Here is a 57,671-nt window from a genome sequence, read left to right on the forward strand (position 1 = left end):
TGACTTTATCAAGGCCGGACGGGATCTTGGGGTCTTTATCGGACCAGGCCGTGGATCAGCTGCCGGAAGCGTGGTAGCCTATTGTATCGGCATTACTAATATTGACCCGATTAAATATAATTTACTGTTTGAGCGTTTTTTAAATCCGGACCGTAAATCCATGCCGGATATCGACACCGACTTTGATGATGAAGGACGCCAGAAAGTGATTAACTATGTAGTAGAAAAGTATTCAAAACAGCAGGTTGCCCAGATTATCACTTACGGCACCATGGCGGCCAAAATGTCCATCAAAGACGTTGCACGCGTACTGGACCTGCCCCTGTCCGAATCCAATGCCCTGGCTAAACTGGTGCCCGATAAACCCGGCACCAAACTGGGAAGAGTACTTAAGGCGCCTATCACTGCGGCTGAAGCCAAGGACGGGCAAAAATCCCTGGAAGAAAAAGAAGGTTATCAGCCGGAAGATATAGAAAACATCAAAAGAATCCGGGAAATTTATGCGGGAGATGACCTGCGGGCTCAGGTGCTTCACGAAGCAGAGAGGCTGGAAGGCAGTGTCCGTAATACAGGTATACATGCCGCAGGTATCATCATTGCCCCTAAAGACCTGACAGAACTGGTTCCTGTATCAGTAGCCAAAGACTCTGACCTTTGGGTAACTCAGATTGAAGGCAGTAGCATTGAATCAGCCGGGGTCATCAAAATGGACTTTTTAGGACTCAGAAACCTTTCCATTATCAAGACAGCACTGGGACTGATCAAGCAAAATTACAATATTGACATTGAGATAGATTATATCTCTCTGGATGACGAAAAAACCTTTGAAATTTTCCAGAAAGGTGAAACCAATGCCATCTTTCAGTTTGAAAGTGCCGGGATGCAAAAGAATTTAAGAGAACTCAAGCCCGACGTTTTCGCTGATCTTATAGCCATGAACGCCCTGTATCGTCCGGGCCCGATTGCCTATATCCCTGACTTTATCAAACGTAAACACGGGGAACAGGAAATCACCTATGACCTTCCGGAAATGGAAGAATATCTGGCGGATACCTATGGTATTACCGTCTATCAGGAACAGGTCATGCTTCTGTCTCAAAAACTGGCGGGGTTTTCCAAGGGAGATGCGGACGTTTTACGAAAGGCTATGGGTAAAAAACAAATAGCCGTTCTAAACAAGATGAAGGCCCAATTTGTGGAAGGAGCCACCAAAAAAGGACATCCGGTGGACAAACTGGATAAAATCTGGAAAGACTGGGAGGCTTTTGCACAGTATGCCTTTAATAAATCTCACTCTACCTGTTATGCCTTTGTAGCCTATCAGACGGCTTATTTAAAGGCCCATTATCCCAGTGAATACATGGCAGCGATTTTAAACCATGCCGGTGCCATTGAAAAAATAACCTTCTTTATGGAGGAATGTAAAAGAATGGGCCTGGTGGTGCTGGGCTGTGACATCAATGAATCACAAAAAGGTTTTGGGGTGAATGCGAAAGGTGAGATCCGTTTTGGTTTTGGCGGACTGAAAGGCATCGGTGATGCAGCCATTGACAGCATTATTGAAGAAAGAGATCAAAACGGCCCTTTCAAGGATATCTTTGATTTTATTCAACGTATTAATCAAAGAACGGTCAATAAAAAAGCGATTGAAAGCCTGGTATATGCCGGTGCATTTGACTGTTTTGAACAAATGCACAGAGGACAATACTTTGCCATCCAGACAGGCGAAGTGGTTAACAACCTGGAAAGAATCATTAAATTCGGGAATGTAGTACAAACCAGTAAACAGAGTTCGATGGGAAGCTTATTTGGAGAGGCCACCATGCCAGAAATAGCTACGCCCAAAATTTTACCTTCAGAGCCCTGGTCCCTTATTGAGAAACTGGAGCATGAAAAAGATGTAACAGGGATTTATATCAGCGGTCATCCACTGGATAATTACCGTTTTGAAATGAAGCATTTTAATATGATGCACATCAGTGATTTTGAAACGATGCGGCTGGATGAAAATCCAAGAACCAGTAATATCCGACTCGCCGGCATGGTAGTAGGGGCTCAACACCGCCAGACTAAAAAAGGAATGGATTTTGGCGTTCTGGCATTGGAAGACTATTCAGGGAAAACAGAACTCATGCTCTGGCGGGAAGACTATTTAAATTTTAAAAACTTCATTGAAGCAGGTCTGATGCTCTGTGTTACCGGGCATTTTAAACAAAGATTTAATGCGGGACAATATGAGTTTAAAATCACTTCCATCAGCCTTTTGGATTCACTTAAAAATTCGATGCCCAAATCTCTGGACATGGAATTGCCCTTGCAACAGGTAACAGATGAACTGGTCAATTTCCTGGAAGCAAACATGGTTAAATACCCGGGATCTGCTCAGCTGAAATTCAATATATTAGATTTCCAGGATGAAAGCTCCGTCAGTATGTATACACTGGGACAGGGTGTCACCTTAAATGACGAACTGATTGATTATTTAAACAGCCATCCTGATATCCGTGTTCAGGTGAGTCTGGCCGGATAACACATAGGTATTACCCATTTTAAATGGAGGGGTGGTTTCAATCATGCCCTCCATTTAAAATCACTATACGCTAAACAGGACTCTTTGCGCTGGTTTAATAAAGATCATTGACCTTCAGTTCATAGCTGTCTTTAGCACCAGAGACTCCGCCTTCCAACTCCACCCATTTTTTTAAAGTTGCCGGTTTTTTAATGGTGATATGATATTTACCATCCTTGTCAATCGTGACATTGGCTGTGCCTCCAGTAGCCAGGCTACTTTCATATAGTGTAGAACCATTTGATCCCGCAAGCCCGATCTGACATTGGATGTCCATCAGTTTTTTTGTTTTATAACTGGCCTGCATTTCTTCGTTGGTGGCAAGTTTATATTCTCCCGCTCCAAGCGCACTGGGGAATATAAAAGACATTGCACTACCTGAAAAGTCTCCGAAATTTCCGCCGTCACCACCAGTTGCCACCATAACAATGGCATAAATCCCTGAAGTCTCTTCATTACCCTGAGTTGAAGTAGCCCTGGTATATGTATAGTCTCCAAAAGTCCAGGTTCCGCTGACACTACCCGGTCCGCTGTCATCCTTACTGCAGGAGATTACCAGTATGGAAAAAAGTGCAAAGGCACCTAATAATTTCAAATGCTTTTTCATAGGATTCAATAGGAGGTTAAAGATGTTTTATAAGCAAATATAAGATGTTCCATTCATTCAGGCACTAATAAATTAAATCATTTCTTAATACATCAATTACTTTATCATGGTCTATTTGGGATGATTAAAGTTTTTAATAACTGATAGCAACTTGACGCTCCCATTCAGCTTACCTGAATTGCGAAAACCCCTGAAACTTTTTCTTACCTTTACCTGATAACGCAGCTAATCGTTATAAGCAATAATCATGAAAATATTTAACGCTGAACAAATAAATAAATGGGATGCAGCCACCATGGAGCGTCAGCAAATCTCCCAAACGAAGTTGATGCAAAGGGCAGGAGACTGCGCAGCCCATTGGCTTCTACAAAAGTTCTCCAAGGACAGTAACTTTTGTATTATCTGCGGGAAAGGAGGAAATGGGGGAGATGGGTTGGTCATTGGCCGTCACCTGCTTTTAAAAGGCCGTACAGTTACGATTATATTATTAGCGGATCCGGCTACCTTCCGGGGCGGGGCGCTGGATCAATGGCAGTTAATTGAAAAGGATTTTAAAAAGGAGGCATTACAATTTATAAGGCTACAAGAAACAATCCGTCAACACACTGACTTTACTCATGAGGGGCTGCAAAAGCTGCTAGACTTTTTAATGAAGTCCATGGAGCAGTCCGGTGCCCGCATTATTATTGATTCAGTACTGGGCACAGGAGTCAACCCCGGCGCGTCAACAGCCCTAAAAGTCCTTCAGGACCCCCGCAATAAAGCGCATCTGGTAACGCAGCTCGGTATTCAGGCAATCAATGACTATTCGCATGGTGAGCGCAAATACCGGCGCAGAAAAACAATATCCATTGACTTACCCAGCGGCCTGAGTCCGGATCAATTGCCTATGGAGCCAACTGCTGCTGCGGAAGGAAGGACAGATGCATTAAAATCTATTCCGCCTATAATTGTCAGGGCCGATTATACGCTTAGCTTTCAGACGTATAAAAGAAGTTTTATGCATGAGGAGGCCGCCAAATATGTCGGTAAAATAAAAATCCTTGATATTGGCCTTTGCCCTGTTTATGCACATATGGAGCGCACCCGTTTTCTGGCTGTTGACTTAAGGGCTGCTGTCAGAAGGTATCAGCCAAGGTCTTGCCGGCCATTTGGGCACAAAGGCAGTTTTGGAACCGCCGTGCTTGTTGGTGGCAGTTATGGTAAAATAGGGGCAATCGGCCTGTCAGCCATGTCTGCGCTCAGAACTGGTGTCGGCAAAGTATTTATTCAGGCACCCAAATGCGGCTATGAAATCCTGCAAACGCTGACCCCTGAATCGATGTTTGAACCGGCAGGAGAAAGTTATGTTGCAGCAATAAACCCTGTCAAAAATGCCACCTACGGCCTGGGGCCCGGCATGGATACCCACCCGGAATCTGCCAGCGCACTATATGATTTTCTAAAAAACGTACAAGCGCCGGTATTGCTTGATGCGGATGCATTAAATATTATGGCAACGGATCCTGACAAATACCTTACCCTCTTACCTAAAAACAGCATTTTAACCCCGCACCCCGGTGAGTTTAAAAGACTTTTCGGGCCTTCTGACAATAGCATGGATCAGGTGAATCTGGCCAGCGAGATGGCGCAAAAATGGCAATTAGTCATTGTACTGAAAGGCCATCATACCGCTATTTGCGGACCGGAAGGCAAAATAAATTATAATTTAACAGGCAATGCCGGTATGGCAACAGCTGGCAGCGGAGATGTGCTCACTGGTATCATCACCTCTTTGTTAGCCCAAGGAGTCCCACCCAGGGATGCGGCAATTCTCGGAGTATATATTCACGGGCTATCCGCAGATTTATATATCAAAAAAGCAAGTCCGGAGTCTTTGATTGCAGAAGATTTGATTCAGGGTCTGCAAAAAGTCTTTAGAAAGCTGGTTAAATACCGCAAAAAGCTCCATTTAAAATAATATGGCAGTTTTGCCCAAACACGCACCTTATGCGTATTTTTAAACCATGGCCATTAAAAAAATAATGTGGAACTGGAAAAGTAAAAACGGACCGGTAGGTAGTACTTGTAGCCACAGGGTTCTATTTTTTTGGCTGCTCACGACTACGCTGGCCTTTCTTTTTTCAATCCCGACAAGGGGCATTGCCCAGAGGCACGGACATACCCCCTCAATAGATATAAAAAAAGCCATTGTTCATGACTCATTAATACCCATTGATACATTAACACCACATCTGCTTCCCGTAACGATCACCGCTTTTCAGGGCAGGGGAGACGGTTCAGATATTGCTGCCTCCATTTTTTCTCTGGATCGGTCCACCCTTCAATTACTGGATAACAGCTCCTTACTCAGCGCATTGAATACTGCACCCGGAGTCAGACTTGAACAACGTTCCCCCGGTAGTCTCAGACTTTCCATAAGAGGCAGTCTATTACGGTCGCCTTATGGCATAAGAGGGGTCAAATTTTATCTGGACGGGATGCCGCTCACGGATGCAGGAGGGAACACCTATCTTCAATCACTCTTGCCGGATCAGCTGTCTTCAGCAGAAATTATCAAAGGACCCGCCGGCAGCCTATATGGAGCAGGTACAGGCGGCGCTGTATTACTCCACTCATTGGATACCTACACCGACAGTACAATCAACAAATATCATTTCAGTTATACGGGTGGCAGCTATGGCAGGATACATCCGGTGGCCGGCTGGACACACTTCGGCAAAAAGGGATTTAGTCAGGTAGGCGGTAATTTTTTTCATTCAAACGGCGCTAGAGATCAGGACACTTTAAACCAAACTGTCATTCATTATAGTGGCCGCTACCGGCTGTCTTCGAAAACGGAGGTCCGCGTAAGCAGCTTCTACAGCAATTTACATTACCAGACACCGGGCGGTATTACCAAAGGCCAGTGGGAATCCGACACAACGGCCTATGCGCTGGCGGTGCGTCAAAAAGCAGCCATATTTAACAAAACGCTCTGGACGGGACTACAATTAAAAACGGCCCTGGGATCACGGCTCCAAAATGAGACCGGCGTTGTTTTTAGTTATACTGATTTTAAAAATCCTTTTACCAGTAATTACGAGAAAAGAAAAGAATTAAACGATGGCGCAAGGACGGTATTTTCATGGCAGGACCATCTAAACAGCACTCTTTTAAGCTGGCAACTGCTTGCTGGCATGGAATGGATGTCTGGCCATTATCATATTGATAACTACGCTAATAGATCTGGCATCCCAGACACGCTTCAGTATAAAGACCGGTTGACCATTGAGAACTATACCTATTTTATCCAATACCAGATGAGCCTTTTTCAAAAATGGCACCTGCAGGCAGGTATCAGTACCAACCGGCAGCACATCAACTACCAAAGATTATCTGACCCGGATTTCAATTCCATGCAAAGCGCCTCAACAAAATACCAGTGGTCGCCTAAATTAGGCCTGACCTACGAATGGCAACCAGGCGTCGCATTGTTCGCATCCCTGGCCAAGGGGTTTTCTACACCTACCATCGCAGAGCTACATCCCTCTGACGGTCGATTTGAAAAAGCGCTCCAGCCGGAAAGTGGCTGGAATCTGGAAGGAGGTATTAAAGGGATTATACCAGGAACAAAACTTGCAATTTCCGGCAGTATCTACCACTTTACGCTCAAAAACGCCATCGTCCGCAGAGTCGATGCGCAAAGTAGCGAATATTTTGTCAATGCGGGCTCTACCAGGCAAGCGGGAGCAGAGCTGTTTATAAAAACACCGCTGCTGTCGGAAACTTCGTCCAAAAGTCATTCACTGATTCATCAGATTACCATCAGCGGCAGTTATAGCTATCAACCTTATCGTTTTTTAAATTATCAGCAGGAGGATCAAAACTATCAGGGGCACCCTTTAACAGGTGTTCCCCAAAATATAGCAGTAGTTAGTGTGGAACTAACGGCTCATAATGGGATCTATCTGAATACCCTGATAAATGCGACCAGTTCCATTCCGTTAAATGATGCCAGCACTATTTACCAGGACGGCTATCAGCTATGGCAGGCTAAGATGGGTTACCGGTTTTCCTGGCAGTCTCTTACAGTAGATTTATATAGCGGCTTAGATAATATTTTAAATCAGCATTATAGTCTGGGCAATGATATTAACGCCTATGGTGGCCGTTACTTCAACCCGGCACCAAAAAGGAACTATTACGCCGGTCTGTCTATTTGGTTTTAGAAAATGATTCCAAAAAAATTATTGTCTGCATAACCGCCCCAGGACCTGGTTTAGGAAGGCTTATGCAGTCCACCTTTTTCCATTTTATTGTTCCAATAATAATAAAAAGGCAGCCCCGAAAATATGAGACAAAATCCTATCATGGATTTAACCGGAGATTCTACCACAGAAACCACCAGCAGCGTACAACAAAACAGTAAAAAGATCCAGGGAACCAGAGGATATCCCCAGGTTCTATAGGGCCTTGGTAAGGCCGGCTTTCGTATTCTCAGGACAATAACCCCCAGGACAATGAGGCCATAAAAGACAAAAGCCGCTATAATCAATAAATCCGTCAACAAATCAAAAGAACCAGAGAAAACCAATATTACGCCCCAGATGCCTTGATACAGCAGTGCATTTGCAGGTGTATTTCGTTTTGGATGACACTTTGCCGCGCTTTTAAAAAACAGACCGTTACCTGCCATCGCATAATAAATTCTTGAGGAGAGCAATATGGTTGCATTCGTGCATCCAAAGGTTGAAATCAGTATCATGCCACTCACCACATACACCCCTGTACTTCCCACTAATTTATCTACGACGACCACTGCAGCAATGCTATTTTCATTCAGGTTTACAGCGGCCAGTAACTCATCAATGGGCAGCACATACAAATAAGCCGCATTCAGAAGCGCATATAAAATAATAATCAGAACAATACCGATAATCATGGCCCTGGGTAAATTCTTTTTAGGCTGGTGGAGTTCTTCGGATATAAATCCAAGTGCTACCCAGCCTTCATATCCCCAGAATGCATGCCGCATGGCGATAAACATGGCAGTAATAAAGGTCAGAAAAGTAAAACCTTCCGTTGGCATCAATTGACTAACCGATTTTAAGGTTTCCACGTTTCCCACCGAGGATCCAAAAGCCAGACAAACGATGATTAAAATAGCCAGGGTTATTAAAAAGGTGAAGACCAGACTTACATGTCCTCCTTTTTTAGTTCCCCTGATATTCACTAAAGTCAATAAAATGATTAAAAGACTGGCCACCAGTTTGCCCCCAAAATTTGAAAATGGAGTAAGACCTGCGATAGAAATCTGTTCAACGGCATGAGGCAAATGAGGTAAGGGAACAAAACTAGCCAGCGCTCCTGCAAATACAAAGGCGACAGAAGAGATGGCCGCCGTCTGAATCACCGTAAAACAAGACCAACCATATAAAAAAGAGATTAATTTCCCATAGACCTCCTCCAGCCAGGCGAAAGGGCCCCCGGACCTAGGAAACATGGTGCCCAGTTCAGCGATGCTAAATACACCGAAAAGAATAATTATCCCAGACAATACCCAGGCCAGCACCACCAGCCATGGCTCGTATAAGACCTGAGACATGGGCGCGACTTTTTTAAATACGCCGGATCCGATAATCGCGCTCATTACAATGATAATGGCCATTTTCAGCCCAAAAGACCGAACCAGCGCACCTTGACGGGGTGCGTCCTGCTGATTATTTTCCATAACAAAAATGTATTATTCCCTGAAACAAAAACGAAATTGCAGATGCAAAAAGGGAATGGCCCTGATGAAATAAAGTCCCGGACACCCGAGGTGCCCCAAATTGGGACAGGGCTGATTAAAATAAAAGGCACATCAGAGTGCCCTACCATGAGCAGCTAAGATAAGTAATTTAGCTATAAATGACGCTAAATTCTGGCAAAAATCATCTCCTTGAATAAAAAACGATTAAAAACAGCAAAGCCACGTGCTTATACTGCGACGCGGCTTTGCTGTTTTTATAAAACGTACTTGTTGCAAACAGGTTTTTACAGCAGATTAAACTGCTGATGCATATCCGGAATATAGACTTCTTTAAATCCTTTTTTCTGAAGGCTTTTTTGAAAATCCTGCTGTACATCATATTCTCCATGAACGATAAAAACCATTTTAACAGCGGCCGGATTCTGACAGGCTAAAAACTGGCTTAGATCATCATAATCACCATGGGCGCTCATGCTGCGCATAACACCAACTTCTGCTTTCACATCATAGTCATCTCCATAGATACGCACTTGCTGGGCACCACGCATCAGCCTGCCGCCCAATGAATGCGGTTCACAGTAACCTACAATAAGAATCGTATTTCTGGGATCCAGAATATTATTCAAAATATGATGCTGTACTCTTCCCGCGTCTGCCATTCCACTGGCAGAAATAATAACCATCGGCTGATGGTTATCATTAAGTGCCTTACTTTCCTCGACCGATTGAATAAAATGAAGCCCTTCAAAATCAAAAGGGTCATCATCGGTTTCCATCATTTTTCTGATCCTTTTATTAAAACCTTCTTCATGCATCTCCGTCACCTTAGTGGCCTCACGGCTTAGCGGGCTGTCCACATAAACAGGTACTTTAGGCAACACTCTTTCATTAGAAAGCTGATTCAAAAAATACAACAACTCCTGCGTACGGCCTACGCTAAAGGCAGGAATTATCAGTTTACCTTTTTTCTCCACGCAGGTCTTCTGAACAAATCCAAGCAGTTGTTCGGGCGTATTAAAAACATCATCATGCAGACTATTGCCATAGGTGCTTTCAATAATTATATAATCCGCCTGTGGAAAAGTCTGGGGAGATTTTAATATAATATCCCGGTAACGGCCTACATCACCACTAAAGGAAATCTGCTCTGTTTTACCATCCTCCGTGATTCTTACATGAACCGATGCACTGCCAATAATATGGCCTGCATCCTCAAAAAGGACCTCAATCTGATCATCTACTTTAAACCACTTGTCATAATCAACGGCAGTTAAATGGGGAATCGCGTTTTCCGCATCCTGGTCATCATACAAGGCCTCCACAGGTGGCAAATGTTGTTTAGCCCGGCGCTTATTAAAATATTTGGCGTCATCCATCTGGATTTTAGCGGAATCCCTAAGCAGGATAGCCGCCAAATCCTTTGTTCCTGCGGTACAATAGATCTTTCCCTGATAACCATCTTTGATCAGTTTAGGAATCAATCCTGTATGATCAATATGGGCGTGGGAGAGGAACATATAGGTAATCTTGGTGGGATCAAAACCAAACTCCGCATTCAATTGGTCGGTTTCCTTGCCCATTCCCTGAAACATCCCGCAATCCAGCAGTATTTGCTTGCCGTTTTTTAATTCAATTAAATGTTTTGAACCGGTAACAATTCTGGCTGCTCCATGAAAACTAAGATTCATATATACATTGCTTTTAGGTTATTGAATATAAACGGACATCGGCATACCGGATACTGCTATGCTGAATATCAAATTGCCGCTCAGACATACAAGGCCCGTTCTGTTTTTCTTAATTCCAGTTTAAATATAGGATATTTTAGAGATACTTTCCGGTATAACTACCAGCAACTTTTTTGAGCGCCTGTGGGGTACCGGCAAAAACCAGATGGCCGCCATCGGCCCCGGCTTCCGGCCCCAGATCAATGACCCAGTCAGCGGATTTAATTACGTCCGTATTGTGTTCGATGATAATCAGAGAGTGCCCCTGATTGATTAAGGCGTTAAAAGCGTCCAAAAGCTTACGAATATCGTGAAAATGAAGACCGGTTGTAGGTTCATCAAAAATAAACAGGGTAGGAGCCGTAGGTTTATTTTTGCTTAAAAAACTGGCCAGTTTTACTCTTTGCGCCTCACCGCCACTTAATGTATTGGAAGGCTGTCCCAGCTTAATATAACCAAGCCCCACTTGTCTTAACGGTTCTAAAGCAGCCGAGAGGCCTTTCTCTTCACTAAAAAATTCAATGGCTTCATCTACACTCATTTCCAAAATATCGTGAATACTTTTTTCCTTATAAGTCACCTCCAGTACCTCTTGCTTGAACCTTTTTCCTTTGCAAACATCGCAGAGCAGATGCACATCGGCCAGAAACTGCATTTCAACCGTTTGTTCCCCTTCACCCTTACAGGCATCGCAGCGCCCGCCATCTACATTAAAAGAAAAAAAACCGGCAGTAAAGCCTCTGACTTTGGCCAGGTACTGTTTAGCAAATAATTGACGAATCTCATCATATGCTTTAATATAAGTCACCGGATTACTTCGGGAGGACTTGCCAATGGGATTCTGATCGACTATTTCCACGGTCTGTATCTGTGAAAGATCGCCGGTAATGGATTGATGCAACCCCACTTTTTCTGCGGTACCACTTTTTTGTTTCATGATGCCGGGATAGAGGATCTGCTTAACCAGGGTGGTTTTTCCACTACCGGAAACACCTGTCACCACGCACATGACATTTAAGGGAAACTGTACATCAATATTTTTCAAATTATTCTGCCTGGCACCTTTTACCTGGATGCTGTTGGTAAAGGAACGCACTTTTTTGGGTGCTTCTATGGACAAATCTCCGCTCAGGTATTGCCCTGTAAGGCTTTTAGGGTTTTCCATCAGCTCTGCAGCTGTTCCCTTTGCAATTACTTCACCCCCTAAATGAGCGGCAAGCGGGCCCATATCAATAATATAATCCGCCTGGCGCATAATCATTTCATCATGCTCAACGACGACAATGGTATTACCCAGGGATTTTAATTGTTTTAATACGCCAATCAACCTGTCCGTATCCCTTGGATGCAATCCTATGGATGGCTCATCCAGAATATAGAGAGAATTGGTAAGATTACTGCCCAGGCTTCTGGTTAGTTGGATACGCTGGCTTTCGCCGCCACTAAGCGTGTTAGCCATACGCTCCAGGGTCAGATATCCCAGACCTACATCCAGTAAAGTCTGCATCCTTTGCTGAAGCTCAATGAGCAGCCTGGCTGCGATTTTTTGTTGTGTATCACTCAGGGTCAAGATCATCTGGTCCAGCCAGGGTTTTAAGTCCGCAACCGGCATACGGCAGAGTTCCCCGATATGTAATCCGCCGAGTTTTACATAGAGCGCTTCCGGTCTGAGGCGGTAGCCTTCGCAATCCGGACAATCCGTACGTCCCCGGTATCTGCTTTGTAATACGCGGAATTGGATTTTATAGAGATTTTGCTGCACATCCTTAAAAAAGTCATTGATACCATAAGCATCGACATCACCATTCCATAAAGATCTTTTCTGTGCCGCATTCAATTCCTGGTAAGGTTTGTGAATCGGAAAATCAAACTTATGCGCATTTTTAATAAACTGCTTTTTCCACCAGACCAATTTTTCCCCCTTCCAGGGCGCTACAGCTCCTTCAAAGACGCTGAGTCGCTGATCCGGGATAACCAGATCCTTATCAATACCCAGCACCTGACCAAAGCCTTCGCAAGTCGGGCAGGCTCCATAGGGATTATTAAAGGAAAACAAATTAGGTACCGGCTGCTCAAAAACAATTCCATCCAGTTCAAATTTACGGCTGAAGCTAAGCAATGTTTGTTCCACCAATAAGGACATCAAATCTTCACCTTCATAGAAGGCTGTTTCAATGGAATCCGTCATGCGGTGGATATCCTGCTCGTCAAAATCTCTTTTCTTAATACGATCGATCAGCACAAAAACTCCTTTTTTTGCGAGCTTCTTTTTAATGGCGCTGTCTGACTGCTGCAATAGTTCTTCCAGGACTACAAGCTCGCTACTGCCGTTTGTTTGCTGTAAACTGATTCTGGAAAAGCCTTTTTGAATCAGAATATCCATTTCCTCTCTCAGATCTCTGCCACTATGCTGTTTAAAAGGACTTAATATATAAATTCTGGAACCATCAGGTGCATTTCCTACCGCTTTAAGCACATCTGCCACGTCCTCTTTTTTAACCTCCTGACCACTGACCGGGGAAATAGTAACGCCGACTCTGGCATAAAGTAATCTTAGGTAATCATAGATTTCCGTCATGGAGCCTACCGTAGATCGGGGTGACCGGGTGGTTACTTTTTGTTCAATGGCAATCGCCGGACATAAGCCCTTAATATAATCGACATCCGGTTTATCCATTCGGGCCATAAATTGTCTTACGTAGGCATTGAGACTTTCCGCATAACGTCTTTGGCCCTCGGCAAATAGCGTGTCAATGGTCAAGGAAGACTTTCCACTACCGGAAACACCCGTAACCACAATTAACTTATTCCTGGGAAGGGCTACCGAGACATTTTTCAGATTATGGGTACGGGCTCCTTTGATAAATATATCCTGACGCTTACTGGCCAGGACCTCCATTTGCTGAATATCCTCTATTTCTTGAGCGGCTTTATTTTCCTTCTTACTACGGATCGCATTTACGGCAGATTTTTCCTTACTGACCACGTTTTCAGCGGATTTCTTACGAATGGATGGTTTCTCGGTTTGCATAATTAAGCATAAAGTTACTAATCAAAAGGGATTAAAAAATAAATATTTTCGTAAAAATGTAGCAAGTCATCCCAAATCACATCACCCATGTTAAAACACGTATATGTAAAATAAAAAAAAAGAGGGATTTGATTTGGACATTATTTAACAAATTCCTTATTTTTGTCCTGTTAAAACTTTATACGCCTATTGAGCATTTTTACTCTGAACTAAAATAATTCATTTGGAACAAGGCTGCTAATACCAGAAATTGAGAACTGCTGCCGAGATCCAGCTAAGTGAACTAACCATGAGTAATAATGAATACCCACTGGATACTCAATTAGTATCCAGATTCCAAAGAGGCGACCTGAACGCCTTGGAGCAACTAATTGAGAAGTATAAAGAGAAAATTTACACTTCCATTTTCTTTTTAGTAAAGGATAAGTATCTGGCAGAAGATATCTTCCAGGAAACTTTTATTCGCGTTATTGACACACTACGAAGTGGCCGTTACAATGAGGAGGGGAAAGTACTTCCCTGGATTATGCGTATCGCCCATAACCTGTGTGTAGACCATTTTCGCAGGGTCAAAAGAGCCCCTTTTGTCGCCACCGATCAAAATAACATGCGGGACATCTTTGATGTCATGGGCATTCATCATAACGAAAATGCCGAAACAGAAAGAATCAAACAGGAGACATATCAGACCGTTAATCGCCTGCTGGATCATCTGCCCGCCAGCCAAAGAGAGGTCCTTGTACTGCGTCACTATGGAGATATGAGCTTTAAGGAAATAGCAAAACTGACGGATTGCAGTATTAACACAGCACTGGGCCGGATGCGTTACGGTTTATTAAATCTCCGCAAATTAATGGCAACCCATCAGATAGAATTATAACCGGATTTCCAGGTATCCATGTACTAACTGCAGATTCCTTAAAAAATTTGCAGGATAAATACTTTAAAGGCCGTAGCTCCTTATTGGAAGGAGCTACGGCCTTTTTTATTATTCCTTTTAACTGACACACCCAGTTAAAACTGTCTTTTTGCGTTTTTATGCGTTTCTCATGTTTTACTTGTGCATAAACCATTAAACCATTAACTTTATGGCATAAGCAGGCAAAATTTATGCAGGCCTGTTTTCATCATTTAAGAATTCGCATCAATGCAAACATCACAAACCAAGTTTATAGCGCTGTTTCTGTCAGCCAGTCTTTTATCCGGATCAGTTATGAGTCAGAAATTCTTTAAAAAAACGCCTAAGGCCACGCATTGGGTCGACAGTGTTTATAATTCTCTCACGCCTGATCAGCGCTTAGCCCAACTCATGGTGCTCAGAGAAAGTGGGCTGGAAAATGGACAGCCTGAAATCTATGGAGAAAAAGTGATGGATCTGATCAAGCGTTACAATATCGGAGGAATCTGCTTATTTCAAGGCAGTCCCAAGGACCAGGCTCAAGTGCTGGCCGGTTTACAGAACGCGGCACAGACACCTCTGATGGTTTGTATTGATGGAGAAACAGGTCTGGGTATGCGCATGGACGGCGTTGATAAGTTCCCGGATCAGCTGACAATGGGTGCCATTCGAAACGGCAAAGACCTTATTTATAAAATTGGCGCTGCCATGGCCAGACAATGCATCCGTATGGGCATTCAGGTCAATTATGCTCCCGTGGTGGATATTAATAATAATCCGGCCAATCCAGTCATTGGCTACCGGTCTTTTGGTCAGGATAAAAATGTCGTGGCAGATTATGGGGTGGCCATCATGAAAGGGATGCAAAATGAAGGGATTATGGCCTGCGCCAAACATTTTCCGGGACATGGGGATGTCTCTGTTGATTCCCACCTGGATTTGCCGGTTATAGAAAAGTCACTGGCTGAGCTGGAAAAGCTGGAACTGGTTCCTTTTAAAAAAGTATTTAAAGCAGGCATAGGTTCTGTCATGATTGCGCATTTATCCATTCCTAAGATTGAACCTACGCCCCATCTGGCCAGCAGCTTATCTCATAAATTTGTCACCGATTTACTGCGTAAAAAAATTGGATTTACCGGTCTCTCCTTCACAGATGCACTGGGCATGAAAGGAGTGGCCAAGTATTTTCCGCAGGGAGAAGTCTGCGTGATGTCCTTAAAAGCCGGCAATGATATGTTATGCCTGCCAGAGGATGTCGGGCTGGGAATTGAAAAAATAAACGCGGCCATTCAAAAAGGAGAACTCAGCTGGACAGAACTAGAACCTCGGGTAAAAAAAGTGTTATATGCCAAATACCATCTGGGGCTGAGCAGCGCTGACTCAAAAAATATTGCTTCGCAGAACCTGACCCAGGATTTAAATAAGGAAGTAGCCTCTCTGAGTTCCGTAGTTGCCAAAAGGGCCCTGACCGCTGTCCGGTTGGAAAACAACAGGTTTATACCTTTAAGTCCAAATAAAAAGACAGCTTATCTGCAAGTAGGAGGCAAGCCTGAAGATATCCTGGCCAAAAGCCTGGAGGATAATGCAGGTACCCGGAATTATTATTTTGGTTATTCTGACGACCTTTCTGAGGCCAATGAAATTCTATCCCAGATTAAAACCGGAAAATTTGACCGTATCGTCGTATCTATTGAAGGGTTCAGCAAAAGACCGGCAAATAATTTCCAGATCAGTACTGCTGCCCTTAAACTCATCCGGGACATCGAAGATTACAATCATAGCGCAACCTTAATGGTAATGGGTAATCCCTATGCACTTAAAAACTTTACGGGTTATAAAAACCTACTGGTGAGCTATGAAGACGGCAGCGTCTTCCAGCAGGCGGTCTCCGATTTCCTGTTAGGTAAAACAGGTGCTCAGGGAAAACTGCCAGTCACAGTCACCGAAAAATTACCCTTTGGTACGGGCCTGGTTATCAAAAGATGATAAGCGTTACCGTTTTTTTACCGTGCCTAAATAATTTTAGGTCAGTTTTTTTATAGCAAGGGCTTAACGGCTGAGGATGGTTCTTTTCCTGAAAGAAAACAGGATTACAGGTTTATTTTACCCGTTTTTCTTTTGCGCCGTGGGCGGAGATAAGGGTATCGGATCTATGCCCGCCACCGGTACTATCCGTATCCGGGAGCGCGGTTCTGCCTGCGACAGTTCCATTTTCTGGCAAAGAGACCGCTTCCAGACGAATCCCTATTTGTAAAATACCCACCAACGGTTCATCGGGCATCATGTGTTGTAAGACAAATCCATTGTCTCCGACAGGCATTTTCTGGGGTGCCCTATTCAGTCTGACCCTGGTTTCAATGATTGAGCCTAAAGTATCACCCAACCACTGATCATTTTTAGCCAGTGGAAGATTTACTTCATGGTATACGGCACTGTCTCCCGGAGCAATATAACCGTAACGCAGCAGCAGATTATCATATTTAAAAGCCTCCGTATGGCGTATTACCGCATAGAGCCGGTAAGCAATGGTAGAATCCTGAATTTGCATATGAATCCATGGCTGCAGCCTTTGGGGCCATAGCTGGTCGGGCAGATTTGCCAGCTTCTCCTGTCTGGTTAGCTGATCGGAACATCCCTGACCCATGACCAGCATAACTGACACAGCCAAGAGGCAGCCATACTGCCTAAGCCAATGATTCAGTCTGACTGGTATATAAATATAAGGACGATGCATATCAGATGTTGATTATTGCTTAAGGGTATTTCATGATAAAGGGGGTGTGGACCTATCGTAGATCCGGACACGCAAAACCGGCATTACAATACATTTAAAATCTGCTCCTTGGCTTTTTCCAGCTCATCTTTCATTTGTACCACAAAGCGTTGGATATCCAGATCATAGGCTTTAGAACCGGTTGTATTAATCTCACGACCAATTTCCTGGAGCACGAAACCCAGTTTTTTCCCTTTGGATTTACCCGGTTCGTTTAAAATCTCCTTAAAATAGGCACAGTGTGTCTTTAATCGAACCTGTTCCTCACTGATATCAATTTTTTCTATATAATAGACCAGTTCCTGTTCCAGTCGGTTGGCATCATAAGAATCCTTGCCAACATGGTCTTCCAGTATTTTGGTCAGGTGTTCTTTAATTTTGACCCGGCGATTCACTTCTTTTTCTGCAATCTGGGGCTGAAAAGATTCAATGTTATTGATCCTGAGCAATAAATCTTTCTCCAAGGCAGCACCTTCATCCTCTCTGTGTTTGACAATTCCGTCCAGCGCATTTTGCAGGATTCCTTCAAAATCCAGATATTCTTCCTCCGTCAGCACTTCCGTGGAATTGGAGATAACTTCCGGCAATTTTAAAACAGCACCCAGCAGGTGCTCTGTTGACGCATTCAATTCTCTGGCCAGCCTTTCAACAGAAATATAAAAATGTTTGGCCAGATCAGCATTTAAGGCGACTGATTTTCCGGCACCGTTTTGTTTAATGGTCACGGTACATTCAACACTGCCGCGTATTAGTTGATCTGCAATCAGATTGCGGATTTTGAACTCAAAAGGCTTCAACAAAACGGGCAGGTTCAACCGGATATCATACTGCTTGCCATTCAGAGATTTAATCTCCACTAAAAAGGTTTTGTCTCCGATTAATTGTTCCCAGCGGCCATAGCCTGTCATTGAAAGAAGCATATTCTGATAAATTTTAAAACAAACCTACTTAATTTTGGCTAAATTGCCCTGTAAATTCAATTTTAGGGTCCGTCTGAGGGGCAAAATTAAGCCCTTATTACACATGAAAAAACATAAGTTCTATTTTATTTCATTTACCTATTGGTTTTTGCTGCTCTATATAGTCTCTGCACTGGTATGGTGGTTTATTTCTTTAGAAGCCCAGAACAAACAAATGTTTTTTTACAGGTATGAACAACTAAGGACAGACGATTACCAATATCAGGACAAAGTTTTGGCCTTGCAGGATGCCCGACACCGTAAATCCCTGCAATACGTGGGAGAGGGGCTGACCTTTCTGTTTTTAATTATGGTGGGTGCGGCTTATGTATATAGGACCATACGTCAGGGATTCAAGCAGGCCGACCAACAGCAAAACTTCATGATGGCTATAACGCATGAGCTCAAAACGCCCATCGCGGTTTCCAGACTCAATCTGGAGACTCTGCTGAAGCGAGACCTTAGCTTAGAACAGCAGCGTAAACTGCTGGAAAATACCCTCAGCGAAACCAAAAGGCTGAATACACTGACCAGCAATATCCTGACCACCGCCCAGCTGGAAAGTGGCCAACATGCATTGAGTGCAAAAGAACTCAATTTATCAAATATTCTTCAGGATCAGATATCACAGTTTAAACTGCGTTATCCACAAAGAGAATTCAGTCTGAACTTAACCCCTGAACTATGGATTAAAGGTGAGCAGTTGTTGCTGGAACTACTCATCAGTAACCTGCTGGAAAACGCAGTGAAATATGCGCCCGGTCTTACACCTATTACCGCTACTTTGGAAAATCTGAAAGGTAAATACGCCGCTTTGCATATTGCAGATCAGGGTCCTGGCATTCCCACAACTGAAAAGGCCAGAATTTTTGATAAATTCTACAGAGCCGGCAATGAATCCACCCGTACAACAAAGGGCACCGGACTCGGACTTTATTTATGTAAAAGGATTACCAAGGAACACGGAGGATTGATTCAGTTAGCGGATAATCAGCCAAATGGTGCTATCTTTACGATACAGTTTCCATTACTAAAACATTAGACACGCACATGACAACAGCAAATAGCGGAAATATATTATTAGTTGAAGATGAAGAGAATTTACATGACACCTTAAAGCTTAACCTTGAACTAGAAGGCTATAGTGTTACTTCTGCCTTTGATGGTAATAAGGCTTTAAAAGCGGTGGAAAATGAGTATTTCGACTTGATTATTATGGATGTCATGCTTCCCGAGCTGGACGGCATCAGTGCCACTGAACGCATCCGGATCCAGAATATAGAGACTCCTATATTAATTCTTAGCGCTAAAAACACAACACAAGACAAAGTAACAGGATTGAAGAAAGGGGCCGATGATTATCTGACAAAGCCCTTTGATCTGGAGGAGCTCTTACTAAGAGTATATAAACTCATAGAAAAAAACAAGAAGTTGCAGGATAAGGAATCGATCAGCGATTCTTTTATCTTCGGTGATAACCAGATATTTTTTAATGCGCAGCAGGCCACGACCTGGGATGGGAAGACCATTGAACTCAGTAAGAAAGAAACCATGCTGCTTAAGTTGCTTTTTGAAAACAAAAATGAAGTAGTACCCCGGGAAAAAATCCTACAGGTTGTCTGGGGCTATAACGTATTTCCGGCTACCAGAACCATCGATAATTTTATTTTGAACTTCAGAAAATACTTTGAAAAAGACAGCCGCAATCCCAGCTATTTTCACTCTGTACGGGGCGTTGGTTATAAATTTACCGACAATTAAATGTTGTTAAAGGGAAAGCCTGGTGCAATGGAAGTTATTGCCATGGATAAAGGCTGTTATGTAGGCCATAATATACTGGCCAGGCATTATGACCATATTATTGCCAGCGAGACCCTATATCCCATGGGATACAGTTCAGACTGGCACTATCACCAAAACCCGCATTTCTCCCACATCCTTTATGGCGGAAGCCAGGAAATTAATGAAAACAATACTAAGATTCAGCAACCTGGTGAAGGATTTTATTATTATCCCGGTATCGCCCACCAAAATATTCAATACAGGGTTCAAACGAGGATCTTTAATGTTGAATTAGGAAGCGGCTTTTTCGAAAAGTACCAGTTAAACATACCCCCTGAAACACTCATGTTCTCCGAAAATTTGCAATTAAACGCATCGGGACTTGTAAAAATTCTACGGGAACATTGGTTACAGGATGACCAGAGTACGTTGTCGATCAATCAACTTACCGTTGAACTAATCACTCATGCGGCAGATAATATTAGTTTTTTTCCCGGCTGGGCAAAGAAAATCAGGCCTTTGCTGTATGACACCTGGAATCAGCCCGTTTCTTTACAAGAAATATCAAAACTCCTGGACATTCACCCTGTCACCTTATCCAAGTACTTCTCAAAATACTTCGGTTGTACACTTGGCGAGTATCGTCGCAGGATAAAAATAGAGCGCGCTTTGCCTTTAATCCGTCAGGGAAAATATACGTTGACCGAAATCGCCTATTTATGTGAGTTTTGTGACCAGGCTCATTTTACCAAAACTTTCCACCGGATAACAGGATTTTCACCTAAACAATATAAGGCCCTTTAAAGGGAATCATCCATTACCAAACGCTAATTTCATACAATTTTTATTGGCATTTCTTGTCCATTTTTGCGCTCTGTTCTGCCTGTTCACTTAAAAACAGGTGGACCCGGAAACATACATGATTTGACTTAAACAATTCTATGAAAAAACGTCCATTAATTACCTTACTGTTCATCCCAGTATTAATGACCTTGCGGTCCAACCAGACATATGGTCAGGCAAATCTCAACCTTAAAAATGATACAGTAGCATTTCATGCAATATTGGAATCCTATTATCAACAAAGTATGGTTTTTGATCCACTTACCGCAACACTTAGTGGCGATCACCGATTTGATGATCAGTTGCCAAATGATATTTCAGCGGCTTCTCTGGAAAAAAAATATAGCTATGAGCGCAAAATCCTCCGGCAGCTAAAACAGTTCGACATCCGCCAATTTAATACGACCGATAAAATTTCCTATGGTAATCTTACAGAACTCATCCGTGTTGATCTGGCCAAAAGCAAATACCACTTCGAATATCTGCCCGTCAACCAGTTTTTCTGCATTCCGCTGTTGATGGGCCAATTAGGTTCAGGAGCAGCTGGTCAGCCTTTCAATACGCCTGAGGATTATTCAAAGTGGCTAAAACGGGTTACAGCATTCTTACAGTGGATGGATACAGCTGTCAACAATATGCAAAAGGGCATGGAAACAGGTATTGTTTTGCCCAGGGCTCTGGTAGAGAAAATGATTCCCCAAATGGAAGATCTGGGAAATCAGGACCATTCAAAAAACATTTTTTACAACCCTATCAGAGCATTGCCTGATAATTTCACCAAGCAGCAAAAGCAACAGATCAAAGAAGAATTTGAACGAATTATCGATCAAAAGTTATTAGTCTCCTACCGAAAATTTGCAGTATTTCTAAAAAATGAATATCTGCCGAAAGCCCAGACAACACCAGGGCTCTTTGCCATTACTGGTGGCAAAGAAATGTATAAAATTTACATACGTCAATTCACCACACTAAACACGCCACCTGAAGAGATCTACCAGACCGGGATAAATGAGGTGAACCGTATTACAAAACAGATGAATGCACTGAAAAACAAGGTCGGGTTTAAAGGGAGCCTACAAGCATTCTTTAAACACCTTAGGACCAGTAAGCAATTTATGCCATTTACTACGCCCGAACAAGTGCTGGAAACATACAGAAACATTTATCTGAAAATACAACCTCATTTAAAAGATTACTTCGATATCCAACCGGCCAACGGATTTGAGATTAGACGTGTAGAAGCCTATCGGGAAGCCGCGCAAAACGGCCCCAGTTATCTGGTAGGTTCCCTTACAGATAAACGCCCCGGCATTTTCTATGTACCTGTACCCGATGCCACTAAGATCAATGTCACCTTTTTGGGCATGGAAGCAACCTTTTTACATGAAGCAATTCCAGGGCATCATTATCAGATTTCCCTGCAAATGGAAAACACCAAGCTGCCAAAGTTCAGGCAACAAATCAACTTTAGTGCATTCACCGAAGGTTGGGCCTTATATGTGGAAACCCTGGGTAAAGCGCTTGGTTGCTATACAGATCCTTATCAGCTGATGGGAGCTTACAATAATGATATCCACAGGGCCATTCGCTTAGTAACAGATGTGGGCATTCATACGGGAAAAATGACTAAAGAACAGGCGATCCAGTATATGCTCCAACACGAATCAATCAGCAGAGCGGACGCAACACTGTCAGTGGAGCGGTATATCGGTTTCCCGGGGCAGGCGCTTTCCTATAAAACCGGGGTCCTTGCCATTGTTAACATTAAACAGGAATGTGAAAAAGCCCTGGGCAGAAACTTTGATATCAGAAAATTTCACAGAGCCCTACTCAGCCAGGGAGATATGCCCTTAACCGTACTGAAATCCTATATGGAGGACTGGATCAAAACACAGCATTAGTGTTTAAAAAGCTCAAAAATCAGTTGTCTGGTTGTGCTAAGCCCCGGATGCGCCAGTTCACTAGGATAAGCCAGCAGTACTTCTGTTTTGATATCAAAAACACTGTCTTTATAAAACTGAATATTTAATTGATGATATTGAGTCATTAAATCAGCCGGAACAATACTGATTCCTTCTCCCAGACCCACTAGCTCTAATATCGCAGCCATATTATTGCACTCATAATTTATGCCGGGTGTAAACCCGAGTCTGGCTGCATAGGCCAGCATCTGGTGATGATACACCGGTACATGACTGGCAGGGTAGGATATAAAAGGAATTTTTCCGAGGGTGGCAAAATCCTCAGGCAAGTGCATGTCGGCAGGCAGCACCAGACAAAATCCATCCTTATATAGATTATCTGAGGTGATGGAGGCAGCTAAATTGGGTCCACGGATAATACCCAAATCCAGGCGACCCGCCAAAAGTGCCTGGATTTGCTTTTCCGTAGATAGTTCAAAAAGTTTTGTTTGTAAATAAGGATGCGTCTCATGCAATTTCCGTATCAAAATCGCCAATTTCTTTTTGTCAATGGAGCTGATATAACCAATTTTGATTTCTCCAGCTAAGGATAAATCAATTTTTTTTAACTGGGTCTTTGCCTGTTCCAGTCTTTTTAGCAGGTAATTCACCTCCGAGGCAAAATATTTTCCTGCCTCAGTCAGCTGCACCCTTTTATTATCTCTCAAAAATAAAGTCACCCCCAATTCCAGTTCCAATTCCTTAATCTGTCTGCTTAAAGGTGGTTGAGACATGAATAATCTTGCAGCTGCACGGCCAAAATGAAGTTCCTCTGACAGGACGATGAAATATCGCAAATGACGCAGTTCCATACCTAATAAGTATTAATAATTGACAAAATTAGTATTTTTAGGGTATCAACGGACTCCTTACTTTTGTTGTAAATAAAATTAACATGACAAAATCCACCATTCAGGAAATTGAAGCCAGGTTTGATCAGGATGTAGAAAGATTCTCAAAACTGGAAACAGGACAGCAAACAACGCTGGACGCGTCACTTAATATGGAGCTTATTACCTCGGCAATCGCCAGAAGATATCCAGGCAAGACCAAGGTCCTGGATATTGGTTGCGGAGCAGGGAATTTCCCGGTAAAACTGGCTGGTAAAAATCCTGAAATAGAGGTAACACTGGTCGATTTAAGTCAGCCTATGCTGAACCGGGCTGAACAGCGGGTGGCACAGGTAGCCAATTATAAACCCGTCACAAAGAAAGGGGATTTCAGATCCGTTGATTTTAAAGGGGAGCAGTTTGACGTAATTATCGCCACCGCCGTTTTGCATCATTTAAGAGACGACAAGGACTGGGAGACTGCCTTTAATAAGCTATTTCATCTGTTAAAAGACGGGGGCAGTATCTGGATATTCGATTTAGTGGAGCAGACTGACGTAAGGCTTCAGCAGTATATTTATAAGGAATTATATGGTGATTACCTGAGCGGGCTGAAGGATCAGGTCTACCGGGACCATGTATTTTCTTATATTGAAAAGGAAGACAGCCCGCGCAGCCTCGTTTATCAACTGAACCTTTTGCAAAAAGTGGGTTTTCAGCAGGTAGATGTCCTGCATAAAAATCTGTGCTTCGCCTCTTTTGTCGGCTTTAAAAAGCCGTAAATTGAAGGCCAGGATATTGATCGGGATTTACATTATATATCAGCCTGACTTAGGAAAGGAAACCTTTCCTAAGTCAGGCTGATATATAATGAAGTCGAATTGTATTTACAGCACAAAGGCCCGGATGTTGTAAAGCGTCAAAAGGCCCATTCATGCATTAGCCAAGCGTATCTGATTTATCACCATCGCCATTGGCATATACCATGGACTCAATCTTATCCAGGACCTGTTTTCTGGACGTTTCAGCGCCAACCGGAAGATAAAGTGCTTTATTACAGATTTTAATCAGATTACTTAAATCATTAAACAAATCCGGGCGCCTGTTTTTAAGCGCATCTAATAATTTATTTTCATCGATTTGCCTGCTGTCTAACTGATATTGTAATTCTTCAATAATATATGCTTTAGCCAGCACGAAAAATTCTTTGGGGTCCAACCGTTGTTTAAGCTCTTTTAAAGCGTCCTCTCTGAGCTCAGTCCTCGACTTTACAGGCAGGGAACTGATCCTGTCACCGGTTTCATTATTCAATTCCGAAGGCTTAGAGGTCGCCGCCTTTGCCTTAATCTTCTGACTCAGTCCTTCGGGTAAATAATGCAGATGATCTGCTTCATGCGCAGCTTCACTGGAGCTTGCAGAGACGGAAGCTACGGATTCCCCCACCTTGGGATTGTCCTTAAAGCTATCTGCGCCACCTGTTTTTGACGTTTTAGCCAAGTTCGCTTTGCTCGTATTCTCTGGCTCAGGAACTGCAGTTACGATACCGGCACCGCCTGGTGTATTAGATTTTTTAACCGCCTTATTTTTTTTCATTTTCCTCAACTCAACTGCCCCAAATACTACCGCAACAATCAGGGCGATCATGCCCACAATCCAAAGATAATCCTTATTGGTTCGGTGGTTTTGTGCCAGACTTTCTGCAATACCGTTATCTTTTAATGGAGCAGTAAACTGAATTTGTAGGGCATCGGTAGAGTCTTTTTCGTACTTTTTGGTATCCGGGTTAAAGTAATTAAATACAATCGGCGGTATCGTTACCCCACCTTCCTTATTGCCGATAAAAGGAATATCGAAGTCTAAAGAGCGGGGCATCGGAAACTGCGCTTTATTGACAGACTGACTGTCTCTGGGATCATAAGCCTGAATACCTGACGGCCATTTAATCTCCGGTACGCTTACGCCATCAAGGTTCCCCATTCCTGATATGCGTATATGCAGGCGGTTATTTTCCCCGGCCGGCAGCTTATTGTTATCCACGGAAGCCTGAATGGAAAATTTACCGATGGCACCGGAATAATTTCCGGGCTGTCCCTGGGTAGGAAGCGGTAGTACCGTCACATTTCTGGGCGTACTTTTAATGATGGCAGTGGCTGAATTACGATCAGCCGGATTACCGGCATCAATAAAAGTCGTCTGTACTTCTACAGATGCAGAATCCAGTGGCAGATCCCCTGTTTTAAGTGCAATCAACTGCGCTTTTCTAATCCCTCTGGCCCGGTAATTTCTCCCATTCACTTTTACATCATAAGGATAGAGATTCTGTTCTATATCCGTTACACTAAAACCATTAAAAGAGGGGAACCGGGAAGGTTTCCAGTTACAGGAGGCTGCGCCAAAAAATTCATAATCCACCAGGATAGGCTCGCCAACATAGAAAGTGGATTTAGAGGGGGTTATCTTAATGAAAAAATCATGGCGGGCTGCCTCATCATAGCTCTGCCCCGGATGCACGATTACCCCGGAGGTGGGCGGGGGAGCACTCGGCTGACCGAAAATATCATCCGGCATGTTCATACCGGGCATGGTTGGCATGCCCTGCAACAAGCCTCCAAAAGGAGAGCCAGAGGCACCCTGACTTTTTTTCACATGATCTTTCTGGACAACCTTAACTGACTGGTCGTGACAAGTCAGTGGTTTTCCATTATAATTATAAGTGATTCCCGGAACATTTAAAGTTCCCATATGCCTTGGGGAGAGGGAATACACATATGAATAGGAAGAAGTAGCATTTCCATTAATAATAGAAGTACTCTGAGAAACAGAAGTTCCTGCAACCTTCCAATCCGGAAAAGAGATATCCGGCATTTGCGGATTGCTGATATTTTTAAATTCATACGTCACCTGTAAGCCATCCTTTGATCCGATCGTCTGATCAGAAACATGCAACTCTACAGCGGCCTGTGCCAAAAGCACTACCTTAACAACAGTCAATAAAAATATTACGAGAATCGTCCGTTTAAACATAGATTCCAAATTTAATCTGCTTGTTAGTTTCAAAAAATCTTCTTTGTAAAGATTGGGAATACTTTTTAAATTCTTTGTTAACAACTAGGCGGCCAGGGCCAAAGAAAATTAATTTATCCCAAAGCAACTGCGTTCAAAGTACCGTTTTGGGGATTATATAAAGGCAGCACTTCTGCACCACCAGGGGTCACACAAAACTCCAAATCCTTTTCCAGCCCAAAAGCTTTTAAACGGTGCCAGTGTGAAGTCTGTCTGATAAAAGTCTTCATATCTGCCTCGTGCAGCTGGTACTGCTGTTTGGCCATTAAGGAACTATCACAGTTCATATGAAAATGCCGTTCAATTTGAGCGACTACGGCTCCGGCAAACATTGTGTCTTCCAGATTAAACCGGTCTTTCCAGCCAGAACAGGCCAAAATCACATTTTTATTACTTGACACCAGATACTGGCAGACACTCCCCAGATTAACAAAAGAACCGGTAATGACTTCGGCAGCACCCTGATCTAATGCCATTTTAAGCAATTTGGTCCCATTCGTAGTCGTCAGCACCAGATCCTTGCCCGCTATAAATGAACGGGGATATTCTGCTGGAGAATTACCATGTAACAACCCTTCAATCACCTGACCATTTCTTTCACCGGCTGTAATAGCACCCAGCTTCTGACCAAGCTGTTTACACTGCTCCACGCCCGCCACCGGATACACCGCTCTGGCTCCATTGCTTAAGGCAGTGGCAATGGTAGAAGTGGCACGGAAAACATCTATAACCACAACCACCCCGTCAGATAAGGAATATAAATCCAGAAGTCTGGGAGACAACACCGTATGTAAAGTTCTTTTTTCCATGGCTGCAAAATAAAGAACTTTTGAGCATAACAATAATATTATGTATTTTGAGTACAAGAATGATAGGCATTTTTGCGTTATCAATTCAATTATTCACCTAAAACAATAAAAATTTATGAAAAAGTACATTGCCGAATTTATCGGCACAATGTGGTTGGTACTGGGCGGTTGCGGAGCAGCCGTTTTGGATGCAGCCTTTCCGAATCTAGGTATTGGTTTTCTGGGTGTTGCGCTTGCCTTTGGACTTACCGTACTAACTGGCGTTTATGCCTTCGGGCATATCTCAGGGGGACATTTTAATCCTGCTGTCTCTATCGGTCTTTGGGCCGGAGGACGTTTTGCAGGTAAAGAAGTCGTTCCTTATATCATTTCTCAGGTACTGGGAGGTATCCTGGGTGCCGGCATTTTATATGTCATTGCCACCGGCAAATCGGATTTCACATCCATTGGCGATTTTGCTTCAAACGGTTATGCAGAACATTCCCCCGGAGGTTACAATCTGGCTGCCTGTTTGATCTGTGAAGTAGTCATGACCTTTATGTTTGTCATGGTCATTATGGGCGCTACACATAAAAAGGCATCCGGCGCATTTGCCGGCGTAGCCATTGGTCTGGCGCTGACCCTGATTCACCTGATCAGCATTCCGGTCACTAATACCTCTGTTAATCCGGCACGTTCACTGGCGCCGGCAATATTCCAGGGAGGCTGGGCACTGGGTCAGGTATGGCTATTCTGGGTAGCTCCGATTGTAGGTGCCATATTAGCAGGCGGTGTATACAAATGGTTACTGCCTAACAATATTCCAGAGCCCCAGACACTGGAGCCACATGCTTAATCAATTGGTTGAATACAGGCTAAATTTATCCACAACATAAGCGTACAATAGGCTATTGCTGTAATTTGCAGCCGATTATGAGAAGATACGAAGATACATACTTGCACAAAGGACTCAGAAAACAGTTGATTACTTACCTAAGAGATATCAGAGGTATCCGGGATAATCGGGTACTGGAAGCCATGAACCAGGTACCCCGTCATTATTTCCTGGATTCCGCCTTTGACCGGATTGCCTATGATGACAGAGCATTTCCGATAGGAGAAGGACAAACGATTTCTCAGCCCTATACGGTTGCCTATCAAAGTCAGTTACTGGAAGTAAAACCTACGGACAGTATACTGGAGATTGGAACAGGAAGTATTTATCAGGCAAGTGTCTTGGCTGCTATGGGAGCCGATGTATTCACCATTGAGAGGCAGCGCAAACTCTTTGATGCGCAAAATGATTTCCCGCTAAGGGAGCGCTTTCCCAATATCCATTTCTTTTATGGAGATGGCTATAAGGGATTACCTGATTACGCGCCTTTTGATAAGATTATTATTACCGCTGCGGCCCCTTATATTCCAGAAAAATTAATGGCGCAGCTCAAAGTAGGCGGTAAGATGGTCTTACCGGTTCAGGATGAGGAAGAGTTTCAGACGATGATGCGCATCACCAAAAATGATGACGGCACCTGGGAAGAAGAAACCTTTGAGCACTTTTCTTTTGTTCCTATGCTGGAAGGCAGCAGTGACCAGGGACAGAGCCCTAGGTAAGCGCTATAAACAATGGCTTTTCGTGGGAGGTTGTCACCCAGCCTAATCAAAAATCCCCCGGATAATTGTATCGAACAATTACTCGGGGGATTTTTAATTTAAAGTAGTAGCTATTAAAGCATCCACCTTTCAGTGAAACTATCAGAATTAATTACAGACAACTAGCAATAATATCCACACATTCCAGCACCTGCTCTTTTGTAATGACCAGTGGTGGGGCAAAGCGGATTTTATCACCATGGGTTGGCTTAGCCAGCAATCCGGCGTCCCTTAATTTCAGGCAGATTTCCCAGGCAGCGTCTTTATCTGCATGTTCAATCACTACTGCATTTAAAAGGCCTTTACCTCTGACTTCTTTAATCAAAGGGCTATTAAGACCACGGATTTTCTCCCGGAAAAGTTCCCCCATTTGCTGGGCATGTTCAGCCATATGCTCTCTTTTGAGCACCTTTAATGATTCGATAGCGACTGCACAGGCCAACGGATTGCCACCATAGGTAGAGCCATGCTCTCCTGGCAAAATTGTGAGCATGATTTCATCACTCGCCAGAACGGCACTTACAGGCAATACTCCGCCGCTTAAGGCCTTACCCAGAATCAACACATCGGGATGTACATTTTCGTGGTCACAGGCCAGCATCTTACCTGTACGGGCAAGTCCAGTCTGAATTTCATCTGCGATAAACAATACATTGTGCTCCTTACACAGAGCGGCAGCTTTGGACAAATAACCTTCATCAGGTACATGTACACCCGCTTCCCCCTGAATAGGTTCAACCAGGAAGGCTGCTACGTTTTTATCTTCCAGTGCAGCTTTCAAGGCGTCAATATTGTTATATTCAACATTTACAAAGCCAGGAGTGAAGGGTCCGAATCCCTCTTTGGAAACGGGGTCTGTGCTAAAGGAAATAATAGAAATGGTTCGACCATGGAAATTTTCAGTGGCTGTTAAAATAACGGCCTTATCTGCTTCAATTCCTTTTACTTTATAAGCCCATTTACGAGCCAGTTTAAGCGCCGTTTCTACTGCTTCGGCACCCGTATTCATGGGCAGTACTTTATCATAACCAAAATAGGCGGTAATAAATTTTTCAAAATCCCCCAGTACATTGTTATAAAATGCTCTGGAAGTAAGGGTAAGCTTTGCGGCCTGATCGGTAAGCGCCTTCATAATATCCGGATGCCTATGCCCCTGATTCATGGCAGAATAGCCGCTTAAAAAATCATAATAGCGCTTGCCATCCACATCCCATACAAAAACACCTTCGCCTTTTTCCAAAACGACGGGTAAGGGATGGTAATTGTGGGCACCGTATTTATCTTCGAGTTCAAGAAAATGCTGAGATTTCGCAGACAACGCAGTATCTGCCTGAGTATGATTAGACATAATATTTTAAATTATAAAAGTGAGAATATTCAGGCCCTGCAATCGCTCCCCGAAACGATTGGACATAAATATAAGAGAGCCAGAAAAGTATGGATATAACCGGATAAAGGGAAACAATTAGTTACCCCAAGGGATGATTCAGATAATCAAGAAAGCTATGTAAGAATAAAGCCTGCATGGCCTGCAAGATAACAAAAATTTTAAAAACAGCAAAAATTGCCTGGAAAATGATTTTCCAACCTTACACAATTGCGGTAAGATTTATTACTTTTGCCAGCGTGGCCGGCAAAGCACAACAGCCAGGCGCAACCTGTCTGACAAAAATCAACGAGTCAGGTAAATAGAGCAGAAAAGACAATCATGAAATATTCACAGCAAATAGGGGCTATATTATCTTTAATCGTCATTGGCGCTTGTTTTATTCCCTGGAGTTATATTCCATCACTGAATGCCACTATAACAGGTATGTATACCGCTACCACTGATTTTGGCAAACCTGGCATTTTACATATCGCCTTTAGCCTGCTGGCCTTTATTTTATTTCTCATTCCCAAACTCTGGAGTAAACGTACCAATATTTTTATTGGTGCCTTTAACCTTGCCTGGGCCGTCAAAAATTACATGCTTTATTCCATGTGTTCTGCAGGAGACTGTCAGGAAAAAAAAGCAGGGATTTATATCGTTCTGATTTCCAGCATCCTTATGATCATTATGTCCATGCTGCCTAAAATTGACATCCCCCCCAAACAAATGGCCAGTGAGGATAAGCAGTCGTAATTGCTGATGTAAGACGTGCAGGGGCATTGCCTATTGCTCAGAAGACTCAATGTCCCTCTGCTCATAAATCACCCCCGGCACTCTGGGCACTGCGAATTTTAAGAATTTCATAAAGCTAAACCTGGGAATCATTCTGGCACCGAGGCTTTCCAGATGCGCAGAATGCACCTGACAATCAATCAGCACTATTCCCTCTTTTTTTAACCGCTGAACGAGTTTAATAAACGCATATTTACTCGCGTTGCTTTTTTGGGAGAACATGCTCTCACCAAAAAACATCTTCCCTAAACGGACACCATAAAGCCCGCCCACCAGCTTGTTATCCTGCCACGCTTCTGCACTTATAGCATACCCCGCCTCGTGTAATGCCGTATAACCATCAATAACCTCCTGATTAATCCAGGTTCCATCCTGGTCCGGTCGGTAAATAGTTTGACAGGCGGTAATTACCTCCCCAAAGGCTTTATTGACGGTAAAATCAAAAGCGTCTTTTTTCAGGAGCACTTGCATGGACTTGCTGATTTTCAACTCATCCGGAAAAAGAACAAATCTGGGATCAGGTGACCACCATAATGGCAAATCCCCGTCATACCAGGGAAAGATTCCCATATGATAGGCCAACAGTAACCTTTCTTTGGACAAATCTCCTCCCATGGCCAGCAGGCCGTCCGATAACCCGCTATCCACCGGCGGAAACCATAATCTATCAGTAAGTACAGGGGGAATCAACATATTAAAACAGAAAAGCAACAGGTATTTTTAAAGAAAAATACAGTTTTAATATCCATACAATTAATATATAAAACCTGATTATCAAATAATTACTGCGAATAATTGTAAAGGACAATTAGACGACAGCTTCTATTGTAGCTCCGATACCTCTTTCCGAGATACTGTCTTTCATAGGTTTTAAGGTATCATAGTCACCTTTCTTGACAGCATATTTACCCTTGGTATGGATTATAAAGGCACATTGCTCTGCCTGCTCCTCCGTATGTCCGCAAACTTCTACCAGAGCCGTTATGACCCATTCAAAAGTATTATAATGATCATTCCAAATAATCAGCTGCAGTGGTAACTCTGTGGCTACCAGGGTATCCGTCTGCCCCTTTTCCCAAGGCTTTGTCTCATTTTGAAAACTGCCTGGGGCTAAAACTTCGGGGTAACCGACCCTTTGATTATAGGTAAGATCCGTTTCTTTCATAACCCAAAGGTAAAAAAATAAACGTGAACAAAGATTCAAATTTGGTCATTTTGTCCATCTTTCAGGCGCAAATAATGGACGGTGGAAATACCCGTAGAAAAGGAGTTTTCCCAGTAAAAACCGATAAGTCCTCTCACAGATCCCTGCCCCTGATAACAATCAGCAAATCAATTAAAATTTGGCCCATCTGTAAAACACCCGGAAACCTGGATAATTTTTAAGCTACAGTTCTCGCCAAAATCTGCCTTTATATCATAAAATTGTATTATATTTTAATGTAAAACCATGCATCCGCGGCAAATCCCTGACAATAAACGTAAATTAACAAATTAAGGGTCTATCTTTGCGGCATGAATCAAGGGGCGAAACAAAATATCCGGCATTTAAACCTGAGCCAACTGGAGCAGTATTTTCAGCAGGCAGGTGAACCTAAGTTCCGGGCCAAACAAGTTTATGAATGGATCTGGGCCAAACATGCCAGAAGCTTTGAAGACATGACCAATCTGGGTAAAGGGCTCAGAGGCAAACTGGAAGAACAATTTTCCTTACCCGCCCTCCGGGTAGAACTGGTTCAGCACAGCAATGACGGCACCCTGAAAAGCCGTTTTATGACCGTCGACCACCATATGGTGGAAGGAGTTCTGATTCCTACGGATGAAAGGAAAACCGCATGCGTTTCGTCACAGGTTGGTTGTAGCCTTTCCTGTAAATTCTGCGCGACGGGATTTATGGACCGTAAGAGAAATCTACATTTTGATGAAATCTACGACCAGGTAGCCATGATTAATGAACAGAGCCTGGATAATTATCAGCAAAAACTGACCAATATTGTTTTTATGGGAATGGGAGAGCCCCTGCTCAACTATGCCAATACCATGAAGGCCGTCGAAAGAATTGCCGCACCGGACGGGCTCGGGATGAGCCCAAGAAGAATAACCGTTTCTACAGCTGGTGTCGCTAAAATGATTACCCGTCTGGGCGATGATCAGGCTAAGTTCAAGCTGGCCTTATCCCTTCATGCGGCCAATGATAAGAAGCGCAATCAAATCATGCCCATAAACGAGACAAATAATATCAAGGCACTCATTGAGTCTCTTAATTATTATTACAAAAAGACCAAGCAGCACGTCACCTTTGAGTATATTTTGTTTCAAAACTTTAATGAAAGTACCAAAGATGCAGAGGAGCTGGTCAGGTTATATAGACAGGTGCCTGCCGATTTGATTAATATTATTGAATATAACCCCATTGAACAGAGTAATTTCAGTAAGCCCTCTGAAGAAAGCACTGATTTATTCATGCGTTATCTGGAGGCGAACCGAGTGAATGCAAGACTCAGGCGCAGCAGAGGCAAGGATATAGACGCAGCCTGCGGTCAGCTGGCCAACAAAGGCGGCCAGCAATAACTTGCCGCCCCAAACAAAAAGTACTGAAAAGGAAATTTATAAAAAAGACTCCATCACCCATACAATCCCGAACCCATGAGCAAGCTTGGATTTGACAAATTCATCAATAAAAAATCTGCCGCTAAGATTAAAGAAGAACATCGGCAGGAAAAACGTAAGTCCAAGGCAGCGCTGCGCGCTGCAGGGGATGAAATGCGCCGCCAAAAGCTGGAGAAGCAAAGAGGGAATACCCAGTACAGAGAAGACCGGGACCTGGAAAATTTCAGAGGCGGTAAATCCTATAAGGAGCGCGGCAGAACAAATCAATCCTTTGAAACGCAAAAAGGGCAGGAGCGTGGCTTTAAAGGCAAACACGGCACTAATAACGAACGATTTGACAAAACAGGTCGGGACAGCAGATTTTCCGAAGACCGTTCTTCTCAGGGAAAATTCAGAGCAGATTCCAAAGATCGTGACGACAGAAATCAACGCTATGACAGCCGCCGTAATAATGAGTCTTACAAAGAAAGGGGTGTTAAAGGTCCAGGCAGACCCGGTAAGTATGATCGGGATAATGCTCAGCAGGAGGCGCAAACATCTTTTGGCAAGCAGCCTGGCAGTGCGTCAGATGATGGCACCATGCCCCTGAATAAATATATTGCCCATGCAGGCGTCTGTGGCAGAAGGGAAGCCGCAGAAATGGTCAAACTTGGCCAGGTGCAGGTTAACGGCGATATTGTCTTTGAACCGGCCACCAAGGTTACTGAAAAAGATGTTGTAAAGCTAAAAGGCAAAAAACTCACGCTTCAGATTAAATATTTTTATTTCCTGCTTAACAAACCTAAAGATCATATTACTACAACGAAGGATGAAAAAGGCCGAAAAACGGTGCTTGATCTATTTAAAGATATCGAGGAGGCCAAACATCTGTATCCGGTAGGCAGATTAGACAGAAATACAACCGGCGTACTGCTCATCACAAATGATGGCGAACTGGCCCAACAGCTCACGCATCCTTCCTTTGAAGTGAAAAAGATTTATGAAGCCACGCTGGACCGCCCGGTGGCTAAAAAAGACCTGGAAGCCATCGCCAGCGGGATAACCCTGGAGGACGGAGACATCAAGGCTGACCAGGTCGGCTATCCTGACGCCAAGGACAAATCCGTTGTCGGCATTGAAATCCATAGCGGTAAAAATAGAATCGTGCGCCGTATTTTTGAACATCTGGGCTATGAAGTAAAAAAACTTGACCGGGTCATGTTTGCCGGACTCACTAAAAAGAATGTAGAGCGAGGCAAATGGCGTTATCTTTCAGAAAAAGAAGTGCGCATATTAAAATTCATGAACGCCGGGGGAACCAAAAAGTCAAAAAAGGCAGCAGAGGCCTCTGAGCAGTCCACTCAATCTACAGAGCTGACCACGGAACAGCCAGCTGTAAAAATCAAAAGAGCCAGAATCCCAAGCACCGGCAAAAAAGCAGCCGACGGCGGTAGAGACAGAGATCACGCGGGTCCTTTAAGCAAACGGGCCACAAATGACAGATCCCCGGCGGCTAAAAAGCCTAAGGTAGCCAGCGCCAAATCCGCAGCGGATAAGGCCCCTAAAAAGGCAGTAAAACCTAATGGCCATAAAACGACCCGCAAGGAAAAGCATTAACTACCCGTTTAACCGTCAAGAATAATTTTTCAGCGGGATCCTTTACTGTAATTATCCGTATCTGATCCCGCTGCAATCATCTTCAGCATTCCAAAATTATTATTGTAGAATTGCCCATGCGTTTGGATATCATACAGCAAAACGATCATTTTATAGTCATCAACAAACCCTCCGGATTATTAAGTGTACCCGACAGAACCCAGTCTGAACCTTCCCTGAAAGATCTGCTGCGGCAACGGTACCCGGAAGTCTATACGGTTCACCGTCTGGATAAAGCGACCAGTGGGCTTATTGTATTTGCCCGTGATTTGGAAACACATAAAACCCTTTCAAAATTATTTGAAACCAGAGAAGTAGAAAAATACTATCTCGGATTAGTTGAAGGCAATCTTATGCCAGATTCCGGAATCATTGAAACCGGCATCATGGAGCATCCGGCAGGAGGTAAGATGATCAACCATGTGAAAGGAAAACCCTCTAAGACAGCCTACCAGAGTGAAGAAAACTTTAAAGGATACAGCTTGGTCAGATTCAGAATCTATACGGGAAGAACCCACCAAATCAGAGTACATTGCCAGTACCTGGGTCATAGTATTGTAGGCGACCCGGTGTATGGAGACGGCAAACCGCTACTATTATCCGCTATTAAAAAGAAATTTAATTTATCCAAAAATGAGCTGGAGGAGCGCCCTTTGATGGGTCGTTTAGCGCTACATGCCTTCCAGATTAAATTTCAACTGGAAGGAGTAGACTATCATTTTGAATCCCCCTTGTCAAAAGACATGCAGGCAACCTTAACCCAGTTGCGCAAACACGCGGCAAAGAGCTGATAGATCTTCAAATCCGGTAAATACGGCCCCATACCTCCAGGCCGGCACTTGGGTAATGACAGTCTATTTTTCCCTGCCGCCTTTACCTAGTTTTAGAAAAGGAAATTGAAGAAGTTGGAAAAAATATCCTTTACTGGCAGACAGATTTTCTTATAAAAGGCAAATAGTCCGGATTATTCCCCGCGGGTTAATCAGAACGCTTATATTTCCCATTCGAATTACTTTCTATTGGCAGGCAGTCCCTGCTTAAACAATTTTGCCTGCGTAATAATATCCTGAAACAACTCAAAATCCGACATTTTTTTCAAGGCTTCATAACCGGGACTATAACGCTGAATAAATACATTTAGAGAATCCTCGTTATGGATCTGGCCATATTTTTCTACAAGATTCTTGCTTACCCGGTGCCGTATATAGGCCATTTGTTCAACTTCCAACGCAAAGCGCTGGTCTCTTTTTCTTTGCTTTTTCTTTTTAAAGCTAAAAACATTTGCCAGGGACCGCACATCCATCAGGCTGAGCTTTTTATCCGCAGTATTGAGCTGCATTTTCTCACCCATCACCTCTGCAAAAGAGGACCATTTGTTATCTCCCATGCTGAGCTTAGGGTTCTTATAATCATATAAGTTCTGATACCTTCGCCTTCGGGCAAGAGAATCTTCCCGGTAGCTTTTTCCGTAGACTTTCACCGTAGCTAGTTCATGTGCGGCCGCTGACTCATCCATCACTATGGTAACATTATAATTTAACGGCGACTGAAGAGCAGAACAGATATATGCATCCACCAGCCTTTGTCTGTAATAAAAGCGGACAGTGTCTGCCAGATGAACGGCTATGTGGTAATACCCGGTTTTATCAGCGGTGGTGGTGATCCCCCCTGAACTTTTAATCTGGACAGTACCCAGTTCGATACTATTATCATAGGGAGCGGTAATTAAACCCTGCAACATCCCTGCACTTTGCGCCTGTAAAGACTGGCTGAAAGTTAATAGCAGCAGCAAGAGCGCTGCTAAAAAATAAATATATTTTTCTTGTTTTTTAGGTGTCATAATTTAAGTCCCCGGCATGGTATAATAACGAAGGGCACGTTACATGTATCCAATAAAAGGCTATTTCTTCTTATTTTTACCACCCTTGCCCTGGTTCTTATACTTCTTTTCAGACTCTTCAAGCCGCTTTTGTTGCTCAAGAATCTCTGATTTATCCATCCGGGTAGCTTCAGCAATCTGATCAATCGTAAACTGCTTCATTTCAAGCATGTCTCCGACTATTTCATTCACTTTATCTTCACCGCCTTCCCCGAAGCCCTGCTGTAGTCCCTGAAAAAAGCCATCATTAAACCCCTGGCTAAAAAACGTTCGCAGTATAAAATCCAGTCTGTCTACGCGAATCGGGTGCGTCTTAATAAAATCCGCAAAATATTCCTCTTCGGATTTACCAAGATATTCATAACTCTGTTGATTATCTCCTTCAAACGGAAAAAAAGTACTCATATATCGGCGTTTTAGCGGTAAACAATTGCAAATAAAAAACTTCCCCAAAGCCTTCGCAAGGAATTCTAATGAGCGGCTTTAAGCGATCTTAGTTGTCATTGCTATTCAAATTTAAGAACTTTTAAAAGGTAAATACAGTATTCAGCCTGTTTTTAGCTTTTTATTTAATAATTTTTTTCTCTATTTTTATTACTGATTTTCAAATAATTAAAAATTAATTCCAGATTATTTTTTTAATTTATCAAAAATCACATTAAATTTGCGTCATGATTTTAAACAGAGTAAATATTCATTGGTGGTGGCAATGCTCAAAGACGTCGGGTTCGTTTGAAGTATAGCACCGTTATTTATTCTACTATCATAAAGTGAAAAATTAAGTTAAGCAATATATTCAAGCCTCGGCGATTACTCGTCCGAGGCTTTTTCTTATCCAAAAAAAGGGATCATTTAAAAAATATTAATGATGCAGAAAATAAAAATTGAAACGCATTGCAAAAAAATACTGTCTGACACATTTACACCGGTGGGTATCTATCTGAGACTTAGAGATAGATACAGGGATACGATATTACTGGAGAGTGCTGAACACCAGGTGGCCTCCTCCAGTCGCTCCATCATCGGCATTGGTGCCATAGGGGGCATTGAAGTCAGGGATTTAAAATCCATAGAACTTAAATATCCGGGCAGAACACCGGAAAAAGTAGACATCAACAACAGTCAGCAGGTTCCGGGTATTTTATGGGATTATATGAATCAATATGAGATTCAGCCGTCCAGCTGTCCGGAAGCCAAAAGAGCACAAGGTCTCTTCGGGTATGTGTCTTATAATGCAGTTCAGTTTTTTGATACCATTGAACTGAAAGCTGCCGGTAATCAGCCCGACAGAGAAGTGCCTTATATGCGCTACCGTCTTTACCAATATGTCATTATCATCAATCACTTCAAAAATGAGCTGTTCATCTGCGAAAACAAAATCCATGGGCTGGACAGCAATATTTCTGAACTGGAGACCATCATAAAAAGCAAGGACGTTCCGGAATTCCCTTTTGCACTTAACGGGCAGGAGTCTTCCAATAAAACGGATCAGGAGCATCTGGCTATGATTGCCAAAGGCATTAAAAGCTGCCTTAGAGGTGATGTCTTCCAGATTGTACTAGGCAGAAGGTTCCAGCAAAGTTATACAGGAGACGATTTTAATGTATACCGCGCCTTAAGATCCATTAACCCTTCCCCTTATTTGTTTTATTTTGATTATGGTGATTACCGGCTGATGGGCTCATCACCAGAATCTCAACTGATCATTGATAACGGAACAGCTATTGTTCATCCCATTGCCGGCACCTTTAAACGAACCGGTGATCCTATTCAGGATCAGGCACTCAGTGAAAAACTGTTGCTGGATCCTAAAGAAAATGCAGAACACACCATGCTGGTTGATCTGGCCCGTAATGATCTGAGCAGACTTTGCGATGATGTCCACGTAAGCTATTTTAAACAAGTACATCACTATTCTCATGTCATGCATATTGTAAGTGAGGTAAGAGGCAGCCTCGCAAAAGGCGCCAATCCTTTTGCACTGCTGGCGGCGACTTTTCCGGCCGGCACTTTAAGTGGTGCGCCAAAGTTCAAAGCCATGCAGCTGATTGATCAATACGAGGCCGATTCCAGAAGTTTTTATGCCGGCACCATTGGTTTTGTAGGTTTTGACGGAGACTTTAACCATGCCATCATGATTCGCTCCTTTATGAGTAAAAACAATACGCTTTATTACCAGGCAGGAGGCGGCATCGTGGCTAAGTCTGATCCACAGACGGAACTCCAGGAAGTGCACAATAAACTCGGAGCGCTTAAACAGGCGCTTATTTTAGCCGACGAAATTTTTTAAGAACTCAACCAGTCTAAAAAGGACAAATTCAGGTAACCATCCTTACAAATCAGATAACCGATCACATAATGAAACTTTTAGTTTTAGATAATTACGACTCCTTTACCTTTAATCTGGTGCAGATTGTCCGTCAGATTACCGGCAACGCTGTGGACGTATTCCGCAATGATAAAATCAGCCTGGAGGCGGTCAGTCATTACGATAAAATCCTGCTGTCTCCAGGACCTGGTCTTCCCGAAGAATCAGGCGTTCTGCTAGATCTGATCAGAAACTACGCTGCGTCCAAATCCATATTAGGCGTATGCCTGGGCGAACAAGCCATTGGCGAAGTTTTTGGCGCTAAACTGGAAAACTTAAGTCATGTATTTCATGGGGTAAGCTCAGACTGCACCCTGACAGATGTTCAAAGTCCGCTTTTTAAGGGTTTACCCTCCACCTTTACCGTGGGTCGCTACCACAGCTGGGTAGTCAGTAAAGAAGGCTTTCCATTTGATCAGCTGGAAATTACCGCCGAAGAAGAAAACGGCTATATTATGGGACTGCAACACAAAACTTATGATGTACAGGGTGTACAGTTTCATCCGGAAAGCGTCCTTACACCGGAAGGCAGGAAGATTATGGAGAACTGGCTGGCCCGTTAATACAAATTGTTCACCATGGACACTTTCATAGATAGCAAAGGCTCCTGACAGATCATCCAATATCACAAATAAACCATACCATAAATAAGATGAAAAAGATTCTTCAGTATTTATTCGATTATAAAACGCTCAGCACTGAGGCCGCTAAAGATATATTGATTCAGATTTCCAAGGGCATGTACACAGAAACAGAAATTACCGCCTTTGTCACGGTATTTCTGATGCGCACCATTACCATTGACGAACTCAAAGGATTCAGTGATGCCCTTTTGGAATTATGCGTCAAAGTGGATCTGGGACCAGACCCATTGATGGATATCGTCGGGACAGGGGGGGATGGGAAAAACACTTTTAATATTTCTACACTGGCCTGCTTTATCACGGCCGGCGCTGGTCAGAAAGTGGCTAAACACGGTAATTATGGTGCCACTTCCATAAGTGGTTCCTCTAACGTAATGGAGCAGTTAGGCTATGTCTTTAAAGCAGACCAGGACAAATTACAAAAGGAACTACAGCAGGCTGGCATCTGCTTTTTACATGCACCTTCCTTCCATCCGGCACTTAAGACCGTCGGCCCCTTGAGAAAAAACCTGGGTGTCCGTACCTTCTTTAATATGCTGGGGCCGCTGGTGAATCCGGCCAGGCCCAAGTACCAGTTACTGGGTGTTTATAACCTGGAGATGGCCCGCTTATACAATTACTTATTACAGCAATCTGACAGAGATTTTGCCATCGTTCATAGCATGGAAGGATATGACGAAATTTCTCTGACAGGAGATTCAAAGATCATTACCCGTGCAGGTGAAAAGGTAGCATCTGCCGAGGCGCTGGGCAAAAGACAGGTGAGCGCTTCAGATATCTTCGGTGGTAATACACTGCAGGAAGCGGCTGACTTATTCCGAAAGATCATTCATGGCAATGGCAGCTGGGCACAAAATGCCGTAGTACTGGCCAATGCCGCAACCGCCTTACATTGCACCGGCAATTACCCTTCCTACCAGGACGCTTACCAGAGTGCGGTAGATAGCCTGGAATCAGGCAAAGCCCTGGCCGCCCTGGAAAAACTCATCAAAATCAACCAGGATTATCAATAAATTATTCCGGTATTCATAATAAGAACAACCCGTATTCAAATCAAGCCGAAAGGATGAAAAATATATTAGAACAGATTGTCGATTATAAAAAAACAGAAGTAGCAGCCGCCATGGCCGACATGCCAGCTACGGTGCTCATGAAAAGCCCCCAATTTTCCAGAACACCGAATTCCTTAAAGCAGCGCCTATTATCGGAGCAGCGTCCGGCAATCATTGCAGAATATAAACGACGTTCGCCTTCAAAAGGCGTGATTAACGACCAGGCCAGGGTAGAGGACGTCACCGCAGCTTATACCAAAGCAGGCGCCAGTTGCCTGTCAGTGCTTACGGATAGCCATTTTTTTGGCGGCAGCCTGGATGATTTAAAAATTGCCAGAGCCAATGATATTCCTATACTCAGAAAAGATTTTATGATTGATGAATATCAGATACTGGAGGCCAGAGCAGCAGGGGCGGATCTGATTTTATTAATCGCGGCCTGCCTTTCCCAGGCAAGGGTAAAGCAACTGGCCGCCTACGCTAAAAAACTAGGTCTGGAGACCTTGCTTGAAATCCATACCGAACAGGAACTGGACCGGGTATGTGATGATATTGACCTGGTGGGCATCAATAATCGTAATTTAAAAACATTTGAAGTAGATATTCAGCATTCCATCCGGCTCTTATCCATGTTACCCAAGGACAGGCCGGCCATTGCAGAAAGCGGGATCAATGACGTTAAAGTCACCGATGAACTGTACCAGGCAGGCTTTAAAGGCTTTCTTATTGGCGAGTATTTCATGAAAAATACAGATCCGGGAGCCGCCTTCAACCAGTATTTTTCAGCACTAAACGCATTACAATCAAAGGATTAGAAAAAAACATGACTCAAACGGACGCTTTACAGATAAAAGTATGTGGAATGACAGACCCGGCGCAGGTAGCGGCCCTGGGTCAGATGGGGGTGGATTATATCGGTTTTATATTCTATCCGGCTTCACCCAGATATGTATTAGGAAAAATAAGCATAGAACAGATTAAAGCTATTAGTGGCCCTTTTAAGAAAGTCGGGGTATTTGTCAATGCGGACAAGGATGAAATCCTGCAGACCGTAGAAACCGCCGGCCTGGACATGGTGCAGCTGCATGGCGATGAAGCGCCGCTGCTTTGCGAAAAAATCGCCGAAAACATACCGGTTATAAAGGCTTTCAGGCTACTGAATAACGATGATGTCCTTTATAAGATTGTCCCTTATCGGGAAATCGTTGATTATTTCCTTTTCGACACCAATACAAAGAGTTTTGGCGGTTCCGGCAAGCGTTTTGACTGGGATATACTAAAAGATCTGCCCCTGGAAAAGCCATTTTTCCTCAGTGGTGGCATCAGCGAGGAGCATTTAACGGATCTACAGGTCTTTAGGAAATTAAGTGTGGCAAAAAGTTTAATTTCGCTGGATATAAACAGCCGATTTGAAAAGGAACCGGGAATCAAGGACTTAGACAAGATTCAGGCGTTCCTCAGGCAATTAAAAGCAAAATAGTAATGAAAAAATACTTATCAAAAGCTGGCATTTTACTGATAACACTGCTTACATCTGGTGTCATCAGTGCACAGGAGCCATCTATCGACCAGTTAGACAGCGACTCCGCCGTGCTCAGATATGTCAAAACGATGAACTATGAGGCTAAAAAAGCGCCCCAATGGAAATTTTTCTACCTGACTCAGGGAGATGAATGGGCCTCCTATTTTAACTTTAGTGAACAGCAGCAGGCTTCCTACCAAAGTCAGCAGCAGCCCTCCAAATGGATCAAGACCGATCTGAACCATGACGGTAAAACAGATCTGTTGGTGAGCGGATATATTGCTAAAAAACCCGGTGACTGGGCCACCGCCACCTTTAAAGTCCTTGTTTTTTTATCGCAACCCGGCAAAAACTATATAGAGGCCAATATCCTCCCCGCTAAAACGGAGAAGTTTCCCACTTATATCCAACAAATAAACATTAAGGGCAATAACTACTTAAAAATCAATCATTGGTTAAGTCAGAACAGCCCTGGCGATTTACCATTCATAAGCGATACCACCTATTACTCCAGCTATTGGGATGTTTTTTTGAACTATCATCAACAAGGCATGAGAGCCTCTGCCATTACGCATATAAATTATAAGGCCATGGAAGATAAAGAGGGTAGTTATCACGCCCTGGACATTGATCTTATTTCAGGTAAAAAGACCAATATGCAGATTATTGTCAAAGGAGCCAAACAAAAAGAGCCCGATATCAACCGCGCCAGACTGGCAGAACCTTTATGGGTGCATATGGATACGCTGATCCGAAGCAGTTATGTTACCGGCATACAAAAAGGGGATACGACCCTCTGCCACCCAGACGAGCATAGTGAAGCACTTCCGGTTTACCTGAGCATCACTTATGCCGACGGACACACCGAAACGATTCAGGATTACAACTCAGGAGCAACCTACTCCATGGCCACCATTTACAATTGTATGGAAAGTATCATTGAAAATGTATTTGCCCAGCTACAGCGCAGGCAGGAGCTGATGAGTTCCATGATCAGCGGAGCGATTGATGGCGCGTTATCCTTTTAAATACCGTTTCTCAAATTTTAGTCAGAAAAAAATATATCATCATCAATATCATTTAACGCCAGATGCAACAAAAGATTCAAATAGACAAAAACGGATACTATGGCCAGTTTGGAGGTGCCTATATTCCAGAAATGCTCTATCCTAATGTAGCCCAGCTTCAAAAAGAGTATCTTTCCATCATGGAAGACCCTTCCTTTAAAAAAGAATTTGACTTCCTGTTAAAGGATTATGTAGGCAGGCCTTCCCCTTTATATCTGGCAGAAAGATTATCTGCACAAATCGGCACTGAGATCTACCTTAAAAGGGAAGACCTGAACCATACCGGTGCCCATAAAATAAATAATGCCATCGGCCAGGTCCTGCTAGCCCAGCGTCTGGGTAAAAAAAGAATCATTGCAGAAACCGGAGCCGGACAGCACGGGGTGGCAACCGCCACCGTATGTGCTTTAAAAGGCCTGGAATGCATCGTTTATATGGGCGAAGTGGATATCGAACGGCAGGCACCAAATGTAGCCCGTATGAAAATGCTGGGCGCCAAAGTCATCCCCGCCAAAAGCGGTTCCAAAACCTTAAAAGACGCAACCAATGAAGCCATTCGCGATTGGATTAATAATCCCACCGATACGCATTATGTGATTGGCAGTGTCGTCGGACCCCATCCTTATCCGGACATGGTGGCCCGTTTTCAGAGTATTATCAGTGAGGAAATACGTTGGCAGTTAAAGGAAAAAACAGGTCATGAACTCCCCACCCATGTTATAGCCTGCGTTGGTGGCGGTTCCAATGCGGCAGGTACTTTCTATCATTTCTTAAATGAAAGCACCGTAGAGCTCATTGCAGTAGAGGCGGCCGGCCTTGGGATTCACTCTGGCCATTCTGCGGCAACAACTACTTTAGGTACCCCCGGCGTCCTGCATGGCAGCAAAAGTATCGTAATGCAGACCCCTGACGGACAAGTAGTTGAGCCTCATAGTATTTCTGCAGGCCTGGATTACCCCGGCATCGGCCCCTTACATGCCCATTTATTTGCCAGCGGTCGCGGACGCTTTTTAAGTGCCACAGACGACCAGGCCCTGAAAGCCGCCTTTAACCTGACCAGACTGGAAGGCATTATCCCGGCACTGGAAAGCGCGCATGCCCTAAGCGGCCTGGAGCAGGTTGACTTCCCCAAAGGCAGCCGGGTTGTGATATGTCTTAGCGGAAGAGGAGACAAGGATATGGATACGTATATGAAGCATATGGCAGACTTTGAATAGTATGCCGATGCTCAGAGATTTCCAGATCACCTAAACCATCGTCAATCATTATTATTTTTCAGCAATATGAGTCGTATTGAACAATTATTTGATAAAAGCAAACAGGCCTCAAAAAAGGTCCTGAACGTATACTGTACCGCCGGGTATCCTGAACTGAACAGCACCCTGGATGTCATGGAAGCCCTGGAATCAAACGGGGCCGACCTCATTGAACTAGGCATGCCCTATAGTGATCCGCTGGCGGACGGGGAAGTTATTCAGCAAAGCGGAGCAGTGGCCTTAGACAACGGAATGACCATAAGCGTCCTGTTTGATCAGTTAAAAGATTTCAGACAAAAGATTTCCGTGCCCGTTGTCCTGATGGGGTATATGAATCCGGTACTGCAATATGGTTTTGAAAATTTTTGCAAAAAGGCAGCCGAAGTCGGCATCGATGGTTTGATACTGCCTGATTTACCCCCCATGGAATTTGAACAGGAGTATAGTCTGATCCTGAAAAAATATACACTGGATTTTATCTTTTTAGTCACACCGGAAACGGCTCCGGACCGTATTGAGCAGCTTGACAGACTCAGCAGCGGGTTTCTGTACGCTGTTTCATCCAGCTCCACCACGGGCCATGACAAGGATTTTTCAGAAGTGGAAAAATACCTGTCCCGGCTGCAGGGCTATCAGTTACAAAACCCTGTTCTCGTCGGTTTTGGCATTAAAGATAAAGCGTCTTTTGACCGAACTACCAAATATACCGATGGAGCGATAATAGGCAGCGCTTATATTAAAGCCCTTGGAGGACAAAAAGGAAAAACCGCTATTACAACGGCCACCCAATCATTTTTGGATACCGTTTTATAACGGCCGGGTAGCAGCATTTTCGAAAAATGCAGCTGCCACCTTGTTATTTAGTTAGAACCGCACTAGTACACACATGAATACAGTAATTGTAAAATATAATGCCGGCAACGTACAATCCGTATTGTATGCCCTTGAAAGGGTAGGCTTCACCAAGGACATTTTGCTGACGGACGACCCCGAGACGATTAAAAATGCAGACAAAGTCATTTTTCCAGGCGTTGGGCATGCAGCCTCCGCCATGGCATATTTAAAACAAAAAGGGCTGGACCAGCTCTTACCCACCTTAACACAGCCATTTTTAGGGATTTGTCTGGGGATGCAACTGATGTGCAGCCACAGCCAGGAGGGCGACACCGCTTGCCTTGGAATCTTTGAGGAGAAAGTGCTGGGTTTTAAGTCAGAGACCTTAAAAATACCCCAGATTGGCTGGAACCAGATCACCGATTTAAAAACACCTTTATTTGATAAGGTCCCCGAACAAAGCTATATCTATCTGGTACACGGTTACTACGCGGCAGTCGGCCAGCACACCATTGCCCGTACGGAGTATATTCAACCCTATAGCTCCGCATTACATAAAGATAATTTTTACGGCGTACAGTTCCATCCGGAAAAAAGTGCCGCTGTTGGTGAGCAAATTCTTTATAACTTTATGACCAATATCTAAATGTAATAACTAAACCGAAGATCTACCTATGGAGTCCTTTATTAAAACGACAGAGCAACCCTCTCATTACCGTCATCTGGAAAAAATGCCACTGAACGAGTTACTGAGTGCCATGAACAAAGAAGACCAGCAGGTACCCAAAGCTGTTCAGGCAGCCTTACCGCAAATAGAAGCCCTGGCGCTGGCCATTGTGGAGGCCATGGCAGTAGGTGGCCGTCTGTTTTATATTGGCGCCGGGACCAGTGGCCGTCTGGGCGTACTGGATGCCAGTGAGATTCCTCCCACTTTCGGCGTATCAAAGGATTATGTTATCGGCGTAATTGCAGGCGGTAATATTGCCCTGACCGACGCAGTGGAAAATGCAGAAGATAACAGTGAACAGGGATGGCAGGACCTGCAGGCGCATCAGATTGGATCAAAAGACATACTGGTTGGCCTTGCGACCAGCGGCACCACCCCCTATGTAATTGGAGCCATGCAAAAGGCTAAATCACTGGGCATCGTTACAGGTTGCGTTACCTGTAACAAAAATGCACCTATCAGCCAGGTGGCGGATTTCCCCATTGAAGTCGTGGTCGGTCCGGAATTTTTGACAGGCAGCACCCGCCTTAAAAGTGGTACTGCCCAGAAAATGGTTTTAAATATGTTATCCACCATTGCCATGATCCGCATGGGCAGGGTGCTGGACAACAAAATGGTCAATATGCAGCTCACCAACCAGAAACTTATTGAAAGAGGAACCAGGATGATTCTTGAAAAAACGAACCTTGAACCCGAAAAAGCGAAACAATTGTTGTTGAATTACGGCAGTGTGGCTGCCGCCATGGAAGCCTACAACAAAGCTAAATAATGGGGAAATGAATCCTGCAGGGACCCTTTAGGCCGCCGTTCCATAAAGAGTGATTAAAATAACCAGGTAAACCAATACCCAATTGCCTTTTAAAGCCCCTGTAAAAGCCCAGATCTTATACAGGGGCCTTTTATTAAATAAGTTCATAATCAGTACACTAATAGCACGCATGTACAATTCCCTTAATAGTCCTGACCCGGGGAAATGCAGCTTATTGACGCTTAATTACTACCTTTGCCTCAAGTGGGCAGGCGGAAAATATAGGGATGGCAAAATCAGGCCATCCATCAGTTTATCAAAGCCCTTATTAAAAACCGATATATGGCCTTTTATAAGAAAAGTACAAATAACTATCAATCCAAGAAAAATATCATTGTGGGTCGCAATCCTGTTATGGAGGCCCTGAAAGGCGGTGTCAATATTGATAAGATCCTGTTGTTTAAAAATGCCTCGGGCGATGTGATTCAATCCATCAGACATCAGGCGAAGCAATTAAATATTCCGGTACAGCCCGTGCCGCAGGAGAAACTGAATCAACTGACCAATACCAATCACCAGGGAGTCATTGCCTATAAGTCCGCCGTTACTTATCAGGATCTGCAACAGGTCATTGATATGATTGTCGGAAACGGAGAAGTGCCACAGCTATTAATGCTGGACGGAGTAACAGATGTACGCAATATCGGAGCCATTGCCCGTAGTGCCCTTTGCACCGGTACCCAGGCGATTATCATACCGGATAAAGGCGTAGGCGCTCTAGGAGAGGACGCCGTTAAAAGCAGCGCCGGCGCCCTGGAACAGATTCATATCTGCCGGGTCGGGAGCCTGCTCAAAGCGGTGGAAGAATTGCAGCTAAACGGCATCAGTATTTTTACCTCTGAAATGAACGCTTCTAAAAAACTCTACGAGCTGGATCTGACGCTTCCTTGTTGCTTTGTCATGGGAAGTGAGGACACCGGCGTTCAGTCCTATATTTCCAAAGCCGCAACAGACAAATACGCCATTCCGATGGCCGGCGATTTTGATTCTTTAAATGTCTCTGTTGCAGCAGGCATTACCCTATATGAAGCCATGAAACAAAAGCTTCAAAGACAGGGAAGCTAGCATAAAAAGCAAACCTGCCCGCTTAAAGCCTTTGTCAGACAGGCGGTTTATTCCCTTTTGAAAAAATCAATTAAAACCGTTCAAAATGCAACAAATTGCGCCAGAGCATCTTTCTAAAATTGAGTTGGTGGAATGTCCCAGAGATGCCATGCAGGGCTGGGCACATCCTATTTCAACTGCAACCAAAGTAGATTACCTGCGCCAGTTGCTTGAAGTTGGTTTTCCGGTACTGGATTTTGGAAGCTTTGTATCTGCTAAAGCTATCCCACAAATGGCTGACACGGCAGCTGTTGTTCAAAGACTGGACTTTAAAAGCCTTAAGACCCCTACCAGACTACTGGCAATTGTAGCCAACCAGAGAGGCGCTGAGCAGGCCTGCCTGCATGAAGAAATTCATTTCCTGGGCTTTCCTTTTTCCATTTCAGAGACCTTCCAGATCCGTAATACAAATAGCACCCGCGCGGAGAGCTTTGAAAGAGTGAAAGCCATCCAACAGCTTTGCATCCAACATGGCAAAGAGCTGGTCATTTACCTGAGCATGGGATTTGGCAACCCCTACGCAGATCCCTACAACTCATCCGTATTAAACGAATGGGCGGAGAAAATTGCGGGGCTTGGCATAAAGATTATTTCTCTGGCAGATACCGTAGGGCTGGCCACACCTAAGCAGATAAAAGACGCATTAACCATCCTTATACCTCAATATACGGACATTGTTTTTGGCGTGCACCTGCATTCAAAAAAAGAAGATAGCCTGGCTAAAATACAGGCGGCTTTGGAGGGCGGATGCCGCCGCTTTGACGGCGCGCTAAAAGGAATCGGAGGCTGTCCAATGGCACAGGACGACCTGGTCGGCAATATGGATACGGAGCTGATGATTCATTATTTTCATGAAAAAGGATTTGATTTATCCTTAAATGACAATGCCCTTAAGGCGGCTCTTGATATGACCTCCCGCGTATTTATCTAAATCAATGCACTGCCTGCTTCACATCCTTCTCAGATAAGGAGAAATTTGCCTGTCATCAGAGCTAACAATCGGCCTTGCTTACAAAGCCTGGTCTCCCTAAGCCTGCCACCTTCAGTAGGGAAGGTATCCCAATATTAAATTTTACACGGCGCCTTTGTATTATCCGATAATTTTCATAATTTTCAGATAGAAATCAACGACTTTTTTTATTTAAAAACCAAAATAATTCCTGACGGCAAGGCAGGGGCAAACTTTATAACCTATGGCTAGACTCTATATCATACTGAAAGGCATCTTCACCAAACACCGCAGCGTGCTGTTATATTCGGGATTACTTATTGTTATGGGTATTTTAGCCTGTCTTAAATACATCAAAGACCTATGTGTTAATACAGGCATCTTGTTTATTGTCATCGGCGTAGTCTTTTATCTGGTTGAATCAGCCGACAGGCGCAGCAAAAAATTAGAAGAAAAAGAGATGAGGCAACAGGTTAGCATCAGAAAAAATAAGGGCAGGCCCTAACAACTGCCGGCCGGTTGCTTTTAAATTAACTACCTTTGAACAGGCATTCAATAAATACAACAAATATATGAGCGAAATTTCATTAAAAGCAGGCGATAAAGCCCCTGCCTTCAAAGGTGTAGATCAGAACGGTGATGTCATTTCCCTGTCTGATTTTAAAGGGCAAAAAGTGGTCTTATACTTTTATCCAAAAGACAATACACCGGGTTGCACCGCGCAGGCATGTAATCTCAGAGATAATTATGATGATTTAACCGGGCAGGGTTATCAGGTAATCGGCGTCAGCGGTGACAGCGTAAAGAGTCACAAAAAATTTGAAGAAAAATTTGATCTGCCATTTCCGCTTATTGCGGATGAAGACAAAGTCATTTTAGAAGCGTATGGGGTATTCGGCCCTAAAAAATTCATGGGGCGTTCTTTTTTAGGCATCCATAGAACGACCTTTCTAATAGATGAAAAAGGCATCATAAAGGCGATCATCACCAAGCCCGACACCAAAGACCAGGCCCAACAAGTACTGGACACCTGGGCAGCTCTGGAATCCTGATCAAACCCCTATTTTACCGTTGTCGGAAAATACTTTTTATAACCCTGTAACAGCTGGTCCACCCTGGCTTCTGTTGCAGGGTTTACTGTTAAGGCAGGTGCATGGTGCGGTTTTACCCTGGCGTCCAAAATAATGGCGGTATCCGTCCCCCAATGCTTTTGATGGGTAAAGGACTCCACCCCGTAAATATCCGCTGCAGGATTGCTTCTGGTAAAACTAATCCATAAAAAATTGGAAAGATTTTCTGCCAGGTAATGGCTGTCTTCTGTAAGCACAATGAGTGGCAATCCCTGTAATTCCTTTTTATGATCTGCTAAAATACCTTGCAGCTGTTGTAAATTATGATTGGCCTGGGCCTCGTCCTTAGCGGCAGGCATGGTAATGCCAATCACACCCGGCATAACCAGATGTACCGGAAAGTCTTGCAGTAATATAGGGTCTTCCAGGGCGTTTTTTAAAGGCCCTGCAACCCTGTCTGACAGTGCCCGTATGGGAGCTCCCGAGGCGGCAAGGATCAGCTTACTGCCTTTATTGAGCGCCGTGCCGCTGTAATCCAGTGTATCTATAGTCGTACAGGTCTGAAAATGCAAATCTCTTTTTAAATCGATTCTTTCCAGTATATGTTTAAAAAATCCAGGGATATCTCTGACGGATAATTTACCCGAAGGGTCATCTGTTATCCAGAGGTACTTGGCCAGGCTTAACTGCCCTGTTCCTAAAATCCGGTTAGCCTGGGTCAACAGTTCCTGAGGCTCTGCAACTGCCTGATAAGGCGTATAGCGTTCAGAGCCGATGGCCAGTAATAAAGGATGGACGCCTGCCTCATCCACCGCATTCACCGCCTTAACACCAGGTATCTCCTGACTGATGGCTCCCGAGGTCATTTCATGAATAAGATCCCCAAAACTGGTATCCTCCTGGGGCGGTCGCCCAACGACGGTAAAGGGCCAGATGCCATCTTTTTTGGCGAAGACTTTATGTACTTTTAAATAGGGGAAAGGGTGGGAGAGGCTATAATAACCCAAATGATCGCCAAAAGGTCCTTCCGGCTTCAACTGATCACTGGCAATTTCTCCGGTAATGACAAAGTCGGCCTCTTTAGAAATAACATAACCGTCCTCATAGAAATACCGAAACCTGCGACCGGCCAACAGACCGGCAAAAGTAAGCTCGCTGATCCCTTCGGGTAGCGGCATAACGGCAGCCACCGTATGTGCGGGCGGTCCGCCTACGAAAACACTTACTTTTAAGGGTTTATTGCTGGCTTTTGCCAGCGACTGATGAATACCAATACCGCGGTGGATCTGATAATGCAACCCGATCTCCCGGTTTGGCTCATACTGCCCCCCGGAGAGCTGAATGCGGTACATCCCTACATTGCCCTGCATCACGCCCGGCTGATCGGGATTTTCAGAGAACACCTGTGGCAATGTAATAAAAGCGCCGCCATCCAAAGGCCAGTGCTGAATTTGCGGCAAATCAGCAATCTGCACCTCTTCAAAGTAGTCCGAGGCCTTTGCATTTACCTTCAGGGGGAGGGCCGTCAGCGCCGCCACGCCCGATTTAACCCCTGCGACAGGTTTTTTAAAGGCCGCCATAGGATTGCCCCTGAGTTCCATTAAGTGCTGCACCTTGGGCAGGGTATCTCTGAATAGGTATTTACAACGCTCCATCGTGCCATAAAGATTTGCCAGCGCCTTAAATTTAGACCCCTTGACTTTTTCAAACAGGATCGCAGGGGCGCCTTCTTTATAAGCCCTCAGCTGAATGGAAGCCATCTCCAGATAAGGATCCACTTCTTCTTTAATCCGGATAAGTCTGCCCGTGTTTTCCAGGTCTTCAACTGCTTGCTGTAAACTCTTATATGACATCGTCTATAAGTTATAAATGCTTAATAATTCAATTGCTTCTAACCCTGGCAAATTTACCCTAAATTCAGTGGACCTGCAATATAAGCAGGTTAAAATGCGAAAAGCCCTTTAGCCGGGCATTTTGAATGGGCAAATAATGATATAATAATACACAGGCCCTGTGGCAGATGGCGGCAAGCGGGAAGAGGCACGGTTGCGAGCAAGCGGCACCAGTGTTCAGGGGCACTATATGACCCGGATTATTTGGATCAGAAGAAGAGCGGGGGATGATCCATATTAATATACCGGCGGACAATTGCAATCCTTTCTGCCGGCTCTTCCCGCAGGCCTGCTATATCCGCCGCTTCTCTTGCCCAGCCGGAATATAAAACCCAGCGAGATGGAATAATAATGATCATTGGAGCCGTCGGCTATATAATTATCCAGGTAACCATTAAAAAGCACCCGGTATTTACCTTCCAGTTTCAGCTGTGTGTTAGCAGAAAGTCCCCATTTGATACCCACCCCCAGAGGCACATTCACCTGCCAGTTGCTAAAAGGTTCCACCTGGGTCATGGCCCTGTTTTCCTTTCTGAGGGCTCCTTTCGCATTTGTGTATTCTACGACCTGATAAGGTTTAAAATTATAAAAGCCACCACCCGCCATGACAAAAGGCGTAAAACGGTACCCTTCATTTAAATTGAAGAAATCATAGGAACCGGTGAGGGTAAATTCATTGATATTACTCGCAAAATAATAATGATCGCTGTGGTTATCATTGCCTAAGTGAGCACTATTTACCAGGGAGGAATCACCGCCTTTGGCTTCGGAGGCCGTAAAAACAAGCTGAATATGAATTTTATCCGTCAATTCATAATGCAGTCCCAGAGAAACGGCCGCTTTCGTATCCACGGTGGGCAGTGACCCGCCGTAACGCATGGCCCCGCCGCTGATCTCAAAGCCCAGCTTTTGGGCAGTGGAGGACTGCGCGTTAATATGACCGGCAAAGAGTAGGATTGACAAGGGGAGCAGCCATGCCAGCCGTCTGAATAATTGACCAGGACCGCAATACATTCTGCTTTTTTTACCCTGCCCACCGAAGTTGACCCTATTTTGAACTCTGTTTAACTGACTCAATCTATTATAAAATTTAAACATAAACAGCCTTTTGTCGCGACGGATTACTTTTCTATAACGCTTAAGGGCTATTTATATTATGATAAGCAGCAATTTATCCATAGCCTAAGTCTTGGATTCAGTGGCACCGGCAGCAGGCACAAAAAGCGCTTTAAGCTCTGTCGCGTCATCAGGAGCCATTTTACCACCCAGGATCAGCCTTAACTGCCTTCTTCTGAGGGCAGCCTTATATTGGCTTTTTTCTTCCTCTGTCTCGGCAATCAGTTCCGGAACCGGGCTTGGACGGTTATCTTTATCCAGGGCCACAAAGGTAAAATACGCTTCATTACTCTCATAGCGGTGCTGATGCAAAGGATCCTCTCCCCAGACCCGGATGCGCACTTCCATAGAGGTCGTAAAGGCCCTGGTTAGCTTCACTTCGATATGCACAATATTACCCAGCTTGATGGGGTTTTTAAAGCTGATATTATCCACGCTGGCCGTCATACAGGGTTTATTGCAATGTTTTCCTGCAGCCATAGCGGCTCCGATATCCATCCAGTACATCAGGCGTCCCCCCATCAGATTACCAAAGGTATTCGTATCATTGGGCAGGACCAGTTCATTCATGACCACCAGCGAGTCAGCCGCTTTTTTTGCCTCCATAACATTGATTTTCGTGCAAATATAAGTTTTTGATTACTTGATTTACCCTCAAAGAAGCTGTTTTGCCCCCGAAAACCACTTAATTAGGGCAAAGGTTGTCCACAAGGGTTCAAATTCGGGTCAAATTCGGTAATTTGCCGCATTATTGAGTATTTGTTATGATCTATGGCTAATAAATTAAAAACATCCCCAAAACAGGCCCGTGCCACCCAGCAGCTCAAAGAAGAGCCTGAGGTGCAGGTGACTGTTTCAGAATTCGTAAAAGATGAAAGAACCTATAAAATAGTAGGAGCGACCCTGCTGTTGATCGGATTTTTCCTTTTTATATCCTTTGCGTCCTATCTGTTTAGCTGGAAAGAAGACCAGGATAAGGTGGTCAATTTCGGCATAAAGATATTCAGCACCGATGACGTAAAAGTATCCAATCTATTCGGCGTTTTAGGGGCCTATACCTCTCACAACCTGATATATAACGGATTTGGCCTCGCTTCATTTTTAATCTGTACGACCTTTTTTGTATTGGGCGTGAACCTGATGAGCGGCAAGAAGATTTTCAGCCTGAAACGCAACATTAAATATGTGATTGCAGGCATCCTGATTCTAAGTGTGGCATTTGCCTACCTGAACAGTCAGCTGCTGCACACTGGCTTTGCCTGGGGCGGCGGCACGGGTGAACTCATCAGCGAGTGGCTCATTAAATGGATTGGTTCGCTCGGCACTTTTTGTATCTTACTGCTGGCCGTACTCTTTTATATCATCTGGCGCTTTGATCCTAAATTCAGTATCGCCAGCTTTAAAAAGCGTGTGGCTGATTTCAGAGCAACAGATATGCAACAAGAAGATGCTGAACCGGAACTCAACGGCAGTGGTAAACGCAAAAAAGGTAAAAAATCAGATAGCCAGTATATCCATGACAATGAAACGGACACTGCACCGGATTTGGACAATGAGGAGGAAGGAAGCCTCTATATTCAACAACCGGGGGCCGCTAACCAGGCAGGCAACCGACTGAAAAATGGTAGCGGCAGCGTCACGGTCACGATGCCGGACCAGGGCAGCGAAGACGCGTCATTAGGTCTTTCCCTCTCTGAAAAAGCAGCCGGGCAGGCCTCTTCAGGCACCCTGCCGCTCAGCGTGAATGAACAATTGGCCGGTCAGCATGCCGAAGAGCTGTCCTCCGATGGAAGCATAGCCTTAGACAATAAGCCGTCCCGTGCTGCCACCACCATGCCGACTAATAACACACCGGCTAAAGTCAGTAAGAACGCGAGTCCGGAAGACTTTAAGCTGGAGATTAGTGAAGAGGTGGATGATGTTCCCTCAGAAATTATAGTGGGCGAGGAAAATCCGGCCGCAAAAGTAGTCGCACAGGGAGATTATGAACCTACGCTGGATCTGAGTAATTATAAATATCCCAATATCGATATGCTGGAAATGCACGGGTCAGAGAAAGCCGTGCATGATCCCGAAGAACTGGAACAAAACAAGAACCAGATTATTACCACGCTTAAAAACTATGACATCCATATCCAGCGTATCTCAGCTACCGTGGGGCCTACGGTAACCCTTTATGAGATTGTACCTGCACCGGGTGTGCGTATCTCCAGAATCAAAAATCTGGAAGACGACATCGCACTAAGTCTGGCAGCACTCGGTATCCGTATCATTGCGCCCATTCCCGGCAGGGGAACGATTGGTATTGAAGTCCCTAATATCAATAAGACCATTGTCAGCATGCGCGGCCTGATTTCTTCCGAGAAATTCCAAAACAATAAATTTTCCCTTCCTATTGCCATAGGGAAAAAGATCAATAATGAGAACTTTATTGTGGATCTGGCCAGTATGCCGCACCTGTTAATGGCGGGAGCAACTGGTCAGGGTAAATCCGTCGGGGTAAATGCCCTGCTGGTATCGCTGCTATATAAAAAGCATCCCTCCCAGCTTAAATTTGTCCTGGTGGATCCAAAGAAAGTAGAGCTCAGTATTTACCGTACCATTGAACATCATTTTCTAGCCAAACTTCCCGGGGAAGAAGAGGCCATCATTACGGATACTAAAAAAGTAGTGACCACGCTCAATGCGCTTTGTATTGAAATGGACAACCGCTATGACCTGTTAAAGGAAGCCGGATGCAGAAACATCAAGGAATACAATGAGAAATTTATTAAAAGAAGACTGAACCCGCAAAAAGGCCATCAGTTCCTGCCTTTTATTGTACTGGTTATTGATGAGTTTGCGGATTTGATTATGACGGCCGGCAAGGAAGTAGAAATGCCGATTGCCCGTCTGGCCCAGTTGGCAAGGGCCGTAGGGATTCACCTGATCATCGCCACCCAGCGTCCTTCTGTTAATATTATTACCGGTACCATTAAAGCCAACTTCCCGGCCCGTATCGCCTTTAAAGTCTCCTCCAAAATCGATAGCCGAACCATCCTGGATGCCGGCGGAGCGGAACAGTTAATCGGAAAAGGCGATATGCTGATCAGTTATAACGGTGAGATTACCCGACTGCAATGCGCCTTCGTCGATACTCCGGAGGTAGACCAGATCTGTGATTTTATCGGAGAACAGCAGGGTTATCCCGAGGCTTTCTTACTACCGGAATATATTGATGAGAAAGAAATGGGGTCATCTGGTGGCTCTGATCTGGAAGACAGAGATCCATTATTTGAGGACGCCGCGCGGTTGATTGTGCAAAACCAGGTCGGCAGCACCTCTTTGATTCAAAGAAGAATGAAACTGGGTTATAACCGCGCCGGGCGATTGATGGATCAGCTGGAAATGGCCGGCGTTGTAGGAGCCAACCAGGGGTCAAAAGCCAGAGATGTCCTGATTAAAACCGACGCAGAATTGCAGGTTTTATTGGATAACATGCCTTAATGCCTACCTTGAATATTTTCGGTCCTCGCTTTTACTATTCAATTCATTTATTTATAATACTTATGTCAGCAGCCACCCAGGAAATAAAAAGAGTCACCACCCATACGCTTCAGAAGCTAAAAGCGGCTGGTGAAAAAATATCCATGATTACCGCCTATGACTATTCCTTTGCCCGCCTTTTTGATGAGGCAGGCATGGAGGTTATCCTGGTGGGGGATAGCGCCAGTAACGTCATGGCCGGTCATGAGACCACGCTACCTATTACGCTGG

Annotated in this window: 49 protein-coding genes (2 of these 49 running past the window's edge); 32 read left to right on the forward strand and 17 right to left on the reverse strand. The window is 44.1% G+C overall.

Going from position 1 to position 57,671, the window contains the following annotated elements:
• Positions 1 to 2,530, forward strand: partial view of a DNA polymerase III subunit alpha gene (gene dnaE / locus BLU80_RS04265; protein ID WP_091393932.1) — the 3' portion only. Its footprint begins 1,139 nt before the window's first position; only the last 2,530 of its 3,669 coding nucleotides appear in the window; the start codon falls outside the window, past its left edge; the stop codon is at positions 2,528 to 2,530.
• 94 nt (positions 2,531 to 2,624) lie between these two features.
• Here the strand turns inward: dnaE and BLU80_RS04270 are convergent, their stop codons facing one another.
• Positions 2,625 to 3,176: a hypothetical protein gene (locus tag BLU80_RS04270; protein ID WP_091393935.1), complete on the reverse strand. Its 552-nt coding sequence runs from the start codon at positions 3,174 to 3,176 to the stop codon at positions 2,625 to 2,627.
• Positions 3,177 to 3,423: 247 nt separating this feature from the next.
• On the opposite strand from BLU80_RS04270, the gene BLU80_RS04275 reads away from it, so the two are divergent.
• Positions 3,424 to 5,136 carry an NAD(P)H-hydrate dehydratase gene (locus BLU80_RS04275; protein ID WP_091393939.1) on the forward strand — a complete coding sequence of 571 codons (1,713 nt, stop codon included), beginning with the start codon at positions 3,424 to 3,426 and terminating at the stop codon, positions 5,134 to 5,136.
• A 46-nt stretch (positions 5,137 to 5,182) separates the two neighbouring features.
• Positions 5,183 to 7,387: a TonB-dependent receptor gene (locus BLU80_RS04280; RefSeq protein WP_091393942.1), complete on the forward strand. Its 2,205-nt coding sequence runs from the start codon at positions 5,183 to 5,185 to the stop codon at positions 7,385 to 7,387.
• 50 nt (positions 7,388 to 7,437) lie between these two features.
• On the opposite strand, the gene BLU80_RS04285 is transcribed toward BLU80_RS04280, so the two are convergent.
• From BLU80_RS04285 to uvrA, 3 genes are all read right to left on the reverse strand, one after another.
• Positions 7,438 to 8,889, reverse strand: a complete 1,452-nt coding sequence (locus tag BLU80_RS04285) for an APC family permease (protein ID WP_091393946.1) — start codon at positions 8,887 to 8,889, stop codon at positions 7,438 to 7,440.
• A 305-nt stretch (positions 8,890 to 9,194) separates the two neighbouring features.
• Complete coding sequence (locus BLU80_RS04290) at positions 9,195 to 10,598, reverse strand: MBL fold metallo-hydrolase RNA specificity domain-containing protein (protein WP_091393949.1); 1,404 nt, start codon at positions 10,596 to 10,598, stop codon at positions 9,195 to 9,197.
• Between the two features lie 136 nt (positions 10,599 to 10,734).
• Positions 10,735 to 13,668, reverse strand: a complete 2,934-nt coding sequence (uvrA, locus tag BLU80_RS04295) for an excinuclease ABC subunit UvrA (RefSeq protein ID WP_317042134.1) — start codon at positions 13,666 to 13,668, stop codon at positions 10,735 to 10,737.
• A gap of 289 nt (positions 13,669 to 13,957) precedes the next feature.
• Between uvrA and BLU80_RS04300 the strand changes: the two genes are divergently transcribed.
• Together BLU80_RS04300 and BLU80_RS04305 are read left to right on the forward strand one after the other, a co-directional pair.
• Positions 13,958 to 14,548, forward strand: coding sequence for an RNA polymerase sigma factor (locus BLU80_RS04300; RefSeq protein WP_091393952.1), 591 nt, complete (start codon positions 13,958 to 13,960; stop codon positions 14,546 to 14,548).
• A gap of 267 nt (positions 14,549 to 14,815) precedes the next feature.
• Entirely contained in the window at positions 14,816 to 16,552 is a 1,737-nt protein-coding gene (locus tag BLU80_RS04305) for a glycoside hydrolase family 3 protein (RefSeq protein ID WP_091393955.1), read from the forward strand.
• 112 nt (positions 16,553 to 16,664) lie between these two features.
• On the opposite strand, the gene BLU80_RS04310 is transcribed toward BLU80_RS04305, so the two are convergent.
• Positions 16,665 to 17,300 (reverse strand): gliding motility lipoprotein GldH, encoded by a 636-nt coding sequence (locus BLU80_RS04310; RefSeq protein ID WP_091393962.1) that lies wholly within the window; start codon positions 17,298 to 17,300, stop codon positions 16,665 to 16,667.
• An 83-nt stretch (positions 17,301 to 17,383) separates the two neighbouring features.
• A complete protein-coding gene (locus BLU80_RS04315) occupies positions 17,384 to 18,259 on the reverse strand; it encodes a YicC/YloC family endoribonuclease (RefSeq protein WP_091393965.1) in 876 nt (291 codons plus the stop codon).
• Positions 18,260 to 18,362: 103 nt separating this feature from the next.
• Here BLU80_RS04315 and BLU80_RS04320 point away from each other — a divergent pair, with 103 nt between their 5' ends.
• The 4 genes from BLU80_RS04320 to BLU80_RS04335 all read left to right on the forward strand — a co-directional run bounded on the left by BLU80_RS04320 (position 18,363) and on the right by BLU80_RS04335 (position 22,824).
• The gene (locus tag BLU80_RS04320; RefSeq protein WP_091394277.1) at positions 18,363 to 19,340 is read left to right on the forward strand and encodes a sensor histidine kinase; all 978 of its coding nucleotides are present in this window, start codon (positions 18,363 to 18,365) and stop codon (positions 19,338 to 19,340) included.
• Positions 19,341 to 19,348: 8 nt separating this feature from the next.
• Positions 19,349 to 20,059, forward strand: coding sequence for a response regulator transcription factor (locus BLU80_RS04325; RefSeq protein WP_091393968.1), 711 nt, complete (start codon positions 19,349 to 19,351; stop codon positions 20,057 to 20,059).
• A complete protein-coding gene (locus tag BLU80_RS04330) occupies positions 20,060 to 20,884 on the forward strand; it encodes a helix-turn-helix domain-containing protein (RefSeq protein WP_091393972.1) in 825 nt (274 codons plus the stop codon).
• A gap of 137 nt (positions 20,885 to 21,021) precedes the next feature.
• Positions 21,022 to 22,824, forward strand: a complete 1,803-nt coding sequence (locus tag BLU80_RS04335; protein ID WP_091393975.1) for a DUF885 domain-containing protein — start codon at positions 21,022 to 21,024, stop codon at positions 22,822 to 22,824.
• Here the strand turns inward: BLU80_RS04335 and BLU80_RS04340 are convergent.
• A complete protein-coding gene (locus tag BLU80_RS04340) occupies positions 22,821 to 23,696 on the reverse strand; it encodes a LysR family transcriptional regulator (protein WP_091393979.1) in 876 nt (291 codons plus the stop codon). The genes BLU80_RS04335 and BLU80_RS04340 overlap by 4 nt on opposite strands.
• 83 nt (positions 23,697 to 23,779) lie before the next feature.
• Between BLU80_RS04340 and BLU80_RS04345 the strand changes: the two genes are divergently transcribed.
• Positions 23,780 to 24,496 (forward strand): class I SAM-dependent methyltransferase, encoded by a 717-nt coding sequence (locus tag BLU80_RS04345; RefSeq protein ID WP_091393982.1) that lies wholly within the window; start codon positions 23,780 to 23,782, stop codon positions 24,494 to 24,496.
• 157 nt (positions 24,497 to 24,653) lie between these two features.
• On the opposite strand, the gene BLU80_RS04350 is transcribed toward BLU80_RS04345, so the two are convergent.
• Together BLU80_RS04350 and BLU80_RS04355 are read right to left on the reverse strand one after the other, a co-directional pair.
• Positions 24,654 to 26,738, reverse strand: coding sequence for a BatD family protein (locus BLU80_RS04350; RefSeq protein ID WP_091393985.1), 2,085 nt, complete (start codon positions 26,736 to 26,738; stop codon positions 24,654 to 24,656).
• A 113-nt stretch (positions 26,739 to 26,851) separates the two neighbouring features.
• On the reverse strand, positions 26,852 to 27,586 hold the full coding sequence (locus BLU80_RS04355) for a 2-phosphosulfolactate phosphatase (protein WP_091393988.1): 735 nt from the start codon (positions 27,584 to 27,586) through the stop codon (positions 26,852 to 26,854).
• A gap of 115 nt (positions 27,587 to 27,701) precedes the next feature.
• Between BLU80_RS04355 and aqpZ the strand changes: the two genes are divergently transcribed.
• Positions 27,702 to 28,421 (forward strand): aquaporin Z, encoded by a 720-nt coding sequence (aqpZ, locus tag BLU80_RS04360; protein WP_091393990.1) that lies wholly within the window; start codon positions 27,702 to 27,704, stop codon positions 28,419 to 28,421.
• Positions 28,422 to 28,498: 77 nt separating this feature from the next.
• Complete coding sequence (locus BLU80_RS04365; RefSeq protein ID WP_091393993.1) at positions 28,499 to 29,179, forward strand: protein-L-isoaspartate(D-aspartate) O-methyltransferase; 681 nt, start codon at positions 28,499 to 28,501, stop codon at positions 29,177 to 29,179.
• A gap of 151 nt (positions 29,180 to 29,330) precedes the next feature.
• On the opposite strand, the gene rocD is transcribed toward BLU80_RS04365, so the two are convergent.
• Positions 29,331 to 30,566 (reverse strand): ornithine--oxo-acid transaminase, encoded by a 1,236-nt coding sequence (gene rocD, locus BLU80_RS04370; RefSeq protein ID WP_091393996.1) that lies wholly within the window; start codon positions 30,564 to 30,566, stop codon positions 29,331 to 29,333.
• A 360-nt stretch (positions 30,567 to 30,926) separates the two neighbouring features.
• On the opposite strand from rocD, the gene BLU80_RS04375 reads away from it, so the two are divergent.
• Positions 30,927 to 31,343, forward strand: a complete 417-nt coding sequence (locus BLU80_RS04375; protein WP_091393998.1) for a hypothetical protein — start codon at positions 30,927 to 30,929, stop codon at positions 31,341 to 31,343.
• A gap of 30 nt (positions 31,344 to 31,373) precedes the next feature.
• Here the strand turns inward: BLU80_RS04375 and aat are convergent, their stop codons facing one another.
• Positions 31,374 to 32,075, reverse strand: coding sequence for a leucyl/phenylalanyl-tRNA--protein transferase (gene aat / locus BLU80_RS04380; protein WP_091394001.1), 702 nt, complete (start codon positions 32,073 to 32,075; stop codon positions 31,374 to 31,376).
• Between the two features lie 115 nt (positions 32,076 to 32,190).
• Positions 32,191 to 32,547, reverse strand: a complete 357-nt coding sequence (locus BLU80_RS04385; protein ID WP_091394003.1) for an ATP-dependent Clp protease adaptor ClpS — start codon at positions 32,545 to 32,547, stop codon at positions 32,191 to 32,193.
• 350 nt (positions 32,548 to 32,897) lie between these two features.
• On the opposite strand from BLU80_RS04385, the gene rlmN reads away from it, so the two are divergent.
• The 3 genes from rlmN (at position 32,898) to BLU80_RS04400 (ending at position 36,418) form a co-directional block, all read left to right on the forward strand.
• Positions 32,898 to 33,953, forward strand: a complete 1,056-nt coding sequence (gene rlmN, locus BLU80_RS04390) for a dual-specificity RNA methyltransferase RlmN (protein ID WP_091394005.1) — start codon at positions 32,898 to 32,900, stop codon at positions 33,951 to 33,953.
• A 75-nt stretch (positions 33,954 to 34,028) separates the two neighbouring features.
• Positions 34,029 to 35,588 (forward strand): pseudouridine synthase, encoded by a 1,560-nt coding sequence (locus BLU80_RS04395; RefSeq protein ID WP_091394008.1) that lies wholly within the window; start codon positions 34,029 to 34,031, stop codon positions 35,586 to 35,588.
• A gap of 116 nt (positions 35,589 to 35,704) precedes the next feature.
• Positions 35,705 to 36,418 (forward strand): RluA family pseudouridine synthase, encoded by a 714-nt coding sequence (locus BLU80_RS04400; RefSeq protein ID WP_091394011.1) that lies wholly within the window; start codon positions 35,705 to 35,707, stop codon positions 36,416 to 36,418.
• 218 nt (positions 36,419 to 36,636) lie between these two features.
• Here the strand turns inward: BLU80_RS04400 and BLU80_RS04405 are convergent, their stop codons facing one another.
• The gene (locus BLU80_RS04405) at positions 36,637 to 37,467 is read right to left on the reverse strand and encodes a hypothetical protein (RefSeq protein WP_091394015.1); all 831 of its coding nucleotides are present in this window, start codon (positions 37,465 to 37,467) and stop codon (positions 36,637 to 36,639) included.
• Positions 37,468 to 37,527: 60 nt separating this feature from the next.
• Positions 37,528 to 37,911, reverse strand: coding sequence for a hypothetical protein (locus BLU80_RS04410; RefSeq protein WP_091394019.1), 384 nt, complete (start codon positions 37,909 to 37,911; stop codon positions 37,528 to 37,530).
• Between the two features lie 460 nt (positions 37,912 to 38,371).
• Here BLU80_RS04410 and BLU80_RS04415 point away from each other — a divergent pair, with 460 nt between their 5' ends.
• From BLU80_RS04415 to bcp, 14 genes are all read left to right on the forward strand, one after another.
• Positions 38,372 to 39,796 (forward strand): anthranilate synthase component I family protein, encoded by a 1,425-nt coding sequence (locus BLU80_RS04415; protein WP_317042135.1) that lies wholly within the window; start codon positions 38,372 to 38,374, stop codon positions 39,794 to 39,796.
• A 68-nt stretch (positions 39,797 to 39,864) separates the two neighbouring features.
• A complete protein-coding gene (locus tag BLU80_RS04420) occupies positions 39,865 to 40,437 on the forward strand; it encodes an anthranilate synthase component II (protein ID WP_091394022.1) in 573 nt (190 codons plus the stop codon).
• 89 nt (positions 40,438 to 40,526) lie between these two features.
• A complete protein-coding gene (trpD, locus tag BLU80_RS04425) occupies positions 40,527 to 41,531 on the forward strand; it encodes an anthranilate phosphoribosyltransferase (RefSeq protein ID WP_091394025.1) in 1,005 nt (334 codons plus the stop codon).
• 53 nt (positions 41,532 to 41,584) lie between these two features.
• Positions 41,585 to 42,385 carry an indole-3-glycerol phosphate synthase TrpC gene (gene trpC / locus BLU80_RS04430; protein WP_091394027.1) on the forward strand — a complete coding sequence of 267 codons (801 nt, stop codon included), beginning with the start codon at positions 41,585 to 41,587 and terminating at the stop codon, positions 42,383 to 42,385.
• Positions 42,386 to 42,393: 8 nt separating this feature from the next.
• On the forward strand, positions 42,394 to 43,050 hold the full coding sequence (locus BLU80_RS04435; RefSeq protein ID WP_091394030.1) for a phosphoribosylanthranilate isomerase: 657 nt from the start codon (positions 42,394 to 42,396) through the stop codon (positions 43,048 to 43,050).
• A 2-nt stretch (positions 43,051 to 43,052) separates the two neighbouring features.
• Positions 43,053 to 44,120 (forward strand): hypothetical protein, encoded by a 1,068-nt coding sequence (locus BLU80_RS04440; protein WP_091394032.1) that lies wholly within the window; start codon positions 43,053 to 43,055, stop codon positions 44,118 to 44,120.
• Positions 44,121 to 44,182: 62 nt separating this feature from the next.
• On the forward strand, positions 44,183 to 45,376 hold the full coding sequence (gene trpB, locus BLU80_RS04445) for a tryptophan synthase subunit beta (protein ID WP_091394035.1): 1,194 nt from the start codon (positions 44,183 to 44,185) through the stop codon (positions 45,374 to 45,376).
• 66 nt (positions 45,377 to 45,442) lie between these two features.
• Entirely contained in the window at positions 45,443 to 46,228 is a 786-nt protein-coding gene (gene trpA / locus BLU80_RS04450) for a tryptophan synthase subunit alpha (RefSeq protein WP_091394037.1), read from the forward strand.
• Between the two features lie 73 nt (positions 46,229 to 46,301).
• Positions 46,302 to 46,895 carry an imidazole glycerol phosphate synthase subunit HisH gene (hisH, locus tag BLU80_RS04455; protein WP_091394040.1) on the forward strand — a complete coding sequence of 198 codons (594 nt, stop codon included), beginning with the start codon at positions 46,302 to 46,304 and terminating at the stop codon, positions 46,893 to 46,895.
• A 28-nt stretch (positions 46,896 to 46,923) separates the two neighbouring features.
• Positions 46,924 to 47,745, forward strand: a complete 822-nt coding sequence (gene murQ / locus BLU80_RS04460) for an N-acetylmuramic acid 6-phosphate etherase (RefSeq protein WP_091394043.1) — start codon at positions 46,924 to 46,926, stop codon at positions 47,743 to 47,745.
• Positions 47,746 to 48,066: 321 nt separating this feature from the next.
• Positions 48,067 to 48,849 carry a 23S rRNA (guanosine(2251)-2'-O)-methyltransferase RlmB gene (gene rlmB / locus BLU80_RS04465; RefSeq protein WP_091394046.1) on the forward strand — a complete coding sequence of 261 codons (783 nt, stop codon included), beginning with the start codon at positions 48,067 to 48,069 and terminating at the stop codon, positions 48,847 to 48,849.
• An 85-nt stretch (positions 48,850 to 48,934) separates the two neighbouring features.
• Complete coding sequence (locus BLU80_RS04470; RefSeq protein WP_211481742.1) at positions 48,935 to 49,819, forward strand: hydroxymethylglutaryl-CoA lyase; 885 nt, start codon at positions 48,935 to 48,937, stop codon at positions 49,817 to 49,819.
• A 262-nt stretch (positions 49,820 to 50,081) separates the two neighbouring features.
• Positions 50,082 to 50,342, forward strand: a complete 261-nt coding sequence (locus tag BLU80_RS04475; protein WP_091394048.1) for a hypothetical protein — start codon at positions 50,082 to 50,084, stop codon at positions 50,340 to 50,342.
• A gap of 67 nt (positions 50,343 to 50,409) precedes the next feature.
• Positions 50,410 to 50,889, forward strand: a complete 480-nt coding sequence (bcp, locus tag BLU80_RS04480; protein WP_170831136.1) for a thioredoxin-dependent thiol peroxidase — start codon at positions 50,410 to 50,412, stop codon at positions 50,887 to 50,889.
• Between the two features lie 8 nt (positions 50,890 to 50,897).
• On the opposite strand, the gene BLU80_RS04485 is transcribed toward bcp, so the two are convergent.
• The 3 genes from BLU80_RS04485 to BLU80_RS04495 form a co-directional block, all read right to left on the reverse strand.
• Complete coding sequence (locus BLU80_RS04485) at positions 50,898 to 52,760, reverse strand: UbiD family decarboxylase (RefSeq protein WP_091394051.1); 1,863 nt, start codon at positions 52,758 to 52,760, stop codon at positions 50,898 to 50,900.
• 276 nt (positions 52,761 to 53,036) lie between these two features.
• On the reverse strand, positions 53,037 to 53,897 hold the full coding sequence (locus BLU80_RS04490; RefSeq protein WP_091394054.1) for a DUF6089 family protein: 861 nt from the start codon (positions 53,895 to 53,897) through the stop codon (positions 53,037 to 53,039).
• Between the two features lie 84 nt (positions 53,898 to 53,981).
• Positions 53,982 to 54,521: an acyl-CoA thioesterase gene (locus BLU80_RS04495; RefSeq protein WP_091394058.1), complete on the reverse strand. Its 540-nt coding sequence runs from the start codon at positions 54,519 to 54,521 to the stop codon at positions 53,982 to 53,984.
• 165 nt (positions 54,522 to 54,686) lie between these two features.
• On the opposite strand from BLU80_RS04495, the gene BLU80_RS04500 reads away from it, so the two are divergent.
• Together BLU80_RS04500 and panB are read left to right on the forward strand one after the other, a co-directional pair.
• Positions 54,687 to 57,401 (forward strand): FtsK/SpoIIIE family DNA translocase, encoded by a 2,715-nt coding sequence (locus BLU80_RS04500; RefSeq protein ID WP_091394060.1) that lies wholly within the window; start codon positions 54,687 to 54,689, stop codon positions 57,399 to 57,401.
• Between the two features lie 62 nt (positions 57,402 to 57,463).
• On the forward strand, positions 57,464 to 57,671 hold the beginning of the coding sequence (gene panB / locus BLU80_RS04505) for a 3-methyl-2-oxobutanoate hydroxymethyltransferase (RefSeq protein ID WP_091394063.1). 611 nt of this gene lie beyond the right edge of the window; only the first 208 of its 819 coding nucleotides appear in the window; the start codon lies at positions 57,464 to 57,466; its stop codon lies off the right edge, out of view.

The organism is Arachidicoccus rhizosphaerae, from assembly GCF_900107765.1.
Lineage (GTDB): Bacteria > Bacteroidota > Bacteroidia > Chitinophagales > Chitinophagaceae > Arachidicoccus > Arachidicoccus rhizosphaerae.

What these genes read in the sequence shown, in the direction of transcription:
- BLU80_RS04355 (WP_091393988.1), bottom strand. Translation starts at nt 27,586, where the DNA reads ATGGAAAAAAGAACTTTACATACGGTGTTGTCTCCCAGACTTCTGGAT.
- BLU80_RS04485 (WP_091394051.1), bottom strand. Translation starts at nt 52,760, where the DNA reads ATGTCATATAAGAGTTTACAGCAAGCAGTTGAAGACCTGGAAAACACG.
- trpD (WP_091394025.1), top strand. Translation starts at nt 40,527, where the DNA reads ATGAAAAAGATTCTTCAGTATTTATTCGATTATAAAACGCTCAGCACT.
- BLU80_RS04330 (WP_091393972.1), top strand. Translation starts at nt 20,060, where the DNA reads ATGTTGTTAAAGGGAAAGCCTGGTGCAATGGAAGTTATTGCCATGGAT.
- BLU80_RS04315 (WP_091393965.1), bottom strand. Translation starts at nt 18,259, where the DNA reads ATGCTTCTTTCAATGACAGGCTATGGCCGCTGGGAACAATTAATCGGA.
- BLU80_RS04350 (WP_091393985.1), bottom strand. Translation starts at nt 26,738, where the DNA reads ATGTTTAAACGGACGATTCTCGTAATATTTTTATTGACTGTTGTTAAG.
- BLU80_RS04310 (WP_091393962.1), bottom strand. Translation starts at nt 17,300, where the DNA reads ATGCATCGTCCTTATATTTATATACCAGTCAGACTGAATCATTGGCTT.
- BLU80_RS04270 (WP_091393935.1), bottom strand. Translation starts at nt 3,176, where the DNA reads ATGAAAAAGCATTTGAAATTATTAGGTGCCTTTGCACTTTTTTCCATA.
- BLU80_RS04280 (WP_091393942.1), top strand. Translation starts at nt 5,183, where the DNA reads ATGGCCATTAAAAAAATAATGTGGAACTGGAAAAGTAAAAACGGACCG.
- BLU80_RS04420 (WP_091394022.1), top strand. Translation starts at nt 39,865, where the DNA reads ATGAAACTTTTAGTTTTAGATAATTACGACTCCTTTACCTTTAATCTG.
- uvrA (WP_317042134.1), bottom strand. Translation starts at nt 13,668, where the DNA reads ATGCAAACCGAGAAACCATCCATTCGTAAGAAATCCGCTGAAAACGTG.
- BLU80_RS04495 (WP_091394058.1), bottom strand. Translation starts at nt 54,521, where the DNA reads ATGGAGGCAAAAAAAGCGGCTGACTCGCTGGTGGTCATGAATGAACTG.
- BLU80_RS04500 (WP_091394060.1), top strand. Translation starts at nt 54,687, where the DNA reads ATGGCTAATAAATTAAAAACATCCCCAAAACAGGCCCGTGCCACCCAG.
- BLU80_RS04400 (WP_091394011.1), top strand. Translation starts at nt 35,705, where the DNA reads ATGCGTTTGGATATCATACAGCAAAACGATCATTTTATAGTCATCAAC.
- BLU80_RS04415 (WP_317042135.1), top strand. Translation starts at nt 38,372, where the DNA reads ATGATGCAGAAAATAAAAATTGAAACGCATTGCAAAAAAATACTGTCT.
- BLU80_RS04395 (WP_091394008.1), top strand. Translation starts at nt 34,029, where the DNA reads ATGAGCAAGCTTGGATTTGACAAATTCATCAATAAAAAATCTGCCGCT.
- BLU80_RS04275 (WP_091393939.1), top strand. Translation starts at nt 3,424, where the DNA reads ATGAAAATATTTAACGCTGAACAAATAAATAAATGGGATGCAGCCACC.
- BLU80_RS04435 (WP_091394030.1), top strand. Translation starts at nt 42,394, where the DNA reads ATGACTCAAACGGACGCTTTACAGATAAAAGTATGTGGAATGACAGAC.
- BLU80_RS04365 (WP_091393993.1), top strand. Translation starts at nt 28,499, where the DNA reads ATGAGAAGATACGAAGATACATACTTGCACAAAGGACTCAGAAAACAG.
- aat (WP_091394001.1), bottom strand. Translation starts at nt 32,075, where the DNA reads ATGTTGATTCCCCCTGTACTTACTGATAGATTATGGTTTCCGCCGGTG.
- hisH (WP_091394040.1), top strand. Translation starts at nt 46,302, where the DNA reads ATGAATACAGTAATTGTAAAATATAATGCCGGCAACGTACAATCCGTA.
- BLU80_RS04285 (WP_091393946.1), bottom strand. Translation starts at nt 8,889, where the DNA reads ATGGAAAATAATCAGCAGGACGCACCCCGTCAAGGTGCGCTGGTTCGG.
- BLU80_RS04375 (WP_091393998.1), top strand. Translation starts at nt 30,927, where the DNA reads ATGAAATATTCACAGCAAATAGGGGCTATATTATCTTTAATCGTCATT.
- trpC (WP_091394027.1), top strand. Translation starts at nt 41,585, where the DNA reads ATGAAAAATATATTAGAACAGATTGTCGATTATAAAAAAACAGAAGTA.
- trpB (WP_091394035.1), top strand. Translation starts at nt 44,183, where the DNA reads ATGCAACAAAAGATTCAAATAGACAAAAACGGATACTATGGCCAGTTT.
- BLU80_RS04440 (WP_091394032.1), top strand. Translation starts at nt 43,053, where the DNA reads ATGAAAAAATACTTATCAAAAGCTGGCATTTTACTGATAACACTGCTT.
- BLU80_RS04470 (WP_211481742.1), top strand. Translation starts at nt 48,935, where the DNA reads ATGCAACAAATTGCGCCAGAGCATCTTTCTAAAATTGAGTTGGTGGAA.
- BLU80_RS04325 (WP_091393968.1), top strand. Translation starts at nt 19,349, where the DNA reads ATGACAACAGCAAATAGCGGAAATATATTATTAGTTGAAGATGAAGAG.
- rocD (WP_091393996.1), bottom strand. Translation starts at nt 30,566, where the DNA reads ATGTCTAATCATACTCAGGCAGATACTGCGTTGTCTGCGAAATCTCAG.
- bcp (WP_170831136.1), top strand. Translation starts at nt 50,410, where the DNA reads ATGAGCGAAATTTCATTAAAAGCAGGCGATAAAGCCCCTGCCTTCAAA.
- trpA (WP_091394037.1), top strand. Translation starts at nt 45,443, where the DNA reads ATGAGTCGTATTGAACAATTATTTGATAAAAGCAAACAGGCCTCAAAA.
- BLU80_RS04340 (WP_091393979.1), bottom strand. Translation starts at nt 23,696, where the DNA reads ATGGAACTGCGTCATTTGCGATATTTCATCGTCCTGTCAGAGGAACTT.
- BLU80_RS04405 (WP_091394015.1), bottom strand. Translation starts at nt 37,467, where the DNA reads ATGACACCTAAAAAACAAGAAAAATATATTTATTTTTTAGCAGCGCTC.
- BLU80_RS04410 (WP_091394019.1), bottom strand. Translation starts at nt 37,911, where the DNA reads ATGAGTACTTTTTTTCCGTTTGAAGGAGATAATCAACAGAGTTATGAA.
- rlmN (WP_091394005.1), top strand. Translation starts at nt 32,898, where the DNA reads ATGAATCAAGGGGCGAAACAAAATATCCGGCATTTAAACCTGAGCCAA.
- BLU80_RS04305 (WP_091393955.1), top strand. Translation starts at nt 14,816, where the DNA reads ATGCAAACATCACAAACCAAGTTTATAGCGCTGTTTCTGTCAGCCAGT.
- BLU80_RS04490 (WP_091394054.1), bottom strand. Translation starts at nt 53,897, where the DNA reads ATGTTTAAATTTTATAATAGATTGAGTCAGTTAAACAGAGTTCAAAAT.
- BLU80_RS04290 (WP_091393949.1), bottom strand. Translation starts at nt 10,598, where the DNA reads ATGAATCTTAGTTTTCATGGAGCAGCCAGAATTGTTACCGGTTCAAAA.
- BLU80_RS04385 (WP_091394003.1), bottom strand. Translation starts at nt 32,547, where the DNA reads ATGAAAGAAACGGATCTTACCTATAATCAAAGGGTCGGTTACCCCGAA.
- rlmB (WP_091394046.1), top strand. Translation starts at nt 48,067, where the DNA reads ATGGCCTTTTATAAGAAAAGTACAAATAACTATCAATCCAAGAAAAAT.
- BLU80_RS04300 (WP_091393952.1), top strand. Translation starts at nt 13,958, where the DNA reads ATGAGTAATAATGAATACCCACTGGATACTCAATTAGTATCCAGATTC.
- BLU80_RS04320 (WP_091394277.1), top strand. Translation starts at nt 18,363, where the DNA reads ATGAAAAAACATAAGTTCTATTTTATTTCATTTACCTATTGGTTTTTG.
- aqpZ (WP_091393990.1), top strand. Translation starts at nt 27,702, where the DNA reads ATGAAAAAGTACATTGCCGAATTTATCGGCACAATGTGGTTGGTACTG.
- murQ (WP_091394043.1), top strand. Translation starts at nt 46,924, where the DNA reads ATGGAGTCCTTTATTAAAACGACAGAGCAACCCTCTCATTACCGTCAT.
- BLU80_RS04335 (WP_091393975.1), top strand. Translation starts at nt 21,022, where the DNA reads ATGAAAAAACGTCCATTAATTACCTTACTGTTCATCCCAGTATTAATG.
- BLU80_RS04345 (WP_091393982.1), top strand. Translation starts at nt 23,780, where the DNA reads ATGACAAAATCCACCATTCAGGAAATTGAAGCCAGGTTTGATCAGGAT.
- BLU80_RS04475 (WP_091394048.1), top strand. Translation starts at nt 50,082, where the DNA reads ATGGCTAGACTCTATATCATACTGAAAGGCATCTTCACCAAACACCGC.